The organism is Streptomyces sp. NPDC059906 (assembly GCF_042730645.1).
In the GTDB taxonomy this organism is placed as follows: Bacteria; Actinomycetota; Actinomycetes; order Streptomycetales; family Streptomycetaceae; genus Streptomyces; species Streptomyces rubrogriseus.
Genome location: NZ_JBHWKU010000047.1, coordinates 1 through 57,209 on the forward strand (window position 1 = coordinate 1; position 57,209 = coordinate 57,209).

Annotated in this window: 48 protein-coding genes and 1 tRNA gene; 6 read left to right on the plus strand and 43 right to left on the minus strand. The window is 71.3% G+C overall.

Annotation, left to right across the window (positions count from 1 at the left end; translation table 11 throughout):
* Window positions 1-72: 72 nt before the first annotated feature.
* The 12 genes from nusB to ACFV9J_RS37915 all read right to left on the minus strand — a co-directional run bounded on the left by nusB (window position 73) and on the right by ACFV9J_RS37915 (window position 13,438).
* Window positions 73-501: a transcription antitermination factor NusB gene (gene nusB / locus ACFV9J_RS37860; RefSeq protein ID WP_003977336.1), complete on the minus strand. Its 429-nt coding sequence runs from the start codon at window positions 499-501 to the stop codon at window positions 73-75.
* A gap of 2 nt (window positions 502-503) precedes the next feature.
* Window positions 504-1,070 carry an elongation factor P gene (gene efp, locus ACFV9J_RS37865; RefSeq protein WP_133888125.1) on the minus strand — a complete coding sequence of 189 codons (567 nt, stop codon included), beginning with the start codon at window positions 1,068-1,070 and terminating at the stop codon, window positions 504-506.
* A gap of 63 nt (window positions 1,071-1,133) precedes the next feature.
* Window positions 1,134-2,240, minus strand: coding sequence for an aminopeptidase P family protein (locus tag ACFV9J_RS37870; protein ID WP_385362364.1), 1,107 nt, complete (start codon window positions 2,238-2,240; stop codon window positions 1,134-1,136).
* Window positions 2,241-2,403: 163 nt separating this feature from the next.
* A complete protein-coding gene (locus tag ACFV9J_RS37875) occupies window positions 2,404-3,345 on the minus strand; it encodes a Pro-rich N-terminal domain-containing protein (protein ID WP_385362365.1) in 942 nt (313 codons plus the stop codon).
* Between the two features lie 166 nt (window positions 3,346-3,511).
* Entirely contained in the window at window positions 3,512-5,161 is a 1,650-nt protein-coding gene (gene aroB / locus ACFV9J_RS37880) for a 3-dehydroquinate synthase (protein WP_385362367.1), read from the minus strand.
* Window positions 5,158-6,342: a chorismate synthase gene (aroC, locus tag ACFV9J_RS37885; protein WP_385362369.1), complete on the minus strand. Its 1,185-nt coding sequence runs from the start codon at window positions 6,340-6,342 to the stop codon at window positions 5,158-5,160. The genes aroB and aroC overlap by 4 nt, the downstream gene beginning before the upstream one ends.
* 401 nt (window positions 6,343-6,743) lie before the next feature.
* Window positions 6,744-7,583: a shikimate dehydrogenase gene (locus tag ACFV9J_RS37890; protein ID WP_385362371.1), complete on the minus strand. Its 840-nt coding sequence runs from the start codon at window positions 7,581-7,583 to the stop codon at window positions 6,744-6,746.
* A complete protein-coding gene (gene mltG / locus ACFV9J_RS37895; protein ID WP_385362373.1) occupies window positions 7,564-9,324 on the minus strand; it encodes an endolytic transglycosylase MltG in 1,761 nt (586 codons plus the stop codon). The genes ACFV9J_RS37890 and mltG overlap by 20 nt, the downstream gene beginning before the upstream one ends.
* 128 nt (window positions 9,325-9,452) lie before the next feature.
* Window positions 9,453-9,917, minus strand: a complete 465-nt coding sequence (gene ruvX / locus ACFV9J_RS37900) for a Holliday junction resolvase RuvX (protein WP_385362430.1) — start codon at window positions 9,915-9,917, stop codon at window positions 9,453-9,455.
* A 35-nt stretch (window positions 9,918-9,952) separates the two neighbouring features.
* Complete coding sequence (gene alaS / locus ACFV9J_RS37905; RefSeq protein WP_385362374.1) at window positions 9,953-12,625, minus strand: alanine--tRNA ligase; 2,673 nt, start codon at window positions 12,623-12,625, stop codon at window positions 9,953-9,955.
* Window positions 12,625-12,981: a hypothetical protein gene (locus ACFV9J_RS37910; protein ID WP_385362376.1), complete on the minus strand. Its 357-nt coding sequence runs from the start codon at window positions 12,979-12,981 to the stop codon at window positions 12,625-12,627. The genes alaS and ACFV9J_RS37910 overlap by 1 nt, the downstream gene beginning before the upstream one ends.
* Before the next feature lie 7 nt (window positions 12,982-12,988).
* The gene (locus tag ACFV9J_RS37915; protein ID WP_333749611.1) at window positions 12,989-13,438 is read right to left on the minus strand and encodes a DUF948 domain-containing protein; all 450 of its coding nucleotides are present in this window, start codon (window positions 13,436-13,438) and stop codon (window positions 12,989-12,991) included.
* Between the two features lie 165 nt (window positions 13,439-13,603).
* On the opposite strand from ACFV9J_RS37915, the gene ACFV9J_RS37920 reads away from it, so the two are divergent.
* Window positions 13,604-15,793 carry an ATP-binding protein gene (locus ACFV9J_RS37920; protein WP_385362378.1) on the plus strand — a complete coding sequence of 730 codons (2,190 nt, stop codon included), beginning with the start codon at window positions 13,604-13,606 and terminating at the stop codon, window positions 15,791-15,793.
* 44 nt (window positions 15,794-15,837) lie between these two features.
* Here ACFV9J_RS37920 and rpsD read toward each other — a convergent pair whose 3' ends face one another.
* From rpsD to ACFV9J_RS37945, 5 genes are all read right to left on the minus strand, one after another.
* Window positions 15,838-16,452, minus strand: coding sequence for a 30S ribosomal protein S4 (gene rpsD, locus ACFV9J_RS37925; RefSeq protein ID WP_003977321.1), 615 nt, complete (start codon window positions 16,450-16,452; stop codon window positions 15,838-15,840).
* A gap of 293 nt (window positions 16,453-16,745) precedes the next feature.
* Window positions 16,746-18,101, minus strand: coding sequence for a replication-associated recombination protein A (locus ACFV9J_RS37930; protein ID WP_356866815.1), 1,356 nt, complete (start codon window positions 18,099-18,101; stop codon window positions 16,746-16,748).
* A gap of 69 nt (window positions 18,102-18,170) precedes the next feature.
* The gene (locus tag ACFV9J_RS37935; protein ID WP_385362381.1) at window positions 18,171-18,833 is read right to left on the minus strand and encodes a vitamin K epoxide reductase family protein; all 663 of its coding nucleotides are present in this window, start codon (window positions 18,831-18,833) and stop codon (window positions 18,171-18,173) included.
* A gap of 194 nt (window positions 18,834-19,027) precedes the next feature.
* Entirely contained in the window at window positions 19,028-20,290 is a 1,263-nt protein-coding gene (gene hisS, locus ACFV9J_RS37940; protein WP_385362382.1) for a histidine--tRNA ligase, read from the minus strand.
* Window positions 20,291-20,301: 11 nt separating this feature from the next.
* Complete coding sequence (locus tag ACFV9J_RS37945; protein ID WP_385362384.1) at window positions 20,302-21,009, minus strand: MBL fold metallo-hydrolase; 708 nt, start codon at window positions 21,007-21,009, stop codon at window positions 20,302-20,304.
* 183 nt (window positions 21,010-21,192) lie between these two features.
* Between ACFV9J_RS37945 and ACFV9J_RS37950 the strand changes: the two genes are divergently transcribed.
* Both ACFV9J_RS37950 and ACFV9J_RS37955 read left to right on the plus strand, forming a co-directional pair.
* Window positions 21,193-22,026: a peptidylprolyl isomerase gene (locus ACFV9J_RS37950; RefSeq protein WP_385362386.1), complete on the plus strand. Its 834-nt coding sequence runs from the start codon at window positions 21,193-21,195 to the stop codon at window positions 22,024-22,026.
* A gap of 135 nt (window positions 22,027-22,161) precedes the next feature.
* Complete coding sequence (locus ACFV9J_RS37955; protein ID WP_385362388.1) at window positions 22,162-23,391, plus strand: DUF349 domain-containing protein; 1,230 nt, start codon at window positions 22,162-22,164, stop codon at window positions 23,389-23,391.
* 79 nt (window positions 23,392-23,470) lie between these two features.
* Here ACFV9J_RS37955 and relA read toward each other — a convergent pair whose 3' ends face one another.
* The 15 genes from relA to pgsA form a co-directional block, all read right to left on the minus strand.
* Window positions 23,471-26,014: a GTP pyrophosphokinase gene (gene relA, locus ACFV9J_RS37960; protein ID WP_109033931.1), complete on the minus strand. Its 2,544-nt coding sequence runs from the start codon at window positions 26,012-26,014 to the stop codon at window positions 23,471-23,473.
* 183 nt (window positions 26,015-26,197) lie between these two features.
* Window positions 26,198-26,746 carry an adenine phosphoribosyltransferase gene (locus ACFV9J_RS37965; protein ID WP_385362389.1) on the minus strand — a complete coding sequence of 183 codons (549 nt, stop codon included), beginning with the start codon at window positions 26,744-26,746 and terminating at the stop codon, window positions 26,198-26,200.
* Window positions 26,743-27,864 (minus strand): protein translocase subunit SecF, encoded by a 1,122-nt coding sequence (gene secF, locus ACFV9J_RS37970; protein WP_385362391.1) that lies wholly within the window; start codon window positions 27,862-27,864, stop codon window positions 26,743-26,745. Before secF ends, ACFV9J_RS37965 begins: the two co-directional genes overlap by 4 nt.
* Window positions 27,865-27,867: 3 nt before the next feature.
* Window positions 27,868-29,709: a protein translocase subunit SecD gene (secD, locus tag ACFV9J_RS37975; protein WP_385362393.1), complete on the minus strand. Its 1,842-nt coding sequence runs from the start codon at window positions 29,707-29,709 to the stop codon at window positions 27,868-27,870.
* A gap of 135 nt (window positions 29,710-29,844) precedes the next feature.
* The gene (gene yajC, locus ACFV9J_RS37980; RefSeq protein ID WP_385362395.1) at window positions 29,845-30,369 is read right to left on the minus strand and encodes a preprotein translocase subunit YajC; all 525 of its coding nucleotides are present in this window, start codon (window positions 30,367-30,369) and stop codon (window positions 29,845-29,847) included.
* 175 nt (window positions 30,370-30,544) lie between these two features.
* Entirely contained in the window at window positions 30,545-31,618 is a 1,074-nt protein-coding gene (gene ruvB, locus ACFV9J_RS37985) for a Holliday junction branch migration DNA helicase RuvB (RefSeq protein ID WP_385362397.1), read from the minus strand.
* Window positions 31,619-31,664: 46 nt separating this feature from the next.
* On the minus strand, window positions 31,665-32,270 hold the full coding sequence (ruvA, locus tag ACFV9J_RS37990) for a Holliday junction branch migration protein RuvA (RefSeq protein WP_385362398.1): 606 nt from the start codon (window positions 32,268-32,270) through the stop codon (window positions 31,665-31,667).
* Window positions 32,267-32,833 carry a crossover junction endodeoxyribonuclease RuvC gene (gene ruvC, locus ACFV9J_RS37995; protein WP_385362432.1) on the minus strand — a complete coding sequence of 189 codons (567 nt, stop codon included), beginning with the start codon at window positions 32,831-32,833 and terminating at the stop codon, window positions 32,267-32,269. Before ruvC ends, ruvA begins: the two co-directional genes overlap by 4 nt.
* Before the next feature lie 111 nt (window positions 32,834-32,944).
* Window positions 32,945-33,697 (minus strand): YebC/PmpR family DNA-binding transcriptional regulator, encoded by a 753-nt coding sequence (locus tag ACFV9J_RS38000; RefSeq protein ID WP_109033922.1) that lies wholly within the window; start codon window positions 33,695-33,697, stop codon window positions 32,945-32,947.
* 49 nt (window positions 33,698-33,746) lie between these two features.
* Window positions 33,747-34,355, minus strand: a complete 609-nt coding sequence (pdxT, locus tag ACFV9J_RS38005) for a pyridoxal 5'-phosphate synthase glutaminase subunit PdxT (protein WP_385362400.1) — start codon at window positions 34,353-34,355, stop codon at window positions 33,747-33,749.
* Window positions 34,356-34,366: 11 nt separating this feature from the next.
* Window positions 34,367-35,278, minus strand: coding sequence for a pyridoxal 5'-phosphate synthase lyase subunit PdxS (gene pdxS / locus ACFV9J_RS38010; RefSeq protein ID WP_361010805.1), 912 nt, complete (start codon window positions 35,276-35,278; stop codon window positions 34,367-34,369).
* Between the two features lie 112 nt (window positions 35,279-35,390).
* Entirely contained in the window at window positions 35,391-35,933 is a 543-nt protein-coding gene (locus tag ACFV9J_RS38015; protein ID WP_109033917.1) for a hypothetical protein, read from the minus strand.
* Window positions 35,934-36,696: 763 nt separating this feature from the next.
* A complete protein-coding gene (locus ACFV9J_RS38020) occupies window positions 36,697-37,860 on the minus strand; it encodes a glycosyltransferase family 4 protein (RefSeq protein ID WP_385362401.1) in 1,164 nt (387 codons plus the stop codon).
* A complete protein-coding gene (locus ACFV9J_RS38025) occupies window positions 37,857-38,792 on the minus strand; it encodes a phosphatidylinositol mannoside acyltransferase (protein WP_385362403.1) in 936 nt (311 codons plus the stop codon). The genes ACFV9J_RS38020 and ACFV9J_RS38025 overlap by 4 nt, the downstream gene beginning before the upstream one ends.
* Entirely contained in the window at window positions 38,789-39,514 is a 726-nt protein-coding gene (pgsA, locus tag ACFV9J_RS38030; protein ID WP_385362434.1) for a phosphatidylinositol phosphate synthase, read from the minus strand. The genes ACFV9J_RS38025 and pgsA overlap by 4 nt, the downstream gene beginning before the upstream one ends.
* 207 nt (window positions 39,515-39,721) lie before the next feature.
* Between pgsA and ACFV9J_RS38035 the strand changes: the two genes are divergently transcribed.
* Window positions 39,722-41,920, plus strand: coding sequence for an elongation factor G-like protein EF-G2 (locus tag ACFV9J_RS38035; RefSeq protein ID WP_385362405.1), 2,199 nt, complete (start codon window positions 39,722-39,724; stop codon window positions 41,918-41,920).
* Between the two features lie 279 nt (window positions 41,921-42,199).
* Window positions 42,200-43,855, plus strand: a complete 1,656-nt coding sequence (locus tag ACFV9J_RS38040) for a hypothetical protein (protein ID WP_385362407.1) — start codon at window positions 42,200-42,202, stop codon at window positions 43,853-43,855.
* Between the two features lie 89 nt (window positions 43,856-43,944).
* Here the strand turns inward: ACFV9J_RS38040 and ACFV9J_RS38045 are convergent, their stop codons facing one another.
* The 4 genes from ACFV9J_RS38045 to ACFV9J_RS38060 all read right to left on the minus strand — a co-directional run bounded on the left by ACFV9J_RS38045 (window position 43,945) and on the right by ACFV9J_RS38060 (window position 48,564).
* Complete coding sequence (locus tag ACFV9J_RS38045) at window positions 43,945-44,505, minus strand: HIT family protein (protein ID WP_385362409.1); 561 nt, start codon at window positions 44,503-44,505, stop codon at window positions 43,945-43,947.
* 149 nt (window positions 44,506-44,654) lie between these two features.
* Complete coding sequence (gene thrS / locus ACFV9J_RS38050) at window positions 44,655-46,631, minus strand: threonine--tRNA ligase (protein ID WP_385362411.1); 1,977 nt, start codon at window positions 46,629-46,631, stop codon at window positions 44,655-44,657.
* 92 nt (window positions 46,632-46,723) lie between these two features.
* Window positions 46,724-48,001, minus strand: coding sequence for a hypothetical protein (locus ACFV9J_RS38055; RefSeq protein ID WP_385362413.1), 1,278 nt, complete (start codon window positions 47,999-48,001; stop codon window positions 46,724-46,726).
* On the minus strand, window positions 47,998-48,564 hold the full coding sequence (locus ACFV9J_RS38060; RefSeq protein WP_385362415.1) for a DUF4365 domain-containing protein: 567 nt from the start codon (window positions 48,562-48,564) through the stop codon (window positions 47,998-48,000). Before ACFV9J_RS38060 ends, ACFV9J_RS38055 begins: the two co-directional genes overlap by 4 nt.
* A gap of 171 nt (window positions 48,565-48,735) precedes the next feature.
* Here ACFV9J_RS38060 and ACFV9J_RS38065 point away from each other — a divergent pair, with 171 nt between their 5' ends.
* Window positions 48,736-49,461 (plus strand): 3'-5' exonuclease, encoded by a 726-nt coding sequence (locus ACFV9J_RS38065; protein ID WP_385362417.1) that lies wholly within the window; start codon window positions 48,736-48,738, stop codon window positions 49,459-49,461.
* Between the two features lie 77 nt (window positions 49,462-49,538).
* Here ACFV9J_RS38065 and ACFV9J_RS38070 read toward each other — a convergent pair.
* From ACFV9J_RS38070 to ACFV9J_RS38100, 7 genes are all read right to left on the minus strand, one after another.
* Window positions 49,539-49,610, minus strand: a tRNA-Val gene (locus ACFV9J_RS38070).
* A gap of 39 nt (window positions 49,611-49,649) precedes the next feature.
* Window positions 49,650-50,108 (minus strand): SRPBCC family protein, encoded by a 459-nt coding sequence (locus tag ACFV9J_RS38075; RefSeq protein ID WP_385362419.1) that lies wholly within the window; start codon window positions 50,106-50,108, stop codon window positions 49,650-49,652.
* Between the two features lie 39 nt (window positions 50,109-50,147).
* Complete coding sequence (locus ACFV9J_RS38080; RefSeq protein ID WP_385362420.1) at window positions 50,148-52,886, minus strand: Tat pathway signal sequence domain protein; 2,739 nt, start codon at window positions 52,884-52,886, stop codon at window positions 50,148-50,150.
* 133 nt (window positions 52,887-53,019) lie between these two features.
* A complete protein-coding gene (locus ACFV9J_RS38085; protein WP_385362422.1) occupies window positions 53,020-53,619 on the minus strand; it encodes a hypothetical protein in 600 nt (199 codons plus the stop codon).
* 12 nt (window positions 53,620-53,631) lie between these two features.
* On the minus strand, window positions 53,632-54,561 hold the full coding sequence (locus tag ACFV9J_RS38090) for a carbohydrate ABC transporter permease (RefSeq protein WP_385362424.1): 930 nt from the start codon (window positions 54,559-54,561) through the stop codon (window positions 53,632-53,634).
* Window positions 54,558-55,556 carry a carbohydrate ABC transporter permease gene (locus ACFV9J_RS38095; protein ID WP_385362426.1) on the minus strand — a complete coding sequence of 333 codons (999 nt, stop codon included), beginning with the start codon at window positions 55,554-55,556 and terminating at the stop codon, window positions 54,558-54,560. Before ACFV9J_RS38095 ends, ACFV9J_RS38090 begins: the two co-directional genes overlap by 4 nt.
* The gene (locus ACFV9J_RS38100) at window positions 55,556-56,857 is read right to left on the minus strand and encodes an ABC transporter substrate-binding protein (protein ID WP_385362428.1); all 1,302 of its coding nucleotides are present in this window, start codon (window positions 56,855-56,857) and stop codon (window positions 55,556-55,558) included. The genes ACFV9J_RS38095 and ACFV9J_RS38100 overlap by 1 nt, the downstream gene beginning before the upstream one ends.
* Window positions 56,858-57,209 lie beyond the last annotated feature (352 nt).

Below are 57,209 nucleotides of genomic sequence, written 5' to 3' on the forward strand. Positions count from 1 at the left end.
GGCCGGAACCATGCGGTTCCGGCCACCCCGGCGGTTTCTTGCGTGTGTGCGGCGCGGGCACGGCTCGTGGAGCTACTCCCGGCGCAGCGAGGGCTTCAGTTCCTTCAGCCGGCCCAGCAGCCCGTTGATGAACGCGGGCGACTCGTCGGTGGAGAACTCCTTCGCCAGCTGCACCATCTCGTCCAGGACGACGGCGTCCGGGGTCGCGTCGACCCACAGCAGCTCGTACGCGCCCAGGCGCAGGATGTTGCGGTCGACGACCGGCATCCGGTCGAGCGTCCAGTCGACCGAGTACTGGGCGATCAGCTCGTCGATGCGCTCCGCCCGGCCGGCGTAGCCCTCCACCAGCTCCATCGTGTACTCGCTCACCGGCGGCTGCCGGGTGTCGGACCGGGAGTGCCGGACCCAGTCGGCGAGCACCGTCAGGACGTCGGCGCCGCGCTGATCGCCCTCGAAGAGGATCTGGAAGGCGCGCTTGCGGGCCGTGTTGCGAGCAGCCACGGTTAGCTGTTCACCCGGCCGAGGTAGCTGCTGTCGCGGGTGTCGACCTTGATCTTCTCACCGGTGGTGATGAAGAGCGGGACGTTGATCTGGTGACCGGTCTCCAGGGTGGCGGGCTTGGTGCCGCCGGTGGAGCGGTCACCCTGGACGCCGGGCTCGGTCTCCTGGATGGTCAGCTCGACGGCGGCCGGCAGCTCGACGAAGAGCACCTCGCCCTCGTGCTGCGCGACGGTGGCCTCGAAGCCCTCGATGAGGAAGTTGGCGGCGTCGCCGACGACCTTGCGGTCGATCATCAGCTGGTCGTACGTCTCCATGTCCATGAAGACGAAGTAGTCGCCGTCCATGTACGAGAACTGCATGTCACGCTTGTCGACAGTGGCCGTCTCGACCTTGACGCCGGCGTTGAAGGTCTTGTCGACCACCTTGCCGGAAAGCACGTTCTTCAGCTTGGTGCGCACGAAGGCCGGGCCCTTGCCGGGCTTGACGTGCTGGAACTCGACGACGGACCAGAGCTGGCCGCCTTCGAGCTTGAGCACCAGGCCGTTCTTGAGGTCGTTCGTGGAAGCCACGGTTGCGGAATCTCCTGGACTGGACTGACGTGGACGACCCGGGAGCGTACGCACAGCGCGAGGCTAGAGCGCGAGCAGCTCCTTGGTCGTGATGGTGAGTAGCTCGGGTCCGCCGTCCGCCTCGGGGCGCACGACGAGCGTGTCATCGATCCGGACCCCGCCCCGGCCCGGGAGGTGAACCCCCGGTTCGACGGTGACCGGCACACAAGCGTCCAGTTTACCCATGGCCGCGGGGGCCAACTGAGGGTCCTCGTCGATTTCGAGTCCGACACCGTGCCCGGTGAGTGCCGGAAGGTGCTCCGCGTACCCCGCGGAGTCCAGTGGCTGGCGGGCCGCGCGGTCCACGTCGCGGCAGGCGGCGCCGGGTGCGAGGGCCTCCCGTCCGGCGCGCTGGGCCGAGAAGACGAGGTCGTACAACTCGATCTGCCAGTCGGCCGGCGAGGTGCCGATGACGAACGTACGGCCGATCTCGCAGCGGTAGCCGCGGTACGTCGCGCCGAGGCACACGGAGAGGAAGTCGCCCTCCTCCACCCGCCGGTCGGTGGGCCGGTGACCGCGGCGCCCCGAGTTGGGTCCGGTGCCGACGGAGGTGGGGAAGGCGGGGCCGTCGGCGCCGTGGTCGACGAGGCGGCGTTCCAGCTCCAGGGCGAGGTGCCGCTCGGTGCGGCCGACCAGGATGGACTCCAGGAGCTCGCCGAGCGCCTGGTCGGCGATCTCGGCGCCGATGCGCAGGCAGGAGATCTCCTCCTCGTCCTTGACCACCCTCAACTGCTCGACGGCCTGGCCGAGGTCGGTCAGGCGCAGCGCCGGCGCGACCGAGCGCATGGCGCGGTGCCGGACCACGGTCAGGTGGTGGTCCTCGGTGGCGAGGGACTCGGCGCCCTGGTCCGCGGCGAGGCCGGTGGCCGCGACGGCGGGATCCCCGCCGGGGCCGGGCAGCGCACGCACCGGCAGCGACTCGTCGGGGCGGCCCTGCGTCGGCCGGTCGTCCGGCGGGCCCGAGCAGACCAGCAGGTCCTCGGTCCTGCCGAGGAGCAGCACGGCGCCATGCGGGGCGGCGCCCGCGAGATAGCGCACGTTGGCGGGCCGGGAGACGAGCGCCGCCGCGCTGCCGCCCGCGTTGCAGCGTTCCCGTAGGCGCGTCCGGCGGGCCGCGTAGACCTCTGACATGAGCCGAGCGTATGGCTCCGCCGGTGGGTGTGCCGCTTGGGTGGGCCGAGTGGGCGGGGCCCGGGGATGCGGGGTGCGCCTGTCGGGGTGGGGCCTTGTGTCGTGTGGCGTCCGAACGCCGGTGGGGGTTGCTCGCGCAGTTCCCCGCGCCCCTACGGGGCGCTTACCAGTTCGGGGGGCTGGCTATCGAGCGGGAGAGGACCTCGTCCAGGAGGTGGGCGGTGTCCGGGATGTCGAGTTGGGAGTTGTCGATGATGGGGAGGCCGGAGCCGTACCAGCCGGCCATGCGGCCGTGGATGCGGGCGACCTCCTCGTCGGTGAGGCGCCGGTTGCCGCTGCGTTCGGCGTTGCGCTCCAGGACGATGTCCAGGCCCGGCAGGAGGACGACGGGGAGCAGGCCGGGGCCGACGTGCCGCTTCCAGCCGCCGAGGCCGACGACGGGGCGGTCCGGGAAGACCGCGTCGTCGAGGATGCAGGAGATGCCGTTGGCGAGGAAGTTGCGCGCGGAGAAGCCGCAGGTGCGGCGGGCGAGGCGGTACTGCGCCTCCGAGTGCTCGTTCCACCCGGTCTGGGGGTCGGCGAAGCCGGAGCGGACCCACTCGCGCACGTCGTCGAGGCTGATGTGCGCGGTGGGGACCCGGCGGTGGTCCGCCCAGTACTTGGCCACACTGGTCTTGCCCGCGCCCGCGGGGCCGATGAGCAGCACCGCGAGCGTGGTCGTGGTGGGGTCGGGCGCGGCGGCCGTGGCGGGCGGCACGCTGGGCACGGCCACCGGACCGCCGGGCGGCAGCGGTACGTGGCCGGTGGTGTCCGGCGCGGGCGGTCCGGGAGCCGGCTGGTGCGGGGCGGACGCGGGCTGATGCGAAGCCGGGGCGGACGCGGGCTGGTGCGGGGCCGGGCCGGGACCCGGGTGCGAAGCCGGGACGGGACCCGGCTGCGGGGCCGGGGTCTGGCGCGGTGCCATGGGGTACCCCGGCGCCGGAGGGGGCACGGGGGCGGGTCCCTGGGGCGGGCCGGGGTGGTGTGCGGCCGGGGACCAGCCGGGGACCGGTCCGTGCCCCGGCTGATGGGGCGGCGGCAGCGGAGAACCCACGGGGTGCTGCATCCGGTGCCACTCCGTCTCGTACAGGCGATGGGCGCTGACGGCGGAAGGGGGCCCGCCGTCGTGCTACCGAACGGTACCGCCCCCGGCCGTCGTTTGGTGAACGGCCGGGAGCGGCCCGAAGTGCCCGTGCCGCCCGGCGAATCGGGCGGAACCGCGCACCGGGGTACTACTCGCCCACCTCGCCGTAGGCGGCGAGGAGGACGGCCGGGTCGGGGCCCTCCAGCACGGTGGGCCTGGCGAGGCCGTCCAGGACGATGAACCGCAGCAGGTCGCCGCGGGACTTCTTGTCGACCTTCATGTTCTCGACCAGCTTGGGCCACTGGTCGTAGCGGTAGTGCAGCGGCAGGCCGACCGCTTCGAGGATGCTGCGGTGGCGGTCGGCGGTGGCGTCGTCCAGCCGCCCGGCCAGGCGGCCCAGTTCGGCGGCGAAGTGCATGCCGACCGACACGGCGGCGCCGTGGCGCCACTTGTAGCGCTCGTTCTTCTCGATGGCGTGGCCGAGGGTGTGGCCGTAGTTCAGGATCTCCCTCAGGCCCGCTTCCTTCAGGTCGGACGAGACGACCTCGGCCTTGACCTTGATGGAGCGCACGATCAGCTCGGCGGTGTGCGGACCGGCCGGGGTCCGCGCGGCCTGCGGGTCGGACTCGATCAGGTCCAGGATCGAGGGATCGGCGATGAAACCGGCCTTGATCACCTCTGCCAGTCCGGAGACGTAGTCGTTGACCGGCAGCGAGTCCAGGGCGGCCAGGTCGCACAGGACACCCGCCGGCGGGTGGAAGGAGCCGACCAGGTTCTTGCCCTCGGCCGTGTTGATGCCGGTCTTGCCGCCGACGGCCGCGTCCACCATGGCCAGCACGGTGGTGGGGACGGCGATCCAGCGCACCCCGCGCAGCCAGGTCGCGGCCACGAACCCGGCCAGGTCGGTGCTGGCGCCGCCGCCGACCCCGACGATGACGTCGGTGCGGGTGAACCCGGACTGGCCCAGCGCCTTCCAGCAGTACGCGGCGACCTCGGCGGTCTTGGCCTCCTCGGCGTTGGGCACCTGGATCGCGATCGCCTCGTAGCCCTGCCCGGCGAGGTCGGCGCGCAGTGCGTCACCGGTCTCGGCGAGCGCCTCGGGGTGGATCACCGCGACCCGCTTCGCCCTCGCCCCGATCAGAGAGCCCAGCTCACCCAGGAGCTGACGGCCCACCAGGACCTCGTAGGGCTCGGACCCCGCGGTGCCGCCGATCTCGATCCTTGTCACGTCGTTCACCACAGCGTCCTCCGGCCGGGGGTCCGGGGGTTGTCCCCCAGGAGATACAGTCTTCAACTCCACTGCTTCCAGGGCGGCTCGGGTGACTTCTTCCGGCGTGCGGCCGTCCGTGGCCACCACGGCCGTGGCGACCTCCTCGTAGAGATGCCGGCGGGCCTCCATCAGCTCGCGCCACTGCTTGCGCGGGTTGACGGTCAGCAGTGGGCGCGCCACGTTCAGGCCGGTGCGCCGCACCGCCTCCTCGACGTCCATCGAGAGGTAGACCACCCGGTGCCCGGCGAGCAGCGCGCGCGTGTCGGCGTCGAGGACCGCGCCGCCGCCGAGGGCGAGGACGCCGTCGTGCTCGCCGAGCGCGGTCCGCACGGCCTCCTTCTCCAGCTCGCGGAAGACCGGCTCGCCCTCGTCCACGAAGATCTCGGCGATGCTCCGTCCGCGGCCGGTGACGATGTCCTCGTCGGTGTCCCGGAAGACGGCGCCGAGCCGCTCGGCCAGCAGCTGTCCGACGGTGGACTTGCCGACGCCCATCGGACCGACGAGGACGACCAGCGGGCCCCCGCTCATCGGATGGCCAGGTGGTCGAGGTAGGAGCGCACGTTGCGGCGGGTCTCGGTCACGCTGTCGCCGCCGAACTTCTCCGCCACCGCGTCCGCGAGGACCAGCGCCACCATCGCCTCCGCGACGATCCCGGCGGCCGGCACCGCGGACACGTCGGAGCGCTGGTGGTGCGCCTGCGTGGCCTCGCCGGTGGCCACGTCCACGGTCTTCAGGGCGCGCGGCACCGTCGCGATCGGCTTCATCGCCGCACGCACCCGCAGCAGCTCACCGGTGGTGAGCCCGCCCTCGGTGCCGCCGGAACGGCCCGAGACGCGGCGGATGCCGTCGGGCGTGCCCACGATCTCGTCGTGCGCCTGGGAACCGGGTACCCGGGCCAGCTCGAACCCGTCACCGATCTCGACGCCCTTGATCGCCTGGATGCCCATCAGGGCGCCCGCGAGCCGCGCGTCGAGCTTGCGGTCCCAGTGGACGTGCGAGCCGAGGCCCACCGGCACGCCGTAGGCGAGGACCTCCACGACGCCGCCGAGGGTGTCGCCGTCCTTGTGGGCCTGGTCGATCTCGGCGACCATCGCCTTCGACGCGTCCGCGTCCAGGCAGCGCACGGGGTCGGCGTCCAGCCTCTCGACGTCGGCCGGCGTCGGGTACCCGCCGCGCGGCGCCTTCGCCGAGGCCAGCTCGACGACGTGGCTGACGATCTCGACGCCGGCCGTCTCCTTCAGGTACGACCGGGCCACCGCGCCCAGGGCGACGCGGGCCGCCGTCTCACGGGCCGAGGCGCGCTCCAGGATCGGCCGGGCCTCGTCGAAGCCGTACTTCTGCATCCCGGCGAGGTCCGCGTGGCCGGGGCGCGGCCTGGTCAGCGGGGCGTTGCGCGCGAGGCCGGCCAGCACCTCCGGGTCCACCGGGTCGGCCGCCATGACCTGCTCCCACTTGGGCCACTCGGTGTTGCCGACCATCACGGCGACCGGCGAACCCATGGTCAGCCCGTGCCGGACGCCGCCGAGGAAGGTCACCTCGTCGCGCTCGAACTTCATCCGCGCACCGCGGCCGTAACCGAGCCGCCGCCTGGCCAGGTGGTCCGCCACCATCTCCGTGGTGATCGGCACACCGGCGGGCAGCCCCTCCAGCGTCGCGACGAGTGCGGGACCGTGGGACTCCCCCGCGGTCAGCCAGCGCAACCTGCTCAACGGTGCTCCTCAGTGCTCGCGCCCCGGTATGCCCCACGTACGCGTCTTGTTCGCGTACGCGACGGTCCGACCGGGTGCGCGGCCCCGGCCCGCCGCCTCCGATCCTCCCACGTCCGGCCGCCGTACCCGGTCGCCGGTCCACTTGCCGGACGCCCGGACGGACAGGCGGACGGCCCCGGGCGACGTCAGGCGGGACGGTTGCCCTGCTGCCGAGGCGGGGCGCAGGAACCGAGGAAGCCGGCCCCGCTCTCCTGCCGCCGCGGCTGAGCGTACGGGCCGAGGTGGTCGGCCCCGCTGCCCTGGCCGTACGGCGAGCTGGGTCCTGGCGGAGGCCAGCGGCACGGCTGTGTACATGGATCGTCGTCCCCTCCCGTTCCACCCCTGCGGAACGGGACGGGATCCTAGCGATCCGCGAGCGCGTGCTCCCCCGCTTTTCGCATGGCCGCCAGCGGTGCGGGCGTCCGGCCGGTCATCTGCTCCACCTGGAGCACTGCCTGGTGGAGCAGCAGGTCCAGGCCGCTGACGACGGCACCGCCGTGCGCCGACCAGCGGGCGGCGAGCGCGGTGGGCCAGGGGTCGTAGAGCACGTCGAAGAGCGTGGTGGGCATCTCGGGGACGGCGGCCGCGAGCGCGTCGGTGGCACCGGCCGGGGTGGTGGCCACGACCAGCGGGGCGCGCAGTGCCTCCTCGGCGTCCGCCCAGTCGGCGAGGCGTACGTCGACCCCGAGCCGTTCCGCCCAGCCCCGCATCTCCGCGGCGCGCGCCGCGCTGCGGACGTAGACGGAGACCTCACCGGTGCAGATCCGGGCCAGCGCGGCGAGCGCGGAGGACGCGGTGGCGCCGGCGCCGAGGATCGCCGCGGACTCGACCTTCTCGATGCCGTGCTCGCGCAGGGCGGCGACGATGCCGGGGATGTCGGTGTTGTCGCCGGTCCTGCGGCCGTCCTCGGTGAGGACGACGGTGTTCACCGCGTCCACGGAGGCCGCCGTCTCGCTGACCGAGTCGAGCAGCGGGATCACCGCACGCTTGAGCGGCATGGTGAGTGACAGCCCGGCCCACTCGGGCCCGAGCCCCGCGAAGAAGCCCGGCAGCGCCGCCTCGTCCACGTCGAAGCGGTCGTACGTCCAGTCCGCGAGGCCCAGCTCCGCGTAGGCGGCGCGGTGCAGCGCCGGGGAGAGGGAGTGGGCGATCGGGGAGCCGAGTACGGCGGCCCGGCGCCGGTCAGTTGCCGGAGCTGGCATCGAACTTGTCCTTCAGCTTCAGGAACTCTTCGTGGGTCTTGGCGAACTCGGTCTTCTTCACGCCGTCCGTGGCCACGAAGTAGAGCCAGCCGTCCTCGGTGGGGTTGAGCGCCGCCTGCAGGGCCTCTTCGCCGGGGTTGCCGATGGGGCCCGGCGGCAGGCCCTTGTTGGTGTAGGTGTTGTACGGGTCCTTGTTGCTGTTGATCTCGGACTCGCTGATGTGGATCTTGCTCTGGCCCATCAGGTAGTTGAACGTCGAGTCGAACTGCAGCTCCTGGTTCGTCTCGGTGTTGGACTCCTTGAGCCGGTTGTAGATGACCTCCGCCATCTTGCGGAAGTCGTCGTGCGTCTTGCCCTCGGCCTGCACCAGGCTCGCGGCGGTGAGCAGCTCCCACGGGCCTTCGAGTCCGAGGCCCTCCGCCTTCTGCTCCAGGCCGATCTTCTCGTACTGCTCGCTGGCACGTGCCACCATCTGCTTGAGCACGTCCTTGGGCTTCTGGCCCTTGGCCGCCGAGTAGCTGGACGGGTAGAGGAAGCCCTCCAGGGGGTCCTTGACGTCCTTGTGGTTCAGCGCCCAGTCGGGCAGGCCGAGGCTCTTGTACTCGGACTTGGCGACCTTGGCGGTGGTGCCCGCCTTCACCTCCAGGCGTTTGTCGATGAGCTCGAAGATGCGGGCGTTCCGCCATCCCTCGGCGATGATCAGGTTGCTGCGGCTCTTCGGGCTGAGCAGGAGTTCGACCGCGCTCTCGGCCGACATCTCCTTCTGGAGCGTGTACACGCCGTCCTGGATGCTCTTGCCGCGGGGGTTGCTCTGCTGGGCGGCGATGAACGCGTCGACGCTCTTCACCACGCCCTGCCGCTTGAGTTCCTGGCCGATCGTGGAACCGCCCGCGCCCTTGGGGATGGTGACGGTCACCTGCTCGCCGTTGCCACCGCCCGCGAAGTCCGGGGCCGCGCCGAAACGATCCTGGTAAAACTGGTAGCCGAAATATCCGATGCCTGCCACGCCGCCGCCGAGCACCAGGCTGACCACCAGGCAGGCGCATCCGCTGCGGCGTTTCTTGGGCTTGCCGCCGCCCCTGGTTCTGCGGTCCTCCCGGCTGTCGCGGCCGTCACCCGGCGCGTCGTCGTCCTCGTCCGCGTCCCCGCCGGCGAAGAAGGCGTGCTCCCCCTCGTCCGGTCCGGGGTCCCAGTCGGTGCGCTGCGGCTCGGGCTCGGCGCGCCTGCGGGTGGGCGGCTCCGGCGGCGGGTACGCCTCGGGGGTGCCGTAGAAGTCGGGCTGCTCGGCGCCGTAGCCGCCGGCCTGCTGTCCGTAGGGGTCGGACGGGTCGGCCGGGTACTGCGCCTGGGGGTGTGCGCCGCCGCCCCAGCCGTCGTTGCCGTAGCCCTGCTGCGGCTGGGCCTGGGGCGCGTACTGCTGGTCGTGCTGCTGCTGACCGTACTGGTGCTGGTCGTACTGCTGCTGAGGGTACGGCTGACCGTACTGGTCGTACTGCTGCTCGGGGTGCTGGTGGCCGTACTGGTCGTACTGGGGCTGCCCGCCGCCGTACGACGACTGGCCGCCGTTGCTCCAGTCGCCGTAACCCTGCTGCGCCTGCTGCTCCGGATACTGCTGCGGCTGGCCGCCGTAGGGGGACTGCTGACCCGTCTGGGCCTGCTGTCCGCCCCATCCGCCGTCCCCGTACAACGGGTCCTCCGGATGCCACGGTTCGGAGCCTGGGCCCCGGCCATACTCAGTCATCGATCCCCTAGAGCCGCGAGGCGACGGGGACCGGGGCCCTTGCCGAAGGGCCCGCTTCCGTTCCGCCTCTTGCTGTGCGGTGGCTGTTCGAATGCCTCCGCATCGCGCGGAACGTTACCGTACCGCGATCAGATGACCACTTCGACGCCCTCGCCGGGTGGCCTGCCTGACACCCGTTCGGATTCCAGGGCCTGCTGGAGGATGATCACGGCGGCGGCCTGGTCGATGACGGACCGGCCCTTCTTGGACTTCACTCCGGAGGCGCGCAGCCCCTGGCCGGCGGTGACCGTCGTCATGCGTTCGTCGACCAGCCGGACCGGGACGGGCGCGATGCCCTTGGCCAGCTCCTGGGTGAAGCGCCTGACCTTGGCGGCGGCCGGGCCCTCGCCCCCCTTGAGGGAGCGGGGGAGGCCGACGACGACCTCGATCGGCTCGTACTCGGCGACCAGCTGCCGAAGGCGCCGGTGCGCCGCCGGGACGTCGCGGCCGGGGACGGTCTCCACCGGGGTGGCGAGGATGCCGTCGGGGTCGCAGGACGCGACCCCGATGCGGGCGTCGCCGACGTCGACGGCCAGGCGGCGGCCGCGGCGCATCTTCGGGCCGTCCGCCTGGTCGTTCTCGGGCGTGCTCACTTGGCGGTGTCCGCCACGAGGCGCTCGACGGCGTCGACGGCGTCGCCGATGGCGGCCGCGTTCTGGCCGCCGCCCTGGGCGACGTCCGGCTTGCCGCCACCGCCGCCGCCGAGGGTCTTGGCGGCGGTGCGCACCAGGTCACCGGCCTTGAGGCCGCGCTCGCGGGCGGCCTCGTTGGTGGCGATGACCGTGAGGGGCTTGCCGTTCACCGTGGTGAACAGGGCCACGACCGCGGCCCGGCCGCCCTGGATGCGGCCGCGCACGTCGAGGACCAGCTTGCGCAGGTCGTCGGCGGTGGTGCCGTCGGGGACCTGACCGGTCACCAGGGCCACGCCGCGCACGTCCTTGGCGGAGTCGGCGAGGCCGCCGGCGGCCTGGAGGACCTTCTCCGCGCGGAACTTCTCGATCTCCTTCTCGGCGTCCTTGAGCTTGCCGAGCATGGCGGAGACCTTCTCCGGGAGCTCCTCCGGACGGCCCTTGATCAGCTCCTGGAGCTGGGCGACGACCGTGTGCTCGCGGGCGAGGAAGCCGTAGGCGTCCACGCCGACCAGGGCCTCGATGCGGCGTACGCCGGAACCGATGGAGGACTCGCCGAGCAGCTTGACCAGGCCGAGTTGGGCGGTGTTGTGCACGTGGGTGCCGCCGCACAGCTCCTTGGAGAAGTCGCCGATGGTCACGACGCGCACGCGCTCGCCGTACTTCTCGCCGAACTCGGCGATGGCGCCCTGCTTCTTGGCCTCGTCGATGCCCATGACGTCGGCGCGCACGTCCAGGTCGCGGGCGAGCACCTCGTTGATCTTCTGCTCGACGTCGGTCATCACGGCCGTCGGCACGGCGGACGGCGAGCCGAAGTCGAAGCGGAAGCGGCCGGGCTGGTTCTCGGAACCGGCCTGCGCGGCCGTCGGGCCGAGGGCGTCGCGCAGCGCCTGGTGGGTGAGGTGGGTCGCGGAGTGGGCGCGGGCGATGGCCTTGCGGCGGCGGTCGTCGATGGAGGCCTGCGCCTTGGCACCGACGGTGACCTCGCCGACCTGGACGACGCCCTTGTGGACGTACACGCCCGGCACCGGCTTCTGGCAGTCGCGGACCTCGATCACGGCGCCGGTGTCGACCCGGATCCGGCCGGTGTCGCCGATCTGGCCGCCGCCCTCGGCGTAGAACGGGGTGCGGTCCAGCACGATCTCGACCTCGTCGCCCTCGGTGGCGGCCGGGGAGGAGGCGCCGTCGACGAGGATGCCGACGATCGTGGACTCGGTCTCGGTGTCGGTGTAGCCGACGAAGTCGGTGGCGCCGGCCTTGTCGGCGATCTCCCGGTAGGCACCGGCACCGGCGTGGCCGGTCTTCTTGGCCTGGGCGTCGGCCTTGGCGCGCTCCCGCTGCTCCTTCATCAGGCGCCGGAAGCCGTCCTCGTCCACGGACAGCCCCTGCTCGGCGGCCATCTCCAGGGTGAGGTCGATCGGGAAGCCCCAGGTGTCGTGGAGCAGGAACGCCTTGTCGCCGGCGAGGACGGTGCCGCCGGAGGCCTTGGTGTCGCTGACCGCGGTGTCGAGGATGTTGGTGCCGGCCTTCAGCGTCTTCAGGAAGGCGTTCTCCTCGGCGAGGGCGACCTTCTCGATGCGCTCGCGGTCGGTGATCAGCTCGGGGTACTGCTGCCCCATCATGCCGATCACGACGTCGATGAGGTCCTTGACGACCGGGCCGGTGGCGCCGAGCAGGCGCATGTTGCGGATGGCGCGGCGCATGATGCGGCGCAGCACGTAGCCGCGGCCCTCGTTGCCGGGGGTGACGCCGTCACCGATGAGCATCACGGAGGTGCGCATGTGGTCGGTGACCACGCGCAGGGACACGTCCGAGGCCTGGGCGTCGCCGTAGGCCACGCCGGTCAGTTCGGTGGCCTTGTCGATGACGGCCATGGAGGTGTCGATCTCGTACATGTTCTGCACGCCCTGCAGAATCATGGCGAGGCGTTCCAGGCCGAGGCCGGTGTCGATGTTCTTGCTCGGCAGCTCGCCGAGGATCTCGAACTCCTCCTTGCCGATGCCCTCGCCCCGCTCGTACTGCATGAAGACGAGGTTCCAGATCTCCACGTACCGCTCGTCGTTGACGGCGGGGCCGCCCTCGGCGCCGAACTCGGGACCGCGGTCGTAGTTGATCTCGGAGCAGGGGCCGCAGGGGCCGGGGACGCCCATGGACCAGTAGTTGTCCTTCTTGCCGAGGCGCTGGATGCGCTCGGTCGGCACGCCCACGACGTCGTGCCAGATGCGCTCGGCCTCGTCGTCGTCCTGGTACACGGTGATCCACAGGCGCTCGGGGTCGAGGCCGTAACCGCCCTTGTCCTGGGCGCTGGTGAGCAGCTCCCAGGCGTACTTGATGGCGCCTTCCTTGAAGTAGTCGCCGAAGGAGAAGTTGCCGCACATCTGGAAGAAGGTGCCGTGCCGGGTGGTCTTGCCGACCTCTTCGATGTCCGGCGTGCGCACGCACTTCTGCACGCTGGTGGCGCGGTCGAAGGGCGGCTTGACCTCACCCAGGAAGTAGGGCTTGAAGGGCACCATGCCGGCCGGGACGAGGAGCAGAGTCGGGTCGTCCGCGATGAGCGACGCCGAAGGGACGACGGTGTGACCGCGCTCCTCGAAGAAGCTCAACCAGCGGCGACGAATCTCGGCCGACTCCATCAGTGGTCCTCATTCCGGTTGTACGAGTGCGTCGTCCTGTCGTCGACGACGTACTCGGGGTTCTTGCTGTTCTCGATGGCGGCGTGGTGCCTCAGTGCGGGCAGTTCACGGTCGACGGGGGCCTTCAGGCCCAGCGCGTCGTCCAGTTCGGCCTCCCGCTGGGCCATGTTGTCGCGGACGTCGAGTGCGAAACCCACCGCGCGGTCCCTGACCCGGGTGCCCACGTCGAGCGCCTTGTTCGCCGCGGTGGCGGCGAGGCTGTCGGGGGTGAGCTGCTTGAGCTTCCGGTTGACCTTGGTGGTGGCCCACACACCGGCGGCCACGCCGGTGCCGAACCAGAACGTACGGCGGAACATCGCTCGGTCAGCCCTTCTTCCGCTTCGTCCGCCGCGCGGCCGGGAGCGTACGGCCCACGATCACGGTGCGCCGCGCCTGTTCGGCCGGGGCGGACATGTCCTCCTTGCGACCGCCGAGTGCCCGGCGCACGCCGTACCCGAACGCCGCGACCTTGACCAGCGGGCCGCCGAAGGTGGAGGCCACGGTGGTGGACAGCGCGGAGGCGTTCGAGGTGACCTCCTGGACGTCGGAGGCGATCGCGTCGACCCGGTCGATCTGGGTCTGCGCGCTGCGCACCGCCGCCGAGGCGTCGGCCAGCAGCGGGACCGCCTGGTCGGTCACGTCCGCCACGAGTTTGGTGGTCGTCCTGAGCGTCTGGGCCAGCCTCGCCAGTGCGACGGCGAGGAAGGAGACCAGGATCGCCCAGAAGACGGCCACCAGGATCCCGGCCACCTCGCCACCGGACACTGTGTGCACCCGCTCCCTCAAAGACGTGCCTGAACATCGGGAAAGTCGTGCACCGAGCCTATCGCGCCGGGCGCGGGGCTCCGTACCGGATTCACCGTCGCGCGCGGCGCGGTACGGCCGAGTTGCGCGAAGCGATTGTACGGAGTGAATACGGTTCAGTACGCTCCGTGTCTTATGCGAGACCTTCGGCGCGACGGCATCCCGCACGGCAATCTACCCCTGGAGCTCGACACCTTCGTGGGGAGAGCGACGGAACTCGCGGAGCTGGCCGGGGCGCTGGACTCGGCACGGCTGGTGACGGTCACCGGGCCCGGCGGCGTCGGCAAGTCCCGGCTGGCCGCACGGGCGGCCGCGCGCCGCTCGCCCCGGGACGGGGTGTGGCGGGTGCAGCTGGCGCCGGTGCGGGACGAGGAGTTCGTCGACTACGCGGTCGTGGAGGCGCTGGGCCTGACCGACCACACGACCCGGCTGCCCCGCGAGACGCTGCTCGCGCACCTGGCCGAGCGGGAGCTGCTGCTGCTCCTGGACGGGGTCGAGCACCTGGTGGACGCCTGTGCGGCGCTGGTGACCGAGCTGCTGGGCCGTGCTCCGGGGCTCAGGGTGCTGGCCGTGGGGCGCAGACCGCTGGGGGTGGCCGGCGAGCGGCTGGTTCCGCTGGCGCCGCTGGGCACGGAGGAGGCGGTGGAGCTGCTGACGGTCCGGGCCGGGCAGCGGAGCGTCACCTGCGGCCACGACGCGGACCCGGACGCGGACCAGCGGGAGGTGCGCGAGCTGTGCCGGCGTCTTGACGGCATCCCGCTGGCGATCGAGCTGGCGGCGGGGCGCCTGGACGCGCTGTCGCCGGGGCAGGTGCTGCGCCGCCTCGACGACCGGTTCCGGCTGCTGACGGGCGGGGACCGCACCGCGCTGCCCCGGCACCGGACGCTGCGCACGGCGATCGGCTGGAGCCACGAGCTGTGCACACCGCCGGAGCGGCTGCTGTGGGCGCGGCTCTCGGTGTTCGCCGGGCCGTTCGACCTGGAGGCCGCCGAGTACGTGTGCAGCGGGGGCGGGATGCCGGCCGACGACGTGCTCGACGTGCTCTCCGCCCTGCTCTCCCAGTCCGTGCTGACCCGCGAGGAGTCCCCGGCCGGGGTGCGCTACCGGATGCTCGACACGGTACGGGCGTACGGGGCCGACTGGCTGGCGGCGACGGGGGACGCGGACCGGCTGCGGCGGCGGCACCGGGACTGGTACGTGGGCCTGGCGACCTGGTGCGAGCTGGAGTGGTTCTCGCCGCGCCAGGGCGAGGTCGCCGCGCGGGTGGACGCCGAGCTGCCCAACCTGCGCAGCGCCCTGGAGCACTGCCTGGACGAACCGGACGGCGCGCACCTGGGCCAGTACCTGGCGGGCGCCCTGTGGTTCCACTGGGTGGGCTGCGGACGGCTGTCGGAGGGGCGGCACTGGCTGGAGCAGGCGGTGCGGCTGGACGCGGAGCCGACGGCCGGCGAGCAGTCCCGGCTGAAGGCGCTGTGGGTGCTCGCCTACGTGGCGATCCTCCAGGGCGACACGGTGCCGGCACTCGCGGCACTGCAGGAGTGCCGCGAGGAGGCGGAGCGCTCGGCGAATCCCACGGCGGTGGCGTACGCGGAGCACCGCACCGGCTGTCTGGCGCTGGTGACGGACGACATGCCGCGCGCGGAGACGCTGCTGCGCTCCGCGCTGCACCGCTACCGGGAGATCGGCGAGCTGAACAGCAACGTGCTGATGGGCCAGGTGGAGCTGGCGATGACCCGGGCCTTCCAGGGCGATCTGCCGGACGCGGTGCGCCTGTGCGAGGACGTGCGCCAGGTGTGCGAGGACCACGGCGAGCGCTGGGCCCGCGGGTACGCCCTGTACGTCCTCGCCTACGCGGCCTGGAGCGACGGTGAGCAGGTGCGCGCCCGCGAGCTGCTGGCCGACTGCCTGGGCAGTGCGCACCGCTTCCGCGACCAGCTGGGCTCGGTGCTGGCGGTGGAGCTGCTGGCCCTGGTCACGGTGGCGGAGGGCGACGCGGCGGAGGCGGCGGTGCTGCAGGGCGCGGCGGGGCGGATGTGGCCGTCGGTGGGGCTGCCGCTGTTCGGCTCGGCGCACTACAACGCGCCGCACGAGCTGTGCGAGGCGGCGGCCCGGGAGCAGCTGGGCGACGAGCGGTACGAGGAGTGCGTGCGGCACGGGGCGCGGCTCGGGCGCCGGGAGGCGGTGGCGCGGGCCCTGCGCCGGCCCGGGGCGAGGGCCTCGCTGCCGGCACCGCGCCCGACGGCCGTGCGGCGGGCTCCGGCGGGCGCCCGGACGGCGAAGCCCGCCGCCTCGCCCACCCGGAAGGGCGGGGAGACGGCGGGCTGAGGTACCGCTGGTACTGCGCCTGCTCGTTCAGCGTTTCCGCTGGATCAGCGGGCGTAGTACTCGACGACGAGCTGCTCGTCGCAGATCACCGGGATCTCCTTGCGGTTCGGCTCGCGGTCCAGGCGGAACGCCAGGGCCTTGAGGTTCACCTGGAGGTAGCGCGGGGTCTCGCCGTCGGGGGCGAAGCCGCCCTCGCGGGCGATGGTGAAGAGCGTCTTCTCCTTGGAGCGCTCGCGCACCTGCACCACGTCGTCCGGACGGACGCGGAAGGACGGCTTGTCGACCTTCTGGCCGTTGACCTGGATGTGGCCGTGGACGACCATCTGACGGGCCTGGTAGATCGTGCGGGCGATGCCCGAACGCAGGACCAGCGCGTCGAGACGGCGCTCCAGCTCGATGACCAGGGCCTCGCCGGTCTTCATGTTGGTCTTGGAGGCACGCTCGTAGGCGCGGACGAGCTGACGCTCGCTGAGGTCGTACTGCGCGCGCAGACGCTGCTTCTCGAGCAGACGGACCTTGTAGTCCGAGTTCTGCTTGCGGCCGCGGCCGTGCTCACCCGGCGGGTAGGGGCGGGCCTCGAAGTACTTGACGGCCTTCGGGGTCAGCGCGATGCCGAGGGCACGCGACTTCTTGACCTTGGGGCGGGGCTGGTTCGCCACTGTCTGTGTCTCTTTTCTGGGTTTCCGGCTTGTCAGGGTTGAGGGAGGTCGCATCCGCAGCCGGGGAAACCCGCCGGGTCCGCTCGGGACCTGCCGGGCAGCCGCTCCCTGGTCTGGGCACATACGTGCAGCACGCGAGTGGCCCACCGACCGCTCCCGGGTCCCCGGGTGGTGGTGGGCTGCCCGCGACACCATCGACGGTGCGCGACGCTCCTGGAACCCGTGAGGGTTCCGGCCGGTCGTCCCGTTCTGACTGCACGGGACACGGCACTGCGAGGGATTCTACAGGCTGCTCAGGACGGCTTGCGACCGAGGTGCCCGCGGGTCCACTCCACGGCGTCCGCGTACCGGGCCTCGGCGCCGTGCCGGGTCGGCGTGTAGTACGTCCGGTCCTTGAGGCCGTCCGGGGCGTACTGCTGGGCGGCGATGCCCTCGGGCAGGTCGTGCGGGTACACGTAGCCCTGCCCGTGTCCGAGCTTGCCCGCGCCCTTGTAGTGGCTGTCGCGCAGGTGGGCCGGGACCGGTCCGGTGTGCCCCTTGCGCACGTCGTCCAGGGCGGCGCCGATGGCGGTGGTCGCGGCGTTGGACTTGGGGGCCAGCGCCAGGGCGATGGTGGCGTGGCTGAGAGTGAGGGCGGCCTCGGGGAAGCCGATCATGGCGACGGCCTGGGCGGCGGCGACGGCGATCTGCAGCGCGTTCGGATCGGCCAGGCCGATGTCCTCGCTGGCCGAGATCATCAGGCGCCGGGCGATGAAGCGGGGGTCCTCGCCGGCCTCGATCATCCGGGCCAGGTAGTGCAGGGCGGCGTCCACGTCGGACCCGCGGATGGACTTGATCAGGGCGCTGGCGACGTCGTAGTGCTGGTCGCCGTCGCGGTCGTACTTCACCGCGGCCCGGTCGACCGTCTCCTCCAGCGTGGTCAGCCCGATCTCCGCCTCGCCCTTGTCGAGCGCGGCCCCGGCGGCGGCCTCCAGCGCGGTGAGCGCGCGCCGGGCGTCGCCGCCGGCGATGCGCAGGAGGTGCTCCTCGGTGTCCTCGGGCAGGGTGACGGCGCCCTTGAGACCGCGCTCGTCGGTCAGGGCGCGGCGCAGCAGGTCCCGGACGTCGTCGTCGGTGAGGGGTTCGAGGGTGAGCAGGAGGGAGCGGGAGAGCAGCGGGGAGATCACCGAGAAGTACGGGTTCTCGGTGGTGGCGGCGATCAGGGTGACCCAGCGGTTCTCCACGGCCGGGAGCAGGGAGTCCTGCTGGGCCTTGCTGAAGCGGTGGATCTCGTCGAGGAAGAGGACGGTCTCCTTGCCGTACCCGCCGACCGCGCGGCGGGCGCCGTCGATGACCGCGCGGACCTCCTTGACGCCCGCGGTGATCGCCGACAGCTCCACGAAGCGCTTGTTGGTGGCCTTGGAGACGACGTACGCCAGGGTGGTCTTGCCGGTGCCCGGCGGGCCCCAGAGGATGACCGACGAGGGCCCCGCCGGACCGGACGCGCCCTCGCCGACCAGGCGGCGCAGGGGGGATCCGGGCTTGAGCAGGTGCTGCTGGCCGACGACCTCGTCGAGGGTGCGCGGACGCATCCGCACGGCGAGGGGGCTGCCGGTCGGGTCCTTCTCCTGGCGTTCTTCGGCTGCGGCGGTGAACAGATCGGGCTCCACGCCTTGAACCCTAAATGACCGCACCGACAACGCGGCGGGCCCGGTGGGCCCGCCCGCGCGAAAGGCCGGTCAGCTGGTCCAGAAGTCCCACCAGCGGGTGAGGATCATCATGCCGATGATGCCGATGTGCAGCACCGGCAGGACCCAGGTGAACTCGCCGAAGAAGCCGCGCAGCCAGCCCGGCGCGGGCAGGAAGCCCTTGCGGACGTTGAAGGACGTCACGTACCAGAACATCAGGATCGTGGCGACCCAGGCCAGGCAGCACCACAGGCACAGCGAGTTGATCCGGTACAGGGACTGGAACTGCAGCCACGAGACGAACGCGACGCCGAACAGGCAGCCGGCGTTGAAGGTCAGCCAGTACCAGCGCGGGTAGGTGGCACGGGCGAGCAGACTCATGCCGACGCAGATGACGATGCCGTAGGCGACGAGGCCGAGCATCGGGTTGGGGAAGCCGAAGACCGAGGCCTGGTCGCTCTCCATGATGTTGCCGCAGGAGACGACCGGGTTGAGGCTGCAGCCGGGCGTGAACGTCGTGCCTGCGACCTTGGCCTCGAGGATCTTCTGCTTGTCGATCGTGATGACCCACGCGGCGAGCAGGCCGGCCGCGCCCGTGATCACCAGCAGCAGCGCGAGCGCCCGGCTGCCGCCCTCGGTGCGCGGGGCGCGGGTGCTGCCGTCCGGCGCGGACTCTGCCACGGTGGAGACGTCCTTCACTGTCGTCTTGCTCATCACGCCGATTCCGTCACTGGGGAGTGGGACCTGCTTCGGGCAGGGGCCATTGTGCCGCACAAGCCTGTAGGGGCACCGTTCGATGAGCCTATGAACGGATCAACGATCACTCCGGAGCGGCGCGTTTGGGCCACCACCCGTTCCCCAGGGGCACGCGCGAGCGAAAACGCGTGCCCCTGAAGGGGGTCGTCCCGCTAGCCGAGCCTCGACTCCAACTCCGCCACGATCTCGTTGACGCCGATCGCGGTCTGCTCGCCGGACTCCATGTCCTTGAGCTGGACGACGCCCTCGGCGAGGTCCCGCTCGCCCAGGACCAGGGTGTAGCGGGCTCCGGAGCGGTTGGCCGCCTTCATCGCGGCCTTGAGGCCCTTGCCGCCGTAGGAGAAGTCGGCGGCGACGCCGTTCTTGCGCAGCTCGGTGACCTTGGCGAACAGGATCCGGCGGGCCTCCTCCCCCAGCGGGACCGCGAAGACGGAGGTGGCGGACGGGATGTCCAGTTCGATGCCCTCCGCCTCCAGGGCGAGGACGGTGCGGTCGACGCCGAGGGCCCAGCCGACCGAGGGCAGCGAGGGGCCGCCGATCATCTCGGACAGGCCGTCGTAGCGGCCGCCGCCGCCCACCGCGGACTGGGAGCCGAGGCCGTCGTGGACGAACTCGAACGTCGTGCGCGTGTAGTAGTCCAGGCCGCGCACCAGCTTGGTGTCGTCCTCAAAGGCCACGCCTTGCGCCACCAGTAGAGAGCGCACCTCCTCGTGGTACGCCTTGCAGGCGTCGCACAGGTAGTCGCGCAGCAGCGGGGCGTCGGTGAGCTGCTTCTGCACGTCCGGGCGCTTGTCGTCCAGGACGCGCAGCGGATTGATCTCCGCGCGGCGCAGGGTCTCCTCGTCCAGGTCGAGCCCCCGCAGGAAGTCCTGGAGCGCGGCCCGGTAGACGGGACGGCACTCCTGGTCGCCCAGGGAGTTGAGCAGGATGCGGAAGTCCCGCAGGCCGAGTGCGCGGTACGACTGGTCGGCCAGGATGATCAGTTCGGCGTCCAGGGCCGGGTCCTCGGCACCGATCGCCTCGGCGCCGACCTGGGAGAAGTGGCGGTAACGGCCCTTCTGGGGGCGCTCGTAGCGGTACTGCGAGCCCGAGTACCAGACCTTCACCGGCAGGTTGCCCGCCTTGTGCAGGTTGGCCTCCAGGACCGCGCGCAGCACGGGGGCGGTGGTCTCCGGGCGCAGGGCGAGCCGGTCGCCGCCCTTGGTCTCGAAGACGTACATCTCCTTGGTCACGATGTCGGTGGACTCGCCGACACCGCGCGCGAACAGCTCGACGTTCTCGAAGCCGGGCGTCTCGATGTAGCCGTAGCCGGAGTTGCGCAGCGGGGCGGCGATCGCCTCGCGGACGGCCAGGAACTTGGCGGAGTCGGGCGGCAGCAGGTCGTACGTGCCCTTGGGGGCCTTGAAGGTGCTCACGGAAGGTCTCGTCACATTCCTCGTCGGGGCGCGTCCGATGCGCCCTGGCCGGCGGCCACCTGCCGCAGATACGGGTTGGTGGCGCGTTCCTGGCCGATGGTCGTCTGGGGGCCGTGTCCGGAGAGCACCACGGTCGAGTCGTCGAGCGGCAGGCACACGCGTGCCAGGGACTCGAGCATGTCGTCCATGGAGCCACCGGGGAAGTCGGTGCGTCCGATGGAGCCGGCGAACAGCAGGTCGCCCGAGAACATGACCGGCGGGATGTCCGCCGCCTCGGGCAGGCCGAAGGTCACCGACCCCTTGGTATGGCCCGGGGCGTGCGCGACGGTCAGTTCCATGCCCGCCAGCGCCAGCCGCGCGCCGTCGGTCAGCTCCTTGACGTCGTCCGGCTCCCCCACGGTCAGCTCGCCCATGAGCGGCATGCCGATGCTGCGGCCGATCCCCTTCTCGGGGTCGCTCATCATGAAGCGGTCCTCGGGGTGGATCCAGGCGGGCACGTCGTGGGCGCCGCACACCGGGACGACCGAGGCGACGTGGTCGATGTGGCCGTGGGTGAGGACGACGGCGACGGGCTTGAGCCGATGCTTGCGGATCGCGTCCTCGACTCCGGGGGCCGCCTGGTGGCCCGGGTCGATGATCACGCACTCCTCACCGGCGGCGGGGGCGACGAGATAGCAATTCGTCCCCCAGGCACCGGCGGGGAACCCGGCAATGAGCACGATCGTCCTTCGTTTGGGTCGGTACGGGTGGGCTTGCGAACGGGTCGCGCCCATGGTCAGAGCCTACCGGCGGTGCCGATTCCTCAGCGAACCCATATACGGTACGGGGCTACACGCCCACGGTCGGCTCATCGCACCCACGCGTACCGGTCGGCACACGAAGACGCATGAGGAGAGAACCCGGTGGTCACCCAGGAGCAGCGGCGGCGTCAGCTCGCCCGGGAGAAGTTCTTGCGGCAGCAGCAGCGACGCACCTCCGCGCGACGCAAGGCACGCATGCGCAACGCCGCTATAGCGTCGGTGCTCGGCGTGATTCTGATCGGCAGTGTCGCGCTGTACACGACCGGCGTGGTCCTGGGGGACGACGACGACAAGACGAACGCGGGCGCGGAGGTCACTCCGAGCGCCTCGGCGCCCAGCAAGGCGCCGGACCCGTGCGACAAGCCGGCCGAGGGCAAGGTCAAGACGCAGACCTGGAAGAAGGAGCCCGCGCAGACCGTCGACAAGTCGGCGAAGTACACGATGAAGCTGGCCACCACCTGCGGCGACATCGACATCGCGCTCAAGGCGAAGGCGGCACCGCACACCGTCAACTCGTTCGACTTCCTGGCCGGCAAGGGCTACTTCGACCACACCAAGTGTCACCGGCTCACCACCGAGGGCATCTACGTGCTCCAGTGCGGCGACCCCACGGCCCAGGGCAACGGCGGTCCCGGCTACAACATCCCGGACGAGAACCTGAAGGACAAGAGCCTCAAGGACAACGTGTACCCGGCCGGCACGGTGGCGATGGCGAACACCGGTCAGCCGGACTCGGGCGGCAGCCAGTTCTTCCTCGTGTACCAGGACAGCCAGCTGCCCCCGAGCTACACCCCGTTCGGCACCGTGTCGAAGGAGGGCATGGCCGTACTGAAGAAGATCGCCTCCGCGGGAGCCCAGCCCGCGGACCCCACGACCGGCAACACCGCGCCCAACGCGACGGTCGTGATCAACAAGGCGACCGTCACGAAATCCTGACCCTCATCAGCGAAAGTTCGGTCGTGCGGGATGCGGACAGGCCACCCGCCGGTCGCCTATGTTGGCCGTGACGAAACTGTGGACGATGCCCGGGGGTAGCGAAGCCCTCCGCAGGCATCATGTGGAGGAGGCGCTGTGAGCAGCGACCCGTGGGGCCGCGTCGATGAGACGGGGACCGTGTACGTGCGTACGGCCGACGGCGAGCAGGTCGTCGGCTCCTGGCAGGCAGGCTCCCCCGAGGAGGCACTGGCCTACTTCGAACGCAAGTACGAAGGCCTGGTTGTCGAGATCGGCCTCCTCGAGAAGCGGGTGAAGACCACCGACCTGTCGGCCAAGGACGCCCAGACCGCCGTCGACCACCTGCGCGAGCAGGTGGACGCGCACCACGCGGTCGGCGACCTGGAGGCCCTGCGGACCCGGCTGGACCAGCTCGTCGCGCTCGTGGAGACCCGGCGCGAGGAGCGCAAGGCCCAGCGGGCCAAGCAGTCCGACGAGGCACGCGGCGCCAAGGAGGCCCTGGTGGCCGAGGCCGAGGAGCTGGCGCGCTCGGACCAGTGGCGGGCGGCCGGTGAGCGGCTGCGGTCCCTGGTCGACACCTGGAAGGGTCTGCCGCGTCTGGACCGCAAGTCCGACGACGAGCTGTGGCACCGCTTCTCGCACGCCCGCTCGGCGTTCTCCAAGCGCCGCAAGCAGCACTTCGCGCAGCTCGACGCACAGCGCGAGGAGGCCCGGCGGATCAAGGAGCGGCTGGTCTCCGAGGCCGAGGCGCTGTCGAACTCGACGGACTGGGGACCGACGGCCGCCCGCTATCGCGACCTGATGTCCGAGTGGAAGGCCGCGGGCCGGGCCCAGCGCGAGCACGAGGACGACCTGTGGAACCGCTTCCGCGGCGCCCAGGACGTGTTCTTCGCCGCCCGCAGCTCGGTCTTCGCCGAGCGGGACGCCGAGCAGTCGGAGAACCTGAAGCTCAAGGAGGAGCTGGTCACGGAGGCCGAGAAGCTCGTCCCGGTCTCCGACCTGAAGTCGGCCCGCGCCGCGTTCCGTTCGGTCAACGAGCGCTGGGAGGCCATCGGCCACGTGCCGCGCGACGCCCGGCCGAAGGTCGAGGGGCGGATGCACGCGGTGGAGCGGGCCCTCCAGGAGGCCGAGGAGGCCGAGTGGCGCCGGACCAACCCGGAGGCACGCGCGCGTGCCGAGGGCCTGACCGGTCAGCTCCAGGCCGCCGTGGACAAGCTGCGCTCCCAGGTCGAGCAGGCCCGCGCCCAGGGCAACGACGCCAAGGCCGACAAGCTCGCGCGTGAGCTGGAGGGCCGCCAGGCGCTCCTCGACCAGGCGCTCAAGGGGCTGCACGAGTTCGGCGGCTGACGGCCGCCGACCGGACACGAGAGGGGCTCCCGTACGGTGCGTACGAGAGCCCCTCTCGTGTGTGCGCCTGTGCGGCCCGCTATGAGGGCCTGCGCGCCGAAGTCACCCGGTATACGTCGTAGACGCCCTCGACGCCGCGTACGGCCTTCAGGACGTGCCCCAGGTGCTTCGGGTCGCCCATCTCGAAGGTGAAGCGGGAGGTGGCCACCCGGTCGCGGGAGGTCTGGACGGCCGCCGACAGGATGTTGACGTGCTGGTCGGACAGCACGCGCGTGACGTCCGACAGCAGCCGGGAGCGGTCCAGCGCCTCGACCTGGATGGCGACCAGGAAGACCGAGGACTGGGTCGGCGCCCACTCGACCTCGAGGATGCGCTCCGGCTCGCGGGAGAGCGAGTCCACGTTCACGCAGTCGCTGCGGTGGACGGAGACGCCGCTGCCGCGGGTGACGAAGCCGATGATCGGGTCGCCGGGCACGGGCGTGCAGCAGCGGGCCAGCTTGACCCACACGTCCTCGACGCCCTTGACGACCACGCCCGGGTCGGCGTTCGCCCGGCGCTTGCGGCCCCGGCCGCGGGACGGCGGAACCGACTCGTCGATCTCCTCGGTGGCCGCCTCCTCGCCGCCGAGCGCCTGGACCAGCTTCTGCACGATGTTCGGCGCGGAGACGTGGCCCTCGCCGATCGCGGCGTACAGCGCGGAGATGTCCGAGTAGCGCATCTCGTGCGCGAGCGTCACCAGGGAGTCGCCGGTGAGGATGCGCTGGATCGGCAGGTTCTGCTTGCGCATCGCGCGGACGATGGCGTCCTTGCCCTGCTCGATCGCCTCGTCGCGGCGCTCCTTGGAGAACCAGGCGCGGATCTTGTTGCGGGCGCGGGGCGACTTCACGAAGCCGAGCCAGTCGCGGGAGGGGCCCGCGCCGGCCGCCTTGGAGGTGAAGACCTCCACCAGGTCGCCGTTGTCCAGGGTGGACTCCAGCGGCACCAGCCGTCCGTTGACCCGTGCCCCTATGGTGCGGTGGCCGACCTCGGTGTGGACGGCGTAGGCGAAGTCCACGGGGGTGGCCCCGGCCGGGAGCGCTATGACGTCGCCCTTGGGGGTGAAGACGAAGACCTCGTTGCGGGAGAGGTCGAAGCGCAGGGACTCCAGGAACTCCCCCGGGTCCTCGGTCTCCTTCTGCCAGTCAAGGAGCTGGCGCAGCCACGCCATGTCGTTGAGGTGGTCGTCCTTGCTCTTGCCGGACGACCTGGGGGCGTCGGTGCGCACCTTGGAGGCGCCGGCGACGGCCTCCTGCTTGTACTTCCAGTGCGCGGCGATGCCGTACTCCGCGCGGCGGTGCATGTCGAAGGTGCGGATCTGCAGCTCGACCGGCTTGCCGCCGGGCCCGATGACCGTCGTGTGCAGCGACTGGTACATGTTGAACTTGGGCATCGCGATGTAGTCCTTGAACCGCCCCGGAACCGGGTTCCAGCGGGCGTGGACCGTGCCGAGCGCCGCGTAGCAGTCGCGGACGGTGTCCACCAGGACGCGGATGCCCACCAGGTCGTAGATCTCCGCGAAGTCACGGCCGCGGACGATCATCTTCTGGTAGACGCTGTAGTAGTGCTTGGGGCGGCCGGTGACGGTCGCCTTGATGCGGGCCGCGCGCAGGTCCTGCTGGACCTCGTCGGTGACGACGGCGAGGTACTCGTCGCGTTTGGGGGCGCGCTCGGCGACCAGGCGGACGATCTCGTCGTACATCTTGGGGTAGAGGATCGCGAAGGCGAGGTCCTCCAGCTCCCACTTGATGGTGTTCATGCCCAGGCGGTGGGCGAGCGGCGCGTAGATCTCCAGGGTCTCGCGCGCCTTCTTCTCCTGCTTCTCGCGCTTGAGGTAGCGCATGGTGCGCATGTTGTGCAGGCGGTCGGCGAGCTTGATGACCAGGACGCGCGGGTCCTTGGCCATGGCGACGACCATCTTGCGCACGGTCTCGGCCTGCGCGGCCTCGCCGAACTTGACCTTGTCCAGCTTGGTGACGCCGTCGACGAGCAGGGTGACCACGTCGCCGAAGTCGCGGCGCAGGTCCTCCAGGCCGTACTCGGTGTCCTCGACGGTGTCGTGCAGCAGCCCGGCCATCAGCGTGGCCGGATCCATGCCCAGCTCGGCGAGGATCGTGGTGACGGCCAGCGGGTGCGTGATGTACGGGTCGCCGCTCTTGCGCTTCTGGCCGCGGTGCCAGCGTTCGGCGACCTGGTAGGCGCGCTCGATCTGGCGCAGGGTCGCCGTCTCGATCTTGGGGTCGTTGCCGCGCACTATGCGCAGCAGCGGCTCCAGGACCGGGTTGTACGGGTTGGCGCGCTGGACGCCGAGGCGGGCCAGGCGGGCGCGGACGCGGTTGGAGGAGCCGGAGCGGGCGGGCTGCCCGGCGGGGGCGCGGACCACGGGCGCGTTCTGCGGGCGCTCGGCCGGCAGCGGCTTGGGGCGCGGCTGCTGCTCGGCGGGCTTGTCGACCGGTGCGGCCGGGGCGTGCTGGATCGGCCCGTGCGTGTCGTTCTTCGCCTGGGGCGCGCTCGGCGCGGGCTTCGCCGCGGACGCCGAGGCGGACTCGGGCTTGGCGGCGGTCAGTGGCTGGGCCTCGTCTGGCAAGAGGACTCCTCGTGCGCGATCCGGGTCCCCCGGTCAGGCTCCGGATACCCCATGGTAGCGATCCTGCCCTCCAGGATCGCCTTCTGGCCAATGTGAGGGCCTGCGACGGCCGTCAACCCCTGCAACGCCTGGGGCGGGCGCCGGATTCCTCCGGGCCCGCCCCAGGGGTGCGGTTCGCACGGTTCAGACCGTGAGCAGCGCCTTCAGCGGGGCCCCGGCCAGAGCGGGCTCCAGCCGGGCCCGCCCGTCGAGGAAGCCCAGCTCCATCAGCACGGCGAGGCCCGCGACCTCGGCTCCGGCCCGGCGGATCAGCTCCAGCGAGGCCTCGGCGGTGCCGCCGGTGGCGAGGACGTCGTCGACGACCAGCACGCGGTCGCCCGCGGTGAGGTCCTCGGCGTGCACCTCGATCTCGGCGGAGCCGTACTCCAGGTCGTACGCCTGGCTGAGGGTGGCTCCGGGGAGCTTGCCCGCCTTGCGCACGGGGATGAAGCCGAGGCCCGCCCTCAGGGCCACCGGGGCGCCGAGGATGAAGCCGCGGGCCTCCAGGCCGACGACCTTGGTGGCGCCGGTCCGCCCGGCGACCTCGGCGAGGGCGTCGGTCAGGGCGGTGAACGCCGCCGGGTCCGCCAGAAGCGGGGTGATGTCCTTGAACACCACGCCCGGCTCCGGGTAGTCGGCCACGTCACGGATGCGGCTGAGCAGCAACTCCGTGAGGTCGGTCGTCTCGGTCATCGGCGCTTCCCCGAGGGCCGGCCGCGGCCCCTGCCGCGGGACGCGGGCTGATTGCGGGGCCCGACGACCGCGGGTGCGGCGTCGTCCGGCTCGTCGGCGTCGTACGCCTCCGCGTCAGCCGCGGACTCCGCGCTCTCGCCCTTGGCGGCCCCCTGGGCACGCTTGGCGAGGACCCGCTTCTTGAGGGCCTTCATCTGCGGCTCGGCCTCCTTGAGGTCGGCGACGAGCGGCGTGGCGATGAAGATCGACGAGTAGGCGCCCGCGGCGAGACCGACGAACAGCGACAGCGAGATGTCGTTGAGCATGCCGGCGCCGAGGACACCGCCGCCGATGAACAGCAGGCCCGCCACCGGCAGCAGCGCGACCACCGTGGTGTTGATGGAGCGGACCAGGGTGCTGTTGATCGAGCGGTTGGCGATCTCCGCGTAGGTCCAGCGGGTCTGCTTGGTGATGTCCCGCGTCTGCTCCTTGAGGCTGTCGAAGACGACGACCGTGTCGTAGAGCGAGTAACCGAGGATGGTCAGCAGACCGATCACCGTGCCGGGCGTGACCTCGAAGCCGACGAGGGCGTAGATGCCCACGGTGATGGTGATGTCGTGGATCAGTGCGACGAAGGCGGCCAGTGCCATGCGCCACTCGAACGCGATCGCCAGGTAGATCACCACGAGGACCATGAAGATCCCGAGGCCCTGCCAGGCCTTGTTCGCAATCTGGTCACCCCAGCTGGGGCCGACCAGGTCGGCGTTGATCTTCTCCGCGGAGACGTCCAGGTTCTTGGAGAGGTCCTCCTTGATCCGGTCCGACTGCTGGGTGTCGGTGCCCGCGATCTGGATGCGGAGGCTGCCGTCGCCGAGCTTCTGGACGATGGCGTCGTGGCCGGAGGCCTCCTCCGCCCAGGTCTCGGTCTGGGCGACCGAGGCGCTCATGTTCTTCGGGGTGGTGAAGACCGCGCCGCCCTGGAACTCGATGCCCATGTGCAGGCCGCGCACCGCCAGGCCGACGATGGCCGTGATGGTGATGAGGATCGAGATGCCGTACCAGATCTTGCGGTTCTTGACGAAGTCGTAGCCGACCTCGCCGTGGTGCAGTCGGGCGCCGAGTGTGCCGAGCTTCGACATCTCTCACGCCTCCTTCGGGTCGACAGGGCCGGCGGCAGGACGGGACGGACGGCGGGTGCGGCGCAGCGGAGGCTTGGCACCCAGGGCCTTGGGGTCGAGGCCGGACCACTTGTGGCCGCTCGCGAAGAACTTGCGCCGCGCCATCAGTGTCAGCAGCGGCTTGGTGAACAGGAACACCACGACCACGTCGAGCAGGGTCGTCAGGCCCAGCGTGAACGCGAAGCCCTGCACCTTGCCGACGGTGACGATGAAGAGCACCGCGGCGGCGAGGAAGGACACGAAGTCGGAGACGAGGATGGTGCGCCGGGCGCGCGGCCAGGCCCGCTCGACGGAGGGGCGCAGCGTGCGGCCCTCCCGGATCTCGTCGCGGACGCGTTCGAAGTACACGATGAACGAGTCCGCCGTGATGCCGATGGCGACGATGGCACCGCACACGGCCGGCAGGTTCAGCGCGAAGCCGATGGTCGGGCCGAGCAGCGACATGATCACGTACGTGAGGCCGGCCGAGACCAGCAGCGAGCAGACCGCGATGAACGACAGCCCGCGGTAGTAGAACAGCAGGTAGAGGACGACCAGGGCGAGGCCGATCGCGCCCGCGATCAGACCGGCCTTGAGCTGCTCACCGCCGAGCGCGGCGGTGACGGTGGTGACGCTGTCCTCCTTGAAGGTCAGCGGCAGCGCGCCGTAGGACAGCATGTTGGCGAGGCTCTGGGCCTCCTCCTGGCCGAAGCTGCCGGAGATCTCCGCGTTGCCGCCGGTGAGCGCCTGGCTGACGTACGGGTCGGAGACGACCTCGTTGTCCAGGACGATGGCGAACTGGTTCTGCGGGGACTGGTTCTGCGCCAGCTTGCCGGTGATGTCCGCGAACTTCTTGCTGCCCTTGTCCGTGAACTTCATCGTCACGGTCCAGCCGGCGGCGGTCTGCGTGTTGTAGACGGCCTCGGCCTCGTCGACCTCGGTGCCGTCGACCGCGGCGGCGCCGAGGATGTACTTCTGCCACTGGCCCTGCGAGTTCTGGCCGCAGGCCACGGTCTGCTCGCTCGGCTTGGCGCCGTCACCGGCCTTGGCGCGGGCGTTCTTGTCGGTGCAGTCCAGGGCCGCGTACTGCTGCTGCAGCTTGGCGGTGGCGTCGTCGCCGGAGGCGCTGGCGCTCGGGGACGGGGAGGCTCCGTCGGAGCTCGTCGCGGACGGGCTGGGGTCGGCCTTCAGGGCGTCGCTGGCGGCGCGGCCCTGGCTGGTGGCGCTCGCCGAGGCGGAGTCGGACGGCGTGCCGCTCGCCTTGTCGCCGTCGGTGGCCTTGTCGCCGTCGGTGGCCTTGTCGCCGTCGGTCGCCTTGTCCGTGGCCTTGTCGGTCGCCTTGTCGGTCGCCTTGTCGGTCGCCTTGTCCGAGGCACCGCCGGTCTCGCTCGCCGAGGGGGTGCCGGTCGCGTTGGCACCGGAGAGTTCGGTGGCGAGGACCGGACGGAAGTACAGCTTGGCGGTGGTGCCGACCTGCTGCCGGGCTTCCTTCGAGTTCGTCCCCTTGGGGATGTTGACGATGATGTTCCGGTCGCCCTGGGTCTGGACCTCGGCCTCGGAAACACCCAGACCATTGACACGGCGGTTCATGATCTCGACCGCGGTGTCCATGTTGGTCTTGTTGATCGCGGACTCCTGGCCCGCCTCGGGCACGGCCCGCAGGGTGATGCTCGTGCCACCAGCCAGGTCGATGCCGAGACGCGGAGTCGTGTGCCCGGAGGCGAACATGCCTCCGGTGAGCGCCACGATGGCGATCAGAATCAGGGCCAGCGAGCGCCCGGGCTTACTCTGAGCGCTCGCATTCTTTCCCTTTTTAGGTGCTACCACCTTTGTGTACTCCCTCTCGGGCCGCTTCGCGCCCAGAAGGCGTCACCGGCGGCCATCACATGGTGTCCGGATCCGTGCGAGCCGCGCGTCACGCGGGGTGCGCGGGAACCCGTCCCGCGCACCCCGGGGCACGGCTTACTTCGCCTCGGAACCGCCGTCGGACTTCTTCGCCTGCTCGTCCGTCTTCGCCTCGGCGGGCGCGGCGTCGACCGTCGGCTCGTCGGCCGTCGGCTCGTCGGCCGTCTCGTCGGCGGGCTCGGCCTTCTTGCCGAGGTCGACGGACTTGTCGTCGGAGGCGTCGTCGTCGGAGGCGTCGGTCTCGGTGAGGGAGGAGGCGTCGTCGGGAACGACGTCCGCGTCGGACTTCAGGTCGTGCTCGATGCCGTGGACGATGCGGTTGTACTCGTCGTCGGTGAGGACGGCACCGATGGAGTTCTTGGCGAAGAGCAGCTCGACCCCCGGGCCGGCGTCGAGGAGGACGGTGTCGTCGTTGACCTCCTTGACCGTGGCGTACATGCCCCCGATGGTGCGGACACCGGTTCCGGGCTGCATCTCGCTCCGCATGTTGGCGGCCTGCTGCTGCTTCTTCTTCGCCGACCGGGTCATCAGGAACATGGCCCCGATGAGCACGATGAACGGGAGGAGGGTCACGAGACTCACGGGTCGGTACTTCCTTCACACGACCGCGATGGGGAGCGGCCTGATGGTTGGGGGTGTGTACACCGCCGACAGGGGCGGCATCGGCGGAGTCTAGGCGAGTCCGCGCGCATGGAACAACGCCCAGCATGGCACCGGGGTTCCTGCTCCGGCGAATGTGCCCCGCGTGAGCGGGTCCTCACGCCCCGAACAGGTCCGGTTGTCCGTTTCCTGAACCCTGCGAACGCGGCGGGGTGAGGCCGAGGTGCGCCCAAGCGGCCGGAGTGGCCACCCGTCCGCGTGGGGTGCGGGCGAGCAGACCCTCCCGTACGAGGAAGGGTTCGGCGACCTCTTCCACTGTCTCACGCTCCTCCCCCACGGCGACGGCGAGCGTGGACAGGCCGACCGGTCCGCCGCCGAACAGCTTGAGGAGCGCCTCCAGCACCCCGCGGTCGAGGCGGTCCAGGCCCCGGGCGTCGACCTCGTACACGGCGAGGGCGGCCGAGGCGATCTCCTGGGTGATCAGGCCGTCTGCCTTGACCTGGGCGTAGTCGCGGACCCGGCGCAGCAGGCGGTTGGCGATGCGGGGGGTGCCGCGGGAGCGGCCGGCGATCTCGGCGGCGCCGGTGGCGTCGATCTCGACGTCGAGCAGACCCGCGGAGCGGTGGATCACGCGTTCCAGCTCGGCCGGTCCGTAGAACTCCATGTGGGCGGTGAAGCCGAAGCGGTCGCGCAGCGGGGGCGGCAGCAGGCCCGCGCGCGTGGTGGCGCCGACCAGGGTGAACGGGGGCAGCTCCAGGGGGATGGCGGTGGCGCCGGGGCCCTTGCCGACGATGACGTCGACGCGGAAGTCCTCCATCGCCATGTAGAGCATTTCTTCGGCGGGCCGCGACATGCGGTGGATCTCGTCGAGGAAGAGCACCTCGCCCTCCTGGAGGGAGGAGAGGATCGCCGCGAGGTCGCCGGCGTGCTGGATGGCGGGGCCCGAGGTGATGCGGATGGGGGCTTCCATCTCGGCCGCGATGATCATCGAGAGGGTGGTCTTGCCGAGGCCCGGGGCGCCGGACAGGAGCACGTGGTCGGCGGTGGCCCCGCGCGCGCGTGCGGCGCGGAGCACCAGGTCGAGCTGCTCGCGGACCTTCTCCTGGCCGATGAACTCGCCCAGGTCCTTGGGGCGCAGGGCGGCCTCGACGGCCTGGTCCTCGCCGTCGGCGGCAGCGCCGACCAGCCGCTCGGCGGCGGCCTCCGCGTCGGTCGTGTCGTCCCAGTTCACTTGATTCTCCTTGCCGTGCGCACCGGGTCGGTGGTGGCGGGCGTGGTCAGCGGGCGCGGTTCAGCGTCTGCAGGGCGGCCTTGAGCAACTGGCCCACCTGCGGCGCGCCCCCGGCGGCCTCGGCCTGCGGCGCCACGGCGGAGACGGCCTCGTCGGCCTCGCGGGTCGCGTACCCGAGGCCGATCAGGGCGGCGTGCAGCTGGTCGCGCCAGCCGGTGCTGACCGGGGCGCCGACGGCGGGGGCGCCGATGGGCTCGCCGAGCCGGTCCTTCAGTTCCAGGAGCAGCTTCTGCGCTCCCTTCTTGCCGATGCCGGGGACGGTGGTGAGCGCCTTCTCGTCCCCCGTGGAGACCGCTCTGCGCAGGGCGTCGGGCCGGTGCACGGCGAGCATCGCCTGGGCGAGGCGGGGGCCGACGCCGCTGGCGGTCTGGAGCAGTTCGAAGACCTGGCGCTCGTCGTCGTCGGCGAAGCCGTAGAGGGTGAGCGAGTCCTCCCGCACGACGAGGGAGGTGGCGAGCTTGGCGGGCTTGCCGAGCCGCAGGGTGGAGAGCGTGTTCGGCGTGCACTGCACGGCCATGCCGACGCCGCCGACCTCGACCACCGCGGCGTCGGGTGCGAGGGCGGCGACGGTGCCGCTGACGAAGGCGATCATGCGGGGCGGCCTTTCGACGGGTGGGGCTTGTGGGGGCGGCGCGGGCCCGGTGAGGTGTGCAGGGCCACGGCCTGCTGGAGGCGGTTCTGCGCGGGGGCGCGCCAGATGTGGCAGATGGCGAGGGCGAGGGCGTCCGCGGCGTCGGCGGGCTTGGGCGGGGCGGCGAGCCGGAGCAGGCGGGTGACCATGGCGCCGACCTGTGCCTTGTCGGCGCGGCCGCTGCCGGTGACGGCGGCCTTCACCTCGCTCGGGGTGTGCAGGGCGACGGGGATGCCGCGGCGGGACGCGCACAGGATCGCCACGGCGCTGGCCTGGGCGGTGCCCATGACGGTGCGGACGTTGTGCTGGCTGAAGACGCGCTCGACGGCGACGAACTCCGGCCGGTGCTCGTCGAGCCACTGCTCGATGCCCTGCTCGACGGCGACGAGGCGGTGGCCGAGGTCGGCGTCCGCGGGCGTGCGGACGACGCCGACGCCGATCATGGTGAGCGGCCGGCCCGCGACGCCCTCCACGACGCCGATCCCGCAACGGGTCAGCCCCGGGTCCACCCCCAGTACGCGCACCAGCAGGCCCCTCTCGTCGATCACCTGTTTGTGCAGGCTATCGGGTGCCACCGACAACGCGACGGGCCGACGGGTGGTGTCCCCGTCGGCCCGCTGAGCACAGGGCGCGGCCTATGCGTCCACCTTCTCCATGATCTCGTCGCTCACGTCGAAGTTGGCGAAGACGTTCTGCACGTCGTCGCTGTCCTCCAGGGCGTCGATGAGCCGGAAGATCTTCCGCGCGCCCTCCTCGTCCAGCTCGATCTGCATGGTCGGGACGAAGTTGGCGTCGGCGGACTCGTAGTCGATCCCGGCCTCCTGGAGGGCGGTGCGGACCGCGACCAGGTCGGTGGCCTCGCTGAGCACCTCGAAGGACTCGCCGAGGTCGTTGACCTCCTCGGCCCCCGCGTCCAGGACGGCGCCGAGGACGTCGTCCTCGGCCAGCTCGCCCTTGGGCACGATCACGACGCCCTTGCGGTTGAACAGGTACGACACCGAGCCCGGGTCGGCCATCGAACCGCCGTTGCGGGTCATGGCGACGCGGACGTCGGAGGCGGCGCGGTTGCGGTTGTCGGTGAGGCACTCGATGAGCACCGCGACACCGTTCGGACCGTAGCCCTCGTACATGATCGTCTCGTAGTCGGCGCCGCCGGCCTCCAGGCCGCCGCCGCGCTTGACCGCGGAGTCGATGTTCTTGTTGGGCACCGACTGCTTCTTCGCCTTCTGGATGGCGTCGTACAGCGTCGGGTTGCCCTCGATGTCGACGCCGCCCATGCGCGCCGCGACCTCGATATTCTTGATCAGCTTCGCGAAGAGCTTGCCGCGCTTGGCGTCGATCACGGCCTTCTTGTGCTTCGTCGTAGCCCATTTAGAGTGGCCGGACATCTGCCTGTCTCCTTCGCGTAACCCATCTCCTGCAACGAACGCAGGAATCCTACAAGGACTGAGCCGCCCGGTTCGCGCGCACCATGTCGGCGAAGAGCCGGTGCACGCGGTGGTCGCCGGTCAGTTCCGGGTGGAACGAGGTGGCCAGCGCGTTGCCCTGGCGGACGGCGACGATGTGGCCGTCGTGCTCGGCGAGCACCTCGGCGGCCGCGCCCACGGACTCGACCCAGGGGGCGCGGATGAAGACCCCCTCCACGGGCTCGCCCCCGACGCCGTCGACGTCGACGGCCGCCTCGAAGGACTCGTTCTGCCGCCCGAAGGCGTTGCGGCGCACGATCATGTCGATGCCGCCGACCGTCTCCTGCCCGGAGCGCGGGTCGAGGATCTTGTCGGCCAGCATGATCATGCCGGCGCAGGTGCCGTAGACGGGCATGCCGTCCCGCACGCGCGCGCGGAGGGGTTCCATCACGCCGAAGAGGACCGCGAGCTTGGAGATGGTGGTGGACTCGCCGCCGGGGATGACCAGGCCGTCCACCTCGGCGAGTTCTTCGGGGCGCCGCACCGGCCTGGCCACGGCGTCGGCCACGGCCAGGGCGACGAGGTGCTCCCGTACGTCGCCCTGGAGGGCCAGGACCCCGATGACGGGGGTGTCACTCATGGATCGGGCCCTTACCAGCCGCGGTTGGCGTAGCGCTCGGTCTCGGGGAGGGTGTCGCAGTTGATGCCGACCATGGCCTCGCCGAGGTTGCGGGACGCGTCCGCGATGATCTTCGGGTCGTCGTAGAAGGTGGTCGCCTTCACGATGGCGGCGGCACGCTTGGCCGGGTCGCCGGACTTGAAGATGCCGGAGCCGACGAAGACGCCCTCGGCGCCGAGCTGGCGCATGAGCGCGGCGTCGGCGGGGGTCGCGACACCACCGGCGGAGAAGAGCACGACCGGCAGCTTGCCCAGCTCGGAGACCTCCTTGACCAGCTCGTACGGGGCGCGCAGGTCCTTGGCGGCGGCGTACAGCTCGTTGTTGTCGTAGCCGCGCAGGCGGGCGATCTCGTTCTTGATCTGGCGCAGGTGCCGGACGGCCTCGACGACGTTGCCGGTGCCGGCCTCGCCCTTGGAGCGGATCATCGCGGCGCCCTCGGCGATCCGCCGCAGGGCCTCGCCCAGGTTGGTGGCGCCGCAGACGAAGGGCGTGGTGAAGGCGAACTTGTCGCTGTGGTTGACCTCGTCGGCCGGGGTGAGGACCTCGGACTCGTCGATGTAGTCGACGCCGAGGGACTGCAGGACCTGGGCCTCCACGAAGTGGCCGATGCGGGACTTGGCCATCACCGGGATGGACACGGCGCCGATGATGCCCTCGATCATGTCCGGGTCGGACATCCGGGCCACGCCGCCGTCCTTGCGGATGTCGGCGGGGACGCGCTCCAGGGCCATGACGGCCACGGCGCCCGCGTCCTCGGCGATCTTCGCCTGCTCCGGCGTGACGACGTCCATGATGACGCCGCCCTTGAGCTGCTCGGCCATGCCGCGCTTCACGCGCGCGGTGCCGGTCTCGGGTGCCTGGTTTTCGGAGAGCGTGCTGGACACGGGTACCTCGCTGGGGAGAAGGGGGGTTGTGCAGCAACGAGGAAACGTGAGGCGAGCAGGCCACAGCAAGGGCCAATGAGAAGGCGGTGGATCGTTTTCGTCCCCCGGGGCGCTACGCCGCCCGCTCCACCAGGGCGGCCGGCGACTCGTCGTCCATCTCGAAGGCCAGCGGGAAGGGTGCGTGCCCGGCGAGGCGGAACCAGCGGACCTTGCGGTGCTCGCGCAGCCTGCGGGCGGCGCCCACCGCGTCGTTGTGGAAACGACGGGCCATCGGCACCCGCCGTACGGCCTCGGCCAGTTCGTGGGCCGCCGCCTCTCCCCCGGGCGCCTCGCGCAGTACGTCCACCTGCTGCGCGTCGGCGAAGACGGCGCGCAGGGCCTGGCTCAGCTCGCTCTCGGCGACCTCCCGCAGCTCCTCCTCGGCCTGCCGGGCGGCGTGTGCGGCCTCGTAGAGGACCATGGAGGCGGCCGGGTCGAGCACGCCGGAGGTGGCGAGTTCCTGGGCCACGGACGCCCTGCGCAGCAGCTGTGCGTCCAGGGCGGCACGGGCGGCGTCGATCCGGGCGTGCAGCCGGTCCAGGCGGCCCGCCGTCCAGCTGAGGTACAGGCCGACGGCGACGAGGACGACCAGGATCCAGATGAGGGTTGCGGTCACGGGCCGCAACCCTATCGGTGGGCCGCGTGGGCCAAGTGCGTCCGGTGGACTCCGTACGTCCGGTGGACTCCGTACGCCCTGAGGGGTCCCGTACGCGGCAATGGCCTCCCGCACGCGGGTGACTCCGGGTGCACGACGTACCTCCGGGTGCGACGACGGCCCCGTGCCTGCCGGGAGGCCGCGCCCGCCCGTGCACGCCTGACGGTCCCCCCGTGCCCGCGGGGCCGACCGCGCCCGACCCCGACCCGGACGGCACCGCCCGGGTCGGCCCCTGTGCCCAGCACTGGCCCTACGCGCGCGTGGGCCCGTACGCGCCCGCGGGCTCGTACGCGGCAATGGCCTACCGCACGCGGGTGACTCCGGGTGCACGACGTGCCTCCGGGTGCGACGGCGGCCCCGTGCCTGCCGGGAGGCCGTGCCCGCCCGAGCACGCCTGACGGTCCCCCCCGTGCCTGCCGGGCCGACCGCGCCCGACCCCGGCCCGGACGGTACCGCCGGGGCCGGCCCCTGTGCCCAGCAGTGGCCCTACCCGCGCGTGGGCCCGTACGCACGCGTGGGCTCGTACGCGGCAATGGCCTCCCGCACGCGGCTGACCGGGTGCACGACGTGCCTCCGGGTGCGACGACGGCCCCGTGCCTGCCGGGAGGCCGCGCGCCCGTGCACGCCTGACGGCCCCCCGTGCCCGGGTCGGCCCCCGTGCCCAGCACTGGCCCCACGCGCGCGTGGGCCCGTACGCGCCCGCGGGTCCAGGCGCGTCGGTGGGTCAGTCCCTCGCCAGGCCGAAGCGGGCGCGCAGGCCCGTCGCCCGGTCGTCCGTCGCCACCGCCGCCGCTCCCGCGGTGACCGTCTCGTAGACGGACAGGATGTCCGCGCCGACCGTGGACCAGTCGAAGCGCCGTACGTGGGCGCTGCCCCGCTCCCGCAGTGCGGCGCGCCGCTCCGGGTCGGCCAGCAGGCGTACGGCCGCCTCGGCCAGGGCGTCGGCGTCCTCGTTGGGGAAGAGTTCACCGGCCGCCCCCTGGTCGAGGACCTGGGCGAAGGCGTCCAGGTCGGAGGCGAGGACGGGAGCGCCCGCCGACAAGGCCTCGACCAGGATGATGCCGAAGCTCTCGCCGCCGGTGTTGGGCGCCACGTACAGGTCGACGCTGCGCAGGAAGCGGGCCTTGTCCTCGTCGCTGATCATGCCGAGGAACTCCACGCGGGAGCGCAGTTCCTTGGGCAGGCTCTCCACGGCCTCCTCCTCGTCCCCGCGCCCGGCGACGAGCAGCCGGGTCTGCGGTCGGGCGGCGAGGATCGCGGGCAGCGCCCGCATGAGCACCGGCAGGCCCTTGCGGGGCTCGTCGATGCGCCCTATGAAGCCGATCGTGTCGCCCTGCCACTCCGGCTTGGGCTCGGCGTCGGCGAAGAAGTCGACGTCGACGCCGTTGGGGATGACGACCGCGTCGCCGCCCAGGTGCTCGACGAGCGTGCGGCGGGCGTACTCGCTCACGGCGATCCGGGCGCTGATCTTCTCCAGGGCGGCCTGGAGGATCGCGTACGCGGCGATCATCGCGCGGGAGCGCGGGTTGGAGGTGTGGAAGGTGGCCACGATCGGGCCCTGCGCCGCCCAGCAGGTCAGCAGGCCCAGCGAGGGCGAGGTCGGCTCGTGGATGTGGATGACGTCGAAGCCGCCCTCGTGCAGCCAGCGCCGGACCCTGGCCGCCGACAGGAAGCCGAAGTTGAGCCGGGCCACTGAGCCGTTGTACGGCACCGGCACCGCGCGGCCCGCGGAGACGACGTACGGCGGCAGCGGCGTGTCGTCGTCGGCCGGGGCGAGGACGGACACCTCGTGGCCGAGCCGGATGAAGTACTCGGCGAGGTCCCGGATGTGGAACTGGACGCCGCCCGGCACGTCCCAGGAGTACGGGCAGACGATGCCGATCCTCACGACGCGCCGCCCCGCCCGTCGGCCGCCCCCGGCGCCTTGGCGGGGTCGAGGTCCTTGAGCCACAAGCGCTGCAGCATGTGCCAGTCCTCCGGGTGGTCGGCGATCCCCGTGGCGAAGGCATCGGCCAGCGCCTGTGTCATGACAGACGTCTTCTCGGCCCGGGTACCTGACCCGGGCACCTCGACCGGCGGGTGGACGCGGCCCTGCATCACCGGCGAGTCGTCGTACCAGAGCGTCACCGGCAGCAACAGCGCGCCCGTCTGCTGGGCGAGCAGCGCGGGACCGGCCGGCATCCGGGCCGTCTCGCCGAAGAAGCCGACCTCCACACCGGAGGCGGACAGGTCGCGGTCGGCGACCAGGCAGACCAGGCCGCCGTCGCGCAACCGCCGGGCCAGCGTGCCGAAGGCGGTGCCGCCGCTGTGCGGCAGGACCTCCATGCCGAGGCCCTCGCGGTAGGCGACGAAACGGTCGTAGAGGGTCTCCGGCTTGAGGCGCTCGGCGACGGTGGTGAACGGGATGCCGAGCTTCGTGGTGACCCAGGCGCCCGCGAGGTCCCAGTTGGCCAGGTGCGGCAGGGCGAGTATCACGCCCTTGCCGGCGTCCATGCCGTCGGTGAGGTGGTGCAGGTCCTTGGGCGCGAAGCCGCCCTTGATCCGCTCGGTGCTCCACGCCGGGAGCCGGAACGACTCCATCCAGTAGCGCAGGTACGAGCGCATGCCCGCGCGCGAGAGGGCGGCGAGCCGCTCGGGGCTCGCGCCGGGCACCACGCGCGCGTAGTTGCTCTCCAGGCGGCGCACCCCCGCACCGCGCCGCTTCCAGGCGACATCGGCGACGGTGCGGCCGAGGCGCACGGCGGCGGGCTCGGGGAGCTTCTTCACGGTGCCCCAGCCGGCGCCGTACAGGCCGTCGGTCAGCCGGTCCCGAGCGCTCACTTGGCCGCCTCGGCGTCCGGGCTCTCCTGCGCGGCGGCGTCCGCCTCGGCGGCCTCACGGCGGACCGTGACGACCCGCTGGACCAGCGTGACGAGGCTGCCGACGGCGACGATCCACAGGGCGATCGGCAGCAGGTACTGGATGCCGGGCACGCCGAACTTGTGCAGCCCGGCGAATCCGGCGGCGACCAGCGAGATGACGAGGCGCTCGGCGCGCTCGACCAGCCCGTTGACGGCGACCGGCAGGCCGATCGCCTCGCCGCGCGCCTTGGTGTACGAGACCACCTGGCCGCTGGCCAGGCAGAAGATCGACACGGCGCACAGCACGATGTCGTCACCGCCGCCCGCGTACCACAGGGCGAGGCCGCCGAAGATCGCGCCGTCGGCGACCCGGTCGAGGGTGGAGTCCAGGAACGCGCCCCAGCGGCTGGAGCGGCCCAGCTGGCGGGCCATGTTGCCGTCGACCAGGTCGGAGAAGACGAAGAGCGTGATCACCACCGTGCCCCAGAAGAACTCACCCATGGGGTAGAAGACCAGCGCACCCGCGACCACACCGGCGGTACCGAGGAGCGTGACCGTGTCCGGGCTGACGCCCCGCCGGATGAGAAACGCGGCGAACGGTGTGAGGACACGCGTAAAAAATGCACGCGCGTACTTGTTCAGCATGGCCTTCCCGACGGTCGGTGTGGCGCCGCGGCCCTTGCTGGCCACCGGCTGGCCCATCGTAGTCACGCGCGCGCGTGGACGGTGGCCGGGCACCCGGAGCCCCCGCCGGGCGGCCGGTGGCCACCGGGATCGGGTCCTTCGTATGGACGCGGCGTGACGGGAGTGGAAAGCTCGAAGGACCGCGGGCGTCGCCGGAGCCGCCAGTGCACGCGGTCCCGCGTGTCCGCGCCCACAGTGACCTCACCGTGCACGGGAGGCAAGGACATGGGCGACAAGGCACACACCCATCCCGGAGCCGCCGGAAGGGCAACGGCGGCCGACCACCCCGCGTCCGTACGGAACGTGGTGCTGGTCGGCCACTCCGGATCGGGCAAGACGACATTGGTGGAAGCTCTCGCGCTGACGGCGGGAGCGGTGAACCGGGCGGGCCGCGTCGAGGACGGCGGCTGCGTCTCGGACTACGACGACATGGAGCACCGCCAGCAGCGCTCCGTACAGCTTTCCCTGGTGCCGGTCGAATGGGACGGCATCAAGATCAACCTCCTGGACACTCCCGGGTACGCCGACTTCGTCGGTGAGCTGAGGGCCGGTCTGCGCGCGGCGGACGCGGCCCTCTTCGTCGTCTCGGCCTCCGACGGGGTGGACGGCTCGACCCGCATGGTCTGGGAGGAGTGCGCCGCCGTCGGCATGCCGCGCGCCATCGTGATCACGCACCTGGAGGCCGCCCGCGCGGACTTCGAGGAGATGACCCGGATCTGCGCGGAGGCCTTCGGCGGCGACGACCCCGACGCCGTACTGCCGCTGTACCTCCCGCTGCACGGCCCGCCCGCCCCCGACGGACACGCGCCCGTGACGGGGCTCGTCGGACTGCTGTCGCGCAAGCTGTTCGACTACGCGTCCGGCGAGCGCGTGGCCTCGGAGCCGGGCGAGGCGGAGCTGCCGCAGCTCGACGAGGCCCGCTCCATGCTCATCGAGGGGATCATCTCGGAGAGCGAGGACGAGACCCTCATGGAGCGCTATCTCGGCGGCGAACAGGTCGACGTCAAGACGCTGATCGAGGACCTGGAACGGGCCGTCGCGCGCGGGGTGTTCTTCCCGGTGCTGGCCGCCGCGCCCGCCGCCGACGGCGCCCGGCAGGGCCTGGGCACGGTCGAACTCCTGGAACTGATCACGCGCGGCTTCCCGACACCCCTGGAGCGCGCGGCCCCCAGGGTCACCACCCCCGAGGGCGCCGGACGCGAACTGCGGATGTGCGACCCGGAGGAGTCGCTGGTCGCGGAGGTCGTCAAGACGTCCTCGGACCCCTACGTCGGCCGGATCTCGATGATCCGCGTCTTCTCCGGCACCCTGCGCGCCGACCAGACGGTGCACGTGTCCGGGCACGGGATGACCGACCGCGGCCACGAGGACCACGACGTCGACGAGCGGATCGGCGCCCTGTCGACGCCGTTCGGCAAGCAGCAGCGGCCGGTCTCGCACGTGATCGCGGGCGACCTCGCCTGCGTGGCCAAGCTGACCCGGGCGGAGACCGGGGACACGCTCTCGGCCAAGGACGACCCGCTGCTCATGGCCCCCTGGGAGATGCCCGACCCGCTGCTGCCGCTCGCCATCGAGGCGCACAGCAAACCCGACGAGGACAAGCTCTCCCAGGGACTGGCGCGGCTGGTCGCCGAGGACCCGACAATGCGCCTGGAGCACAACCAGGACACCCACCAGGTGGTCCTGTGGTGCCTGGGCGAGGCCCACGCCGACGTGGCCCTGGAACGGCTGCGCAGCCGCTACGGCGTCCAGGTGGACGTCGTACCCCACCGGGTCTCCCTGCGCGAGACCTTCGGCGGCCGGGCGGCCGGACGCGGGCGGCACGTGAAGCAGTCCGGCGGGCACGGCCAGTACGCCATCTGCGAGATCGAGGTGGAGCCGCTGCCGGGCGGCTCGGGCATCGAGTTCGTGGACAAGGTGGTCGGCGGCGCGGTGCCCCGGCAGTTCATCCCGTCCGTAGAGAAGGGCGTGCGCACCCAGGCGGCCAAGGGCGTCGCCGCGGGCCACCCGCTGATCGACGTGCGGGTCACGCTGCTCGACGGCAAGGCGCACTCGGTGGACTCCTCCGACGCCGCGTTCCAGACCGCCGGCGCGCTGGCGCTCAGGGAGGCCGCGGCCGAGGCGAGGATCCACCTGCTGGAGCCGGTCGCCGAGGTGAGCGTGCTGGTCGGCGACGACTACGTGGGCGCGGTGATGAGCGACCTGTCCGGGCGGCGCGGCAAGGTGCTGGGCACCGAGCAGACCAGCGGCGGCCGGACCCTGATCAGGGCCGAGGTGCCCGAGATCGAGATCGGCCGCTACGCCGTGGACCTGCGCTCCCTCTCCCACGGCACCGCGCGCTTCGACCGCCGCTACGCACGGCACGAACCGATGCCGGCGCAGGTCGCGGACCGGCTGCGCGAGGAGGTGCGGGCGGCGTCCTAGCAGAGGTGCGGGACGGCGTCCTGACGGAGCGCGGGCTCCGGTGCGCGGTCCGGCAGGACGCAGTCCCGCACCGGAGCCCGCTCCTCCCCGCACCGAAGGCGCCCGCCCCGGCGTGCGACGGCGCGTCCGGCGGTCAACCCGGGAGCGCGGGGGCGCCTTTGGCCGTCCCGTGACGTACGACGGTCCCGGCGGATACGCTGATGACCAGATCAACAGGTGTGCGGGGCAGGGAAGTCGGGAAGGCCGCAGGAGCGACAGTGGTGGCGATCGGGGGCGGGAATGACCGTTGACGGCGGTTACGCGGACTTCTTCGGACCGCAGGTGCCGCGCACGGACGACGGCGGCCAGACGGCCACGTTCGCGCTGGCCTCGGCCGCCTACCGGGACAGCGAGGCCGAGGAGATACTCAAAGCCAACAGCGAGTGGCACAAGTCGGCCGTGAGCAAGCCGCGGATCAAGCTCTTCCGGCCCAACCTGGGCGAGGCGTTCTCCCGGGCGATCATCGACCGGATGCTCGGCCCCAAGCGGGCCCCGCTCATCCAGTCCTTCGGCACCCAGCCGCAGGTCGTCGTGGAGCACAGCCTGGCGGCGCACCGCATACGCAGGGACCGGGACAACTGGCTGAGCGCCGTCATGGTGCTGTGCGGCCTGCTGTTCCTGCCCGGACTGCTGATCTGGCTCCTGGTCTTCCAGATCCGCACCACCGTCGCCCGGCGCGAGGACAAGCGGGCCGGCGCCCTCGCCACCGCCCTGCTGCTCGCGATGGCGGTCCTCGCCGTGCTCTTCCTGCTCAAGATGCCCTTCAGCGGCTTCTGGGCCTGGTACGCACGTGCCTGCGTCGTCGCCCCGGTGATCGGCTGGTTCTGGGCCAAGCGGATCTGCGAGCGCACGGCACGGGACCTCCGGGAGCGCTGGAGCGGCCTCCTGTCCGGCGCCGGCGTGGGCGCCAAGGTGCCCGAGGCGGTGCCGAGCAGCCCCGGCGAGACGGCGGCCGAGGAACTGCGGCAGTCACTGGCCCGGCTCAGCGCCGAGCAGCAGTCCAACTCCGTCTTCTACGCCGGCCCCAAGGGCATCCTCGGCATGGGCACCCGCTGGGGCAACTGGCAGCTCGCCGAGGAGCTGGTCCCCGTCGACCCGGACCGGGAGATCAACCCGTTCCGCAGCTGGGACGTCATCAAGGCCATCCACGACCGGCTACGGATGCTGGAGCGCGGCCCGCTGCACACCGGCGGCTTCACCAAGCCGACCGTGCGGCACTGGATCGTGACCCCGATCGGTGAGAACGCCGACTCGGTGTCCCGGCCCGAGGGCACCGACGTGGAGGCGTACCAGGTCAAGCAGCACGCCATACAGGAGATCTGCGACAAGCAGCAGTTCGGCGCGGGCGACCGTCACTACCTGGGCGTCCAGTGGACGCTGTGGGACGGCCAGTTGGTCATCTCCATGCTGATCACGGTGACGGTGCTGCACGAGACGCTGCGCATCGAGGTCACCGGACACGCCCTGGGACCGGTGCACTCCCTGTTCACCAGCAAGCCCGCGGCCAAGGAGAAGCAGGTCCAGAAGTCGGTCAAGTTCTGGGAGACTCGCACGGTCAAGCTCCCGCTGGTCGACGCCGACGAGGTGGTACGGCTGACCGCGCGGGCACCGCTGACCTGGTATCCCCCGCTGCTGTACTGGCTGGGCGGCAAGCTCACGCTGCCCGAGCCCTTCGGCGTGCGGCACGCCTGGGCGGACCGGCCGTGGCGGCACCGCTTCATGGCCGACGACGCGCTGCGGGCGGCCACGCCGGTGCTGCGGGCGGTGCACTCGGCGGCGATCAAGGTGCTGAAGGAGAACGGCGTGGACACGGAGAAGTTCGGCGCCCGCGCGGGCGGCCTGAGCGGAGCGGTGCAGGAGGCGGTGCCCAAGAAGGCGGACGTCTACGACGCGTAGGCCTCCGGCGGTTGGGCGAGGGTTCTGGGGCGGGCCTCCGCGGGGGCTGCCGCCCCCAGGCCCCCGCTTCGGCCTGGACGGCCTCGTCCTCAAACGCCGGACGGGCTGGAGGGCCAGGCGTCTGCCAGCATCTTGCGGGTGTCCCCCAGGAGCTGGGGGAGCACCTTTGTGTGGCCGACCACGGGAAGGAAATTGGTGTCGCCTCCCCAACGAGGCACTACATGCTGGTGCAGGTGAGCGGCGATGCCCGCACCGGCCACGGTGCCCTGGTTCATACCAACATTGAAGCCATGGGCGCCGGACGCGGTGCGCAGGGCCGTCATCGCCTGCTTGGTCAGCTCGGCCAGCTCCGCGGTCTCCACGGCGTTCAGCTCGGTGTAGTCGGCGACGTGGCGGTACGGCACGGTCATCAGGTGACCGCCGTTGTACGGGTACAAGTTCAGCACCGCGTACACGTGCTCACCGCGCCGGATGATCAGACCGTCCTCGTCGGACTCGGCCGGGATCGAGCAGAAGGGACAGCCGTCGTCGGCGCCCGGGCCGCTCGGCTTGTTCTCGCCCTGGATGTAGGCCATCCGGTGGGGCGTCCACAGACGCTGGAACGCGTCCGGCGTCCCCACTCCCAGCTGCTGCTCCGGCTCACTCGTCATGCGTGCAGCATATGGCGTCGCATGCTGCGACGGAGAAGGCCCCCGGGAAGTTCCCGGGGGCCTGAAGCCCTGCTTCGGCAGGGAGCACGGCACCTTGTGCTTGTGAGGCGTCCGAATCTTGGGGCCATCCCCGCTGTCGCGGGGAGCAATCACACGTGCACGCGGCGCTCTACGACGTCAACGAGTTTCGCCATCGCTTCGTCACGCGGGATGCCATTCTCTTGCGAGCCGTCGCGGTAACGGAACGACACCGCACCCGCGTTCATATCGTCATCACCCACGATAATCATGAACGGGACCTTCTGTTTCTGGGCCGTCCTGATCTTCTTCTGCATACGGTCCGAGGAGGAGTCGACCTCCACCCGTAGGCCCTTCTGCTTGGCCGCCGCGGCGAACTTCTCCAGGTACTCGACGTGCGCGTCCCCTACGGGGATGCCCACCGCCTGCACCGGGGCGAGCCACGGCGGCATCGCGCCCGCGTAGTGCTCCAGGAGCACCGCGAAGAACCGCTCGATGGAGCCGAACAGCGCGCGGTGGATCATGACCGGGCGGGTCTTGGCGCCATCCGCGGCCGTGTACTCCAGGTCGAAGCGCTCCGGCAGGTTGAAGTCGAGCTGGATGGTCGACATCTGCCAGGTGCGCCCGATGGCGTCGCGCGTCTGGACGGAGATCTTCGGGCCGTAGAAGGCGGCGCCGCCGGGGTCCGCCACCAGCTCCAGGTTCTGCTTCTCGGCGACCTGGCGCAGCGTCTCGGTGGCCTCTTCCCAGGCCTCGTCGGAGCCGACGAACTTCTCCGGGTCCTTGGTGGACAGCTCCAGGTAGAAGTCGTTCAGGCCGTAGTCGCGCAGCAGGTTCAGGACGAAGGTGAGGGTCTTGTCCAGCTCCTCCGACATCTGCTCGCGGGTGCAGTAGATGTGCGCGTCGTCCTGGGTGAAGCCGCGGGCCCGGGTCAGGCCGTGCACGACGCCCGACTTCTCGTACCGGTACACGGTGCCGAACTCGAACAGACGCAGGGGCAGTTCGCGGTAGGACCGCCCCCGCGCGTCGAAGATCAGGTTGTGCATCGGGCAGTTCATGGGCTTGAGGTAGTAGTCCACGCCCTCGTCGAGCTGCATGGGCGGGTACATGCCGTCGGCGTACCAGTCCAGGTGGCCCGAGGTCTCGAAGAGCTTCCCCTTGGTCGCGTGCGGGGTGTAGACGAACTCGTACCCCTCCTCCTCGTGCCGCGTACGGCTGTAGTCCTCCATGACCCGGCGGATGATGCCGCCCTTGGGGTGGAAGACGGCGAGACCCGAGCCGATCTGCTCCGGGATGGAGAACAGGTCCAGCTCGCTGCCGAGCTTGCGGTGGTCGCGCTTCTCGGCCTCGGCGAGGAACTCCAGGTGCGCCTTCAGCTCGTCCTTGGTGGGCCAGGCGGTGCCGTAGATGCGCTGGAGCATCGGGTTCTTCTCGCTGCCGCGCCAGTAGGCGGCGGCGTTGCGCATGAGCTTGAACGCCGGGATGTTGCGGGTGGTGGGCAGGTGCGGGCCCCGGCAGAGGTCCTTCCAGCACAGGTCGCCGGTCTTGGCGTCCAGGTTGTCGTAGATCGTCAGCTCACCGGAGCCGACCTCGACGTCCGCGCCGTCGTCGCTGGACGCGGAGCCCTTGAGGCCGATCAGCTCCAGCTTGTACGGCTCGTCTGCCAGCTCCTCGCGGGCGGCCTCGTCGGTGACCACACGGCGGGAGAACCGCTGCCCGCGCTTCTGGATCTCCTGCATCCTCTTCTCGATGGCCTTGAGGTCATCGGGGTGGAAGGGCTTCTCGACGTCGAAGTCGTAGTAGAAGCCGTCCTTGACCGGGGGGCCGATGCCCAGCTTGGCCTCGGGGAACAACTCCTGCACGGCCTGGGCCATGACGTGCGCGGTGGAGTGCCGCAGGATGTTGAGGCCGTCCTCGGAGGTGATCTCGACGCCTTCGACGGTCTCGCCGTCCTGTACCGCGTAGGCGAGGTCCTTGAGGTCACCGGAGACGCGGGCGGCGATGATCGAGCGCTCGCCGGCGAAGAGCTCGGCGGCCGTAGTGCCCGTCGTCACCACGCGTTCTTCCCGCTCGGAATCCCGCTGGATGATCACACGGACGTCTGACACCGGTCTCTCCTGACTGAAGGTGGGGCCGCGGCGCCATACCGGAGCGCGCGCATGAGGGCGATCGTACCGACCCTGGCCCGCCCACCGCGAAATCAGTCCCCGCCGTCCCCTCCGTCGCCGCAGGCCTCCTCGAAGAAGGCCGCGACCTCGACGTGCTCCTGGACGGCCTTCAGCAGCCGGTCCCGCTCCGCGTCGTCGACCTGGACGGGCGTGATCTCGCACGCGCCGGTGAGCCGGCGGAACCCGCCCCGGCTCTCCAGCCGCCCCAGCATCCGCACCGGCAGCCCGACGAGGTGGGCGTGCCCGGCGATCCGGTAGGCCTCCTCGTCCAGTGCGACGCGCACGTGCGGCACCTCGGCCCCGGCCAGCACCCGCAGCCGTACGGTGCCCGGGCCGCGGGGTCCGGGCCGGCGCATACGGACGACGGTGCCGGTGATCCGCACCGGCACGGAGGGCTCCGCGCGCAGGTAGCGGGCGGCGGCCTCGCGCAGGGCGGGCAGGTCGCCCGGCGAGAACTCGACGGGTTCGGTGAGGGTGCCGCAGCCCTCGGGCACGCCCGCGGCAGGCGCCCAGCCGACGGCTATCCGGGCGCCCTCGGTCCCCCGGACCAGGGCGACCAGGGACTCGGTCAGCTCGTGACTGACCCCCGCCGCGACGGCCGAGTCGAAGGCCTCCGCGCCACCGGTCGCCCGCCGGTAGTCGACGGCCTCGCGGGCTGCGTACAGCGCCTGGTGCAGGCGTACGGCCAGGGGGCGGCCGGTGCCGACCGGCAGGAACGCCGCGAGGTGGCGGCCGTCGGGGGCGGGGCCCACCAGGACGTTCTCCAGGGCGGTCTCGGCGGCGCGCCGGTGCCGGGCGCCGTAGTAGCCGGCACGCGCGCGGGTGGCGAGCGCCCCGGCGAGCAGCATGCGTCGGGCGGCGGAGCGCAGCCGTTCCTCCGCCGTCCAGGTCGCCGTGGAGCCGGGCCCCGTCGGCATGTCGCGTTCCCAGCGGATCTCGTCGCTGGGGACGGCGAGGGAGAGCAGGATCTCGCGGGCGGCGGGCGTGCCGCTGCGGGACAGGGCGAGCAGCGCCTCGCCGAGCAGGTCGTCGCTGTCGGGGAAGGCGCGGCTGACGGGCACCAGGAGGCTGGTGACACCCGCGGCCGGGCCGGGCGGGGTCCAGCGGCCGTAGCGGCCGGGGGCACCGCCGCGCCGTCGCCAGCCGTGCCGGTGGAGCAGGGCGGTCAGCACGGCGGGGTCGACGGTGCCGGGCTCGGGCGGGGTGCCGTCGCGGGGGCGGTCGTCGAGGGCGTCGGCCGGGTGCGGCCGTACGGGCCGCAGCGGCTCGACGGGCCGCGGGGAGCCGCCGCCGGTCGGGCGGTGCGTCATGGTTTCCCTCCCGTCCCGACCCGCGTCATGATCTCGCACAGCGCCCGGTCGTCGAAGATCCGCGCGGTCGGTATCCGCACGGTGGTGCGCTGCCGGCCCGTGACGGGGTGTCCGGCGAGGTTCGTCCAGTAGCAGCAGTGCCTGAGGTCGAGCCGGTCGTGTCCGGCGCGCAGCCACTGGTCCCGGGACCGGGGGACGATCATCACGACGAGGATCTTGTGCACCGACACCGGGGTGCGGGCGAGCTTCGCCAGGTGGTCGTTGTCGAGGGTGAAGGAGAAGGAGCGGCCGGGGGGCCCGGGGGCGATCTGGTAGGTGGCCTTGAGCTGCACCTTGATGGTGACCTCGTCGTCGACGGTGTGGCCCGGGGCGCTGTGGCTGACGTGCCAGTCGATGCCGTTGTCCGGGAAGGGCTGGGAGAGCGAGCAGCCCGCCGCGGCGGCGACCGCGTGGAGGTATCCGACCTGCAAGGTCTCCATGCAGGCGGTGGTGGCGAGAGAGCCGCGTGAGGGCGTGGTGTGCTCCGGCAGCAGCCCGCCCCGTTCGGGCTGCGCAATGGCCATGACCAACAGCCTTCCAGAACTGGTGAGTCCCCGCTGCGGGCCCGTGAACTGCAAAGACCCGTACTCCTGTTGTGTCCTTCCGGCGTACGTCGCAAACAGCCCGGGTATCACCGAACCGGGACAAGGGACGGCGCGTCGGCTGCCGTGCTCCAACGAGGAGTTGAGTGCCCTATGACGAGCTGGTTCGAGGGGCCGTTGGCCGCCTTCGACACGGAGACGACGGGTGTGGACACCGAGACCGACCGGATCGTGTCGGCCGCCCTCGTCGTCCAGGACGCGCCGGGGCTGCGCCCGCGGGTGACCCGGTGGCTGGTGAACCCGGGCGTGCCGGTGCCCGAGTCGGCGACGGCGGTGCACGGGCTGACGGAGGAGTACGTGCAGCGCCACGGGCGGTGGCCGGCGCCGGTGATGTACGAGATGGCGGAGGCGCTGACCGAGCAGGCCCGCGCGGGACGTCCGCTGGTGGTGATGAACGCGCCGTTCGACCTGACGCTGCTGGACCGGGAGTTGCGCCGGCACCGTGCCTCGTCGCTGGGCCGCTGGCTGGAGCGGACGCCACTGCACGTGCTGGACCCGCACGTGCTGGACAAGCACCTGGACCGCTACCGCAAGGGCCGCCGTACGCTCACCGACCTGTGCGCGCACTACGGCGTGGAGCTGGAGGGCGCGCACGACGCGGCGGCCGACGCCCAGGCGGCGCTGGAGGTCGTGCGGGCGGTGGGCCGCCGTTTCCAGGCGCGCCTCGAGCGCCTCTCCCCCGCCGAGCTGCACACCCTCCAGGCGGTGTGGCACGCCGGTCAGGCACGTGGGCTGCAGGCGTGGTTCGCGCTCAACGGCACCGAGGAAGCGGTGGACCCGGCCTGGCCCCTGCGCCCGGACCTGCCGGCGGCGGCGTGACCCCTCGTCCCCGGCCCGCGTGAACGCCGGAACACGAAGAAGCCGGTCCGTCGTGTGACGGACCGGCTCTTCCCGGGTGGGCGATACTGGGTTCGAACCAGTGACCTCTTCGGTGTGAACGAAGCGCTCTCCCACTGAGCTAATCGCCCGGGAACGCACCGAACAATACAGGGCGCCCGGCGATTCCATCAAACCGCTTGCCGGCCGCCTGCCAGGTGCGCCGCGAGGCCCCGTCGCCCCGCCCGCATCATGAGGCGGTGGTTGGCCCGGAACAGGGGCCGTCCCGGTACGGCGAGGCGGCGCAGCAGCGGCTTGCGGACGACGACCTCCTGGTCGTAGCGGACGAGGGCGGCGGAGCCGCGCGGGGCGACCGTCCAGCGGGCCCAGCCCTCCATGTCGCCGCTCATCGCGACCTCCAGCACCCCTGCGGCCGGGTCCCGGCGCTGCTCCCGCACGGTCGCGGTGAGGTCGTACGGGAGCAGGGAGCGGAACCGGAGGAGGCCGCTGGTGTCGTCGAGCCGGGTGACCTCGCGGACCTGCGGCCACCAGCGGGGGTAGTCCTCGATGCGTTCCAGGGCCCGGAAGACGTCCGGGGCGGGCGCGGGCAGCGGCCACCGGCTGCGGAAGCGGTAATGGTTCCAGTCCACCCGTGCAGTGTGCCCGCGCCCGCGCCCCGTACGGGCCCGCTACGGCATCCTGTCCCCCAGGAGTGCGAGGTTCTCGATGGCGGCCAGGCCGTAGAGCGCGGTGTCGTTGGTGGACACCCAGTTCGCCTCGCTGCCCGGGACCAGGGCGACGGGGCCGCTCAGTTTCTCCGTCGTCCAGGGTGCCGACTCCTTGTAGCCGTCGGAGTCGTAGAACTTCTGCCAGGCTCGGGTGGCGAGTTTGTCGTCGCCGGTGCGTACGGCCGCGTACGCGTCGAGGCGGGAGTGGCCCTGGAAGAGGATGAGGCTGCCGAAGTCGGTGCCGTAGCGCTCGGCCTGTTCGGTCTTGCTCGCGTTGAAGTAGCGGCAGTAGTCGTAGTACGCCTCCTCGAACTTCGGCATGTCGACGAGGTCGATCAGTTCGGCGCACAGTTCGTTCAGGCCGAAGACGGCGGACAGGTGGGAGACCTCGACCCTCGGGGTGTCGGCGACGGCGAACTTCCCGGTGTCCAGGTCGTACAGGCCGCTGCCCTGGACGAAGCCGTTGGGCTGGGCGGCGATGGTCTCCATGGTGGACAGGACGCGGTCCCTGGCCTTCTCCCACTTGGGGCCCTTGCGTTCCCACTCGGTGAGCCAGGCCGAGACCAGGCCGCTCCAGTCGGTGCCGAAGCCGACCGAGAGGGCGTTGCGGTCGGGGGTGTAGGGCTCGGTGCGGATCTTGCGGAGCGGGTCGAGGGCGAGGAAGGTCTCGTCGGAGTCGACGTTCGCGTGCATGAGATCACCGACGCGTTCGTCGGCGGTGAGGAAGTAGTAGAAGCGCCGGTAGGTGGTGTTGGCGATGCGCTGCTGCTTGGCGCTGTCGGCGTAGTGCTGGACGCCGTGCCGGGTGCCGAGGCCGGCCCACTTGCCGAGGTGGTAGACGTCGACCTCGCCGGTGTGCCGGGTCATGGCCTCGGCGAAGCGGAAGATGTCGGCGCGGCCGGAGCGCAGGTAGGCGTACCAGAGCCAGAGGTCCGGGGAGAGTTCGGAGTTGTCCCAGGCGTAGCCGCCGATGTCGTACCGCCAGGTGTGCCGGGCGGCGTCGTAGGTGTGCATGATGTCGCCGTAGTCCCAGAAGCCGTACCAACGGCGTTGCTCCACCTGGTCCTTGTAGTAGGTGAAGAGGAAGTCGAGGTGGTCCTCGATCTTCGCCTTGGCGGGGGTGGAGCGGTCGGGCCGGGAGTAGAGGCCGGGGCCGAAGACGCCGGCCTTGATGAGCTGCTTGGGCGGGGCGGCCAGTTGCGGCAGTACGCGCACCGCCTCGACCTGTTCGGCGAGCCGCTCGGCGCTCGGGGTGGCGTCGTTGGCCCAGAAGAGGAGTTCCGAGGTGCGGGCGATGCCATAGGGGGTGCCGAACTCCGGCTCGTAGTCCTCGTAGGTGATGTTGAGGCCTTCGAGCTGCTCGGGGAACGTGTCCTGGCCCATGCCGTCGTGGTAGAAGCGCAGGTCCATGGGCTGGGCCTCGGGTGACCAGAGCCAGAGGGTGACCTCGGCCTCGTCCCTCTGGGCGTCGCGGATGTCGAGTTGGGCGGGGTACTTCTCCCAGAAGTCGCGAAGGCCGAAGGAGAGGCCGCCGCTCGCGCCGCCGACGTAGCCGAAGCCGGAGGCGCGCCGGCCGCCGCCCGCGCCGATCCAGCCGTGGCCCTTCTTGGTGCGCTTGCGCAGGGTGAAGCCGTCGGCGGACAGCTGGGAGAGGGTGTAGTCGCCCCACTCGGGGATGTACTTCAGGCGGGTGGTGACCCGCTGGTCCCAGGTGGCGGGGTCGGGCAGCCTCTCCCCGGCGAACTGCGCCGCCTGGACGGCGGCCCCCGGGTCGCGGCGCAGGCCGGTGATGCCCTTGACGGCCTCGCGGAGCAGTCCGGTGCCCTCGCCGCCGATGCGGATGTGGCGGTCGTAGGAGGCGTCGCGCATCGGGACGGTGAAGCGGACGCCGAGGCCGCGGACGAAGTCGCCGCTCGCCCTGCCGGGGTCCTGCTCCCCGTCGAAGGTGATGGTGTGCACCATGCGGAAGGAGTCGGCGCCCGCGTGGAAGTAGAGGCGGATGGAGAAGGGGAGCCGGCCGCGGTGGCCCTTGCGGTGCTTGCCGTCGATGCGGACGACGGCGCGGACGGGGCCTTCCTGTTCGACCTTCACGTCGTCGATCGTGCCGTCGAAGCGCTCGTACTTGACCGTGCCCTGGTCGCCGTCCTCGATCTCGCCCTGGCGCAGCAGGACGAGGCGGCCGTTCTTCGCGATCTCGGTGGAGCCCCGGGTGACCGACTTGATCAGCGCCGATCCGGACGTGCCGATTCTCGCGGTGATGACGCCGGTCGATATGTCGATGGTGCCGCCGTGCCGGGCGACGGCGACCTTCTTGGCGGGAGCGGCCGGGGTGCCGGCGGCGAGGGTGAGCTTTCCGTTGCCCGAGGCGACGGCGTGGGCGGTCCACTTGAGGGAGCCGTCGGGCCAGTGGGCGAGCGGCCAGGTCTGTACGGGTACGGCGTTGCCGTCGGCGTCCGTGACGGCGAACGACTGGTCCTCCCGGAAGGTGCCCCTGGGCCAGGGGACGCCGACGGTGGAGCCGGGGGCGGCGCCGAGGCCGCCGTCCTCCAGCCAGGTCAGGGTGACGGGGCTGTCGTCGGCGACCGGGGCGGTGGCGGGCGCGGCCTGTGCGTTCTTCGTGCCCAGTGCCCAGCTGAACTGGGCGGCGGCGCCGGCGACGGCGGCCGCCTTGAGGAGGGACCTGCGGGGGATGGGGGACATTGCCTTTCCTTTCCGTGCGGGCGTACAGGGGTGTCAAGGGCATGACAGATCGAGGTACGGCTCGAAGACACCGGCCTCGGTACGCAGGGGTGGCCACCGCGGCACGGGACCACCCCGGGGCGAAGGCGCCGGGTCAACGGCGCCGGTAGCGCTCCTCCACCGCCACGGCCGCCGCGGCGACGGCGCCCAGGACGGCGACGGCCAGCGGCGCGCTGAACCAGCCGGAGCAGACCACTACGGCCAGCCCGCCGACGAGGAGGAAGGAACCGGCGGGGTCGAGCACGGTGCGCCGGCCCGCCGACGCGAGCAGCGACCGCCAGGAGGCGCCGGGGCGCCAGTTTGCCGCCGCGCGCAGTCCCGCGACGGCCGCGCCGATCAGGGCGAGGACGCCGAGGGCGCCGACCAGTGGGCCGCCCGGCAGACCCTCCCGTACGGCCCGTACGTCGATCCACACCACCGCGAGGGCGGCCCAGCCGGCGACCCCGACGAGCCACCCGTGGCGCACCGCCGCCCGGAAGTCGGCCGCGAACTCCCGCCACCCGCCCCGCTCGTGGGCCAGCCGGCGCCCGAGGTGCCGCGCGCCGGCCGCGAACGCGGCGGGGTAGGTGACCAGCCCCAGCGCCGCCACCGCGATCCACACGCCGGTGAGCAGGCACTCGGCGAACAGGGCGAAGCCCTGGGCGAACCGGGACTCCCCCGGCTCCGGACGGGCCTTGGCGCGCGCTTCGGTCATCGGAATCCCACCTCAGCCCTTCAGGCCGGACGTCGCCATGCCGTCGATCAGATAGCGCTGGAAGGCCAGGAAGAAGGCGAGGACCGGCAGCAGCGCGACCAGCGACATGGCGATCATGCCGCCGTAGTTCGCCAGGCCCTCCTGGTCCACGAACATCTTCAGGCCGAGGGAGATCGTGTACTTGCCGGGCTCGTTGAGGTAGATCAGCGGGCCCATGAAGTCGTTCCAGGAGTTGATGAAGGTGAAGATCGCGCTGGTGATCAGCGCAGGCCGGCACAGCGGAAGCACGATCGACCAGTAGATCCGCAGGTGCCCGCAGCCGTCGAGGCGGGCCGCCTCGTCCAGTTCCCTGGGCAGGTTGCGCATGAACTGCACCATCAGGAAGACGAAGAACGCCTCGGTGGCCAGGTACTTCCCCAGCAGCAGCGGGGTGTACGTGTTGATCATGTCCAGGTTGCGGAAGAGCACGTACTGCGGGATCAGCAGCACGTGGTAGGGCAGCAGCAGGGTGCCGATCATCAGCGTGAACAGCAGGTTGCGGCCGGCGAACCTGATCTTCGCGAAGGCGTAGGCCGTCAGCGAGCAGGACACCACGATGCCGATCACGGAACCGACGGCGAGGAAGAGCGAGTTGACGAAGAACGTGGAGATCGAGATGTCCGCGATGCCGTCGGCGAGGCTCGTGTAGTTGTCCGTGATCGGGTCGCCCGGGAAGAGGTCCAGGCTGCCGACGATGTCACCGCTCTCCTTGAAGGAGCCGCCGATCACCCAGAGCACCGGGTAGAGGATCACGGCGAGGATCGCCAGCGACCCGAGGTGCCAGGCGAGTGATCCGGGAAGCCTGCGCCGGAGCGCGGCCGCCCTGGTGGACGGGATCTTCCTGGACGGGGACGGCGTGACGTCGGTGGCCTGCGTGGTGACGTCGGTGGCCTGAGCGCTCATCGGCCGCCCTCCTCGTAGTGCACCCAGCGCTTCTGGGACCAGAACAGCACCGCGGTGACCAGGGCGACCGCGACGAGCAGCATCCACGCCATGGCGGAGGCCAGGCCCATGCGGCTGTTCTCGAAGCCCTGGACGTACAGGTAGCAGGTGTAGACCATCGTGCCGTCGGCCGGTCCGCAGGCGTTGCCTCCGGCGCCGCCGCCGACGATGTAGGCCGAGCTGAAGATCTGGAAGGAGTGGATGGTCTCCAGCAGGACGTTGAAGAAGAGGACCGGGGAGATCATCGGCAGGGTGATGTTCCAGAACTGCCGGAGCTTTCCCGCGCCGTCCACGTCGGCCGCTTCGTACAGCTCGCGCGGGACCTGCTTCAGACCGGCCAGGAAGATGACCATCGGGGCGCCGAACTGCCAGACGGTGAGTGCCACCAGGCTGTAGATGATCAGTTCCGGGTCGCCGGTCCAGCCGCCGGCGTCGATCCCGAAGAGCTGCTGGGTACGGTCGACGACCGCGTCGTCCGAGAAGATCGCCTTCCACACGATGGCGACGGACACGCTCGCGCCGATCAGTGACGGGGCGTAGAAGGCGGCCCGGTAGAAGGCCTGTCCGCGCCGCTTCTGGGCCAGCAGCAGCGCGACGCCGAGCGCCGCGATCAGCTTGACCGGCGTGCCGACGACGACGTACCAGAGCGTGATCCTGACCGAGTGGCGCCAGCGCGGGTCGCCGAACATCTCGGAGAAGTTGTCCAGGCCGATCCATCTGGGGGCGTCGAACAGGTTGTAGTCGGTGAAGGCGAAGTAGAGCGAGGCGGCCATCGGGCCGGCCGTCAGCAGCAGGAACCCGGCGATCCACGGGGACATGAAGAGGTATCCGGCCAGGTTCTCCCGGCGGCCCCGCCGCTTCAGCTCGGCGGGGCGCGGGGACTTCACCGGGCCGTGCCGCGGCTCGGGGTCCGCCCGGCCCTCCAGCACGGGGGCGTGTGTCACGGCGCTTCCCATCAGCCGGCGAGAGCCGTCTTCGACTCGGTGAAGAACTGCTCGACGGCCTCTTCGACGGACCGCGAGCCGAGCGCCATCTCCTCGGCGATGCGCAGGAACGCGGCCTCGCAGATGTCGGCCCCGTTGGGGTGCGGGGTGATCTGCTCCAGGACGCCGGCCTCGACGAGCGACTCCTCGTAGGCGGCGATGGCCTTGTTGACCGGGTCGGTCGGCCGGTAGGCGTCGTACTGGGCCTGCGTGGTGGGCACGCCCCGGTCGTAGCCCATGATCTTGGCGACCTCGGGGTCGTGGACCATGAAGTCGATGAACTGGGCGACCTCCTTGGGGTGCTCGGTGCGCTTGTAGGCGCTGAGCATCAGGGAGCCGAGGTACTGGCCGGTCCGCTTGCCGTCCGTGGTGGGGATCGGCGCGAGTCCGTACTCGCTCTTGCCCTCGGAGGTGTAGCGGACGGTGAAGTTGTCCCAGGTGAACTCACTGCCGGCGAGTTCCGCGGACAGGGCCGACTTGGGCTTGATCTGGGCGACCTTCTTGGGGTCGGCGTACAGGCCGGACTTCACGCCCTTCTCCGCCTTGGTCCACCAGGTGGTCAGATCGGCCTCGGTGAAGCCGAGTCCGTCCTCGGTGAAGAAGGCCTTGCCGTTCTGGCGCAGGTACAGGTCGAAGAGGTACATGACGCCGTACATGCCGCTGTCCCCGGCGCGGCCGGTCCTGTCGCGGACCTTCGTCATCGCCTCGTCGAAGTCGTCCCACGTCCAGCCCTGTTCCGGCTTGATACCGGCCCGGGTGTAGACGGGCTTGTCGATGACCAGGGCCATCGAGTTGGAACCGACGGGCACGCCGAGGAGTTTGCCGTCGATCTCGCCGAACTTCTCCAGGCCCGCGCGGAATCCGTCCATGGAGAGGTTTCCCGCATCGACCTGTCCGCCCAGATCGAGCAGGACGTTCTTGGCATCGTATTTGCGGAGAAAACCGATGGCATTCTGGAAGACGTCCGGTGGATTCCCCCCGGACGCCTGGGTGTTGAACTTCTTCCAGAAGTCGGTGTACGGCTGGAAGTCGGTCTTGACCTTGATCTTCGGATATTTCTTCTCGAAGAGCGCGATGGTCTTGTTGATGCGCTCGGCCCGGTCCTCGGCACCCCACCAGGAGTAACGGATCGTCACCGTTCCGTCCCCGGAGCCGCTGCCGCCGCCGCACGCGGTGGCCGTGGCCCCGAGTCCGGCGACGGCCAGCGAGGCCCCCGCCGCCTTGAGGATCGTGCGCCTTCCGGCCTGCCGCTCCGCATTCCCGCCCTGCTGCATACGAGCCTCCCCGCGACGCTGCTTTCGCTCATGAATCGTTTCAAGTAAGCGCTTGCTGGCACAAGGTACGGAGGGCCCAGGGGTGCGTCAATGATTCGGACAGGAATTGATGGACGGGTATCGCGGCCGGCCCGGCGCACCTCTCCGGAAACGCCGTCCGGCACCCCGGAGAACCCACAGGTCGGCGCCGCGCGACCGACCGGCCGAACAGCCCCGGGGCCACGGAGGGCCGCGACGCCGAAGGTCACGGTTGGGTGAAGGCGGGCGGAAGCGGAATGCCCGGGCACCTGGACGCGGCGCACACGAAGGCGGGCCCGGGCACGCTAGGGTTGCCGGGCCCCCGGATATACCG

Excerpts from the sequence above, each read along its gene's own strand:
- ACFV9J_RS38060 (WP_385362415.1), bottom strand. The coding sequence starts at position 48,564 with ATGGCCATTGCGCAGCCCGAACGGGGCGGGCTGCTGCCGGAGCACACC.
- ACFV9J_RS37920 (WP_385362378.1), top strand. The coding sequence starts at position 13,604 with ATGCGAGACCTTCGGCGCGACGGCATCCCGCACGGCAATCTACCCCTG.
- ACFV9J_RS37870 (WP_385362364.1), bottom strand. The coding sequence starts at position 2,240 with ATGTCAGAGGTCTACGCGGCCCGCCGGACGCGCCTACGGGAACGCTGC.
- ACFV9J_RS38055 (WP_385362413.1), bottom strand. The coding sequence starts at position 48,001 with ATGACGCACCGCCCGACCGGCGGCGGCTCCCCGCGGCCCGTCGAGCCG.
- ACFV9J_RS38040 (WP_385362407.1), top strand. The coding sequence starts at position 42,200 with ATGACCGTTGACGGCGGTTACGCGGACTTCTTCGGACCGCAGGTGCCG.
- ACFV9J_RS37965 (WP_385362389.1), bottom strand. The coding sequence starts at position 26,746 with ATGACCGAGACGACCGACCTCACGGAGTTGCTGCTCAGCCGCATCCGT.
- pgsA (WP_385362434.1), bottom strand. The coding sequence starts at position 39,514 with ATGGGCCAGCCGGTGGCCAGCAAGGGCCGCGGCGCCACACCGACCGTC.
- ACFV9J_RS37935 (WP_385362381.1), bottom strand. The coding sequence starts at position 18,833 with ATGAGCAAGACGACAGTGAAGGACGTCTCCACCGTGGCAGAGTCCGCG.
- ACFV9J_RS38045 (WP_385362409.1), bottom strand. The coding sequence starts at position 44,505 with ATGACGAGTGAGCCGGAGCAGCAGCTGGGAGTGGGGACGCCGGACGCG.
- ACFV9J_RS37910 (WP_385362376.1), bottom strand. The coding sequence starts at position 12,981 with ATGTTCCGCCGTACGTTCTGGTTCGGCACCGGCGTGGCCGCCGGTGTG.
- ACFV9J_RS38100 (WP_385362428.1), bottom strand. The coding sequence starts at position 56,857 with ATGCAGCAGGGCGGGAATGCGGAGCGGCAGGCCGGAAGGCGCACGATC.
- ACFV9J_RS38090 (WP_385362424.1), bottom strand. The coding sequence starts at position 54,561 with ATGAGCGCTCAGGCCACCGACGTCACCACGCAGGCCACCGACGTCACG.
- ACFV9J_RS38065 (WP_385362417.1), top strand. The coding sequence starts at position 48,736 with ATGACGAGCTGGTTCGAGGGGCCGTTGGCCGCCTTCGACACGGAGACG.
- ACFV9J_RS37875 (WP_385362365.1), bottom strand. The coding sequence starts at position 3,345 with ATGCAGCACCCCGTGGGTTCTCCGCTGCCGCCGCCCCATCAGCCGGGG.
- ruvA (WP_385362398.1), bottom strand. The coding sequence starts at position 32,270 with ATGATCGCCTTCGTCAGCGGCACCGTCGCCGCCCTCGCACCCGACGCC.
- aroB (WP_385362367.1), bottom strand. The coding sequence starts at position 5,161 with ATGAGCGGGGGCCCGCTGGTCGTCCTCGTCGGTCCGATGGGCGTCGGC.
- mltG (WP_385362373.1), bottom strand. The coding sequence starts at position 9,324 with ATGACTGAGTATGGCCGGGGCCCAGGCTCCGAACCGTGGCATCCGGAG.
- ruvX (WP_385362430.1), bottom strand. The coding sequence starts at position 9,917 with ATGCGCCGCGGCCGCCGCCTGGCCGTCGACGTCGGCGACGCCCGCATC.
- pdxT (WP_385362400.1), bottom strand. The coding sequence starts at position 34,355 with ATGAGTGACACCCCCGTCATCGGGGTCCTGGCCCTCCAGGGCGACGTA.
- secF (WP_385362391.1), bottom strand. The coding sequence starts at position 27,864 with ATGTCGAAGCTCGGCACACTCGGCGCCCGACTGCACCACGGCGAGGTC.
- alaS (WP_385362374.1), bottom strand. The coding sequence starts at position 12,625 with ATGGAGTCGGCCGAGATTCGTCGCCGCTGGTTGAGCTTCTTCGAGGAG.
- ACFV9J_RS38035 (WP_385362405.1), top strand. The coding sequence starts at position 39,722 with ATGGGCGACAAGGCACACACCCATCCCGGAGCCGCCGGAAGGGCAACG.
- ACFV9J_RS37890 (WP_385362371.1), bottom strand. The coding sequence starts at position 7,583 with ATGCCAGCTCCGGCAACTGACCGGCGCCGGGCCGCCGTACTCGGCTCC.
- ACFV9J_RS38085 (WP_385362422.1), bottom strand. The coding sequence starts at position 53,619 with ATGACCGAAGCGCGCGCCAAGGCCCGTCCGGAGCCGGGGGAGTCCCGG.
- ACFV9J_RS38095 (WP_385362426.1), bottom strand. The coding sequence starts at position 55,556 with ATGGGAAGCGCCGTGACACACGCCCCCGTGCTGGAGGGCCGGGCGGAC.
- ACFV9J_RS38080 (WP_385362420.1), bottom strand. The coding sequence starts at position 52,886 with ATGTCCCCCATCCCCCGCAGGTCCCTCCTCAAGGCGGCCGCCGTCGCC.
- ACFV9J_RS38000 (WP_109033922.1), bottom strand. The coding sequence starts at position 33,697 with ATGTCCGGCCACTCTAAATGGGCTACGACGAAGCACAAGAAGGCCGTG.